Raw genomic sequence first — 57,671 nt, forward strand, 5'->3', positions numbered from 1 at the left:
CCCACCGCAGCGCCGCATCGGCGCTGTTTTCTACAAAGCTGAACTGGTAATAAGTTTTGCCGTTGAGCTTGCGTGGCGCCGGATCGTATTCGATCAGCGCGCCGTGCACTTTCCCGTTCGAGGTTTTCTCCAGCATGGTGGACCAGGCGCGCAACTCCGGCAACGCCAGCAGGGCGGCCGAAGCCTGGTCCTTGGTGCGCGTGACCTTGGGTTCCGCCGGCGCGGCCGGTTCGACCGCAGCCGTTGGCCGCGGCGCGGGCTTGGCGGCCGGCGGCGTTGCTGGTGGCGCGGGCAAAGGCTTGATCGGCGCGGGTTGCGCAGGGACGGCGGGAGCAGGCTCCGGTGTCGAATTGCTAACGTACACGCCGACGCCGATCAGGACGGCGATGACAGCACCGGCGGTGAGCAGCAGGCGGGGCGGGAGAGACGGAGAAGCCATAATGAATAGACAAAACTATTTTATAGACGGACATACTAAACCAAAGGCAACCATCGGGCAACGTTTGCGGCTGGGCAAGCCGACAGGGTAACGCATAAGCCTATACAATTTTGGTATTACTCCTGTCTGATATTTCATTGGCGGCATGACTGTCGATTCCGTAACATCTTGGCAGCATAGAAAAGGATTTCATAGTGGACAAGACCATACTCGGCGTTGACTGGGGTACCAGCAACCGGCGCGCCTATCTGATCGATCAACAAGCCAACTGCCTGGCCGAGTACGAGGATGACCAGGGCATGCTGGCCGTGGGCGGGCGCGAGCGCTTCGGCGCCTCGCTCGACGGCCTGCGCGCCGCCATGGGCATCGACGCCGCCGTCCCGGTCATCATGTCGGGCATGGTCGGCAGCGCCTCGGGCTGGCAGGAAGTGAACTACCTCGACGCCTCGGTGCCGCTGACCGAATTGCCGGCGCACCTGGCGCAAGTGAATGACGCTCCGTGGTCGGCCAACTGCCACATCGTGCCCGGCTACGCGTACCGTCGCGGCCCGTCGGCCGACGTCATGCGCGGCGAGGAAACCCAGCTGCTCGGCGCCGTGGTGCTGGGCCAGCGCGACGGCTGGCTGGTGCTGCCGGGAACCCACAGCAAGTGGGTGCTGCTCAAGGACGGCGTGATCCAGTCGCTGTCCACGTACATGACCGGCGAACTGTTCGCCATGCTGTCCAAGGGCGGCACGCTGTCGTCCATGATGGGCGGCGATACCAGCGACGCCACCGGCTTCGCCGCCGGCCTTGACCAGGCTGGCGTGGGCGAACCGCTCTCGAACACCCTGTTCCGCGTGCGCGCCGGCGTGGTGTCGCGCAGCGCCCCGGTCGAGCAGGCCGCCGCGTTTGTCAGCGGCTTGCTGATCGGCGCCGAATTCGCCGCCGCCGCCCGCAGCCTGCCGGCCGGCGGCACCATCACTGTCATCGGCTCGCCGGCGCTGGCCAAGCGCTACGCCGTAGCCGCCCAGCACTTTGGCCTGCAATGCCAGGTGCTCGATCCACATCGCGTGTATTGCACTGCGATTTCCCAATTCATCAAGGGCTGAACATGACTATTTCCCATCCAACCACGCCACTGGTCGCCATCCTGCGCGGTCTGCAACCTGCCGAGGCGGTCGATGTCGCCAAGGTGCTGTACAACGCCGGCTTCCGCGCGCTGGAAGTGCCGCTGAACCGCCCGGGTGCGCTCGAATGCATCGCCGCCATCGTCAAGCTGAACCTGCCGGATACCCTGGTCGGCGGCGGTACCATGCTCAGCGTGGCGCACGTGGAAGCCGTGTACGAAGCGGGCGGCCGCCTGCTGGTCTCGCCCAACTGCAACCCGGCCGCGATCCGTCGCGCCGCCGAGCTGGGCATGTACTGCGCACCTGGCGTGGCCACCCCGACCGAAGCGTTTGCCGCACTGGACGCCGGCGCCCATGCATTGAAGCTGTTCCCGGCCGAGATGGTCGGTCACGGCGGCCTGAAAGCCATGCTGAGCGTGGTGCCGGCCGGCACGCCTATGTGGCCGGTGGGCGGCGTCACGCCCGAGACCATGGCCGGCTGGAAGAAAGCCGGCGCCACCGGTTTCGGCATCGGCGGCGCGCTGTTCACGCCGGGCGTATCGCTGGAAGAACTGGGCGAACGCGCGGCGGCGTTCGTGGGCGCCTGGCGCGCACTGGCTGCCTGATCTAAAAAAATAAAGGAGACAAAAACGATGAGTAAGCACGACGTGCAATGCCTGTGGGACCTGGGTGCGCAACTGGGCGAAGGCCCGCTGTGGGTGGCTGAAGAACAGCGCCTGTATTTCGTTGACCTGAAAAGCAAGACGCTGCACGCGTTCGATACCGAGACCGGCCAGCGCCACGCCTGGGAAATGCCGGACTACGTCTGCTGGCTCATCGCGCGCGCCGACGGCGACGGCTTCATGGCCGGCCTGCGCCACGGCATCGCCCGCGTGTGGCTCGAACCGGAATTGCGCATCGAATACATCGCCCATCCGTTTGCCCCGGGCAGCGACCTGCGCCTGAACGACGCCAAAGTCGATCACCAGGGCCGCATCTGGGCCGGCTCCATGCACAACACCGACTACGCGCAGGCGGTCGGCGCGCTGTTCCTGCTCGACAAGGACCTGTCGCTGACGGTGGCCGATGCCGGCTACCACATCTGCAACGGCCCCACCTTCAGCCGTGACGGCGCCACCATGTTCCACACCGACAGCTTCGAAGGCCGCATCTACGCCTACCCGCTGGCGGCCGACGCCACCCTGGGCGAGCCGCGCGTGTGGCGCCAGTTCGCCGAAGGCGAAGGTTCGCCCGACGGCATGACGGTCGACAGCGAAGGCTGCGTGTGGGTAGCGCAGTGGGGCGGCGGCCGTGTATGCCGCTATTCGCCCGACGGCGACCTGCTCGAGACGATCCGCGTGCCCGTCCGCAATCCCGCGTCGTGCACGTTCGGCGGCCCGGACTTCAAAACGCTGTTCATCACCACCGCCAGTGAAGACAACACGCCCGAGCAACTGAAAGAATTCCCGCTCACGGGCGGCCTGTTCGCGGTGCGCGTGGATGTTGCCGGCATTCCGGCGGCACGCTTCGGCTAAGGTTATCTGACGCGCCGCCGCTGCGGCGGCGCGTTCTTCCATGACTCGTTTGTTGTGCCGCGCAAGGCGGCAGGGGGAGGTGCGCACTGGTGGTTGGCAGTTCCGTTTCATCCAAAACAAAAAAGACACTGGAGATCACATGAATTTCAAGAAAATGCTTGCCGCGTTCTGCGGCATGGCGCTGACCTTGGCCGCCTCGACGGCCTCGGCACAAAGTTTCGCCAACGGCGCCGACGTGGGCTGGGTCAGCCAGCAGGAATCCGCCGGCTATGCGTTCTACAACAGCAGCGGCGTCAAGACCGACCCGTTCGTGCTGCTGAAAAATCTGAATATCAACGCCATCCGCCTGCGCGTGTGGGTCAAGCCCGGCTGGAACGACGGCGCCGATGTGCTGTACAAGGCCAAGCGCGCCGCAGCGCAAGGTCAGCGCATCATGATCGACTTCCACTACAGCGACAGCTGGGCCGACCCCGGCCAGCAAACCAAGCCGTCCGCGTGGGCCAACCATACCCTGGCGCAGCTGAACAACGACGTGTACAGCCACACCCAGGGCACACTCAACTACCTGAAATCGAACGGCATCAACGTCGAGTGGGTGCAGGTCGGTAACGAGATCAACAGCGGCATGTTGTGGCCGGAAGGGAAGACCACCAGCTTCGCCAACCTGGCCGGCCTGATCAACAGCGGCTACAACGCCACCAAGGCCGTGTACCCGAACGCCAAGGTGATCCTGCACCTGGCCAACGGCTACGACAACGCGGTGTTCCGCTGGTTCTTCGATGGCGTCAAAGGCGCGGGCGCCAAGTGGGACGTGATCGGCATGTCGCATTATCCACCGCCAGCGGACTGGACCAACTACAACAACCGCATCTCGATCAACATGAAGGACATGGTGGCGCGCTACGCCAAGCCGGTGATGGTGACCGAGGTGGGCATGGACTGGACGCAAGCTGCAACGTCCAAGGCCATGGTGGCCGACCTGCTGACCAAGACCAAGGCGCTGGGCTCCAACGGCCTGGGCGTGTTCTATTGGGAGCCACAGGCATACCCGAGCTGGCAGGGCTATACGTTTGGGGCACTGGACGGCAGCGGCAAGTTTACCATCGCGCTCGATCCCTTCTGAGCGTAATTGCAGGTTGGCGGGAATCAGGGGAGAATGCGTCGTTTGAACCTCCGAGACGCATGATGAAAAAAAATCCTCCCCGCTACCTGCACCTGGCACCGGCAGACGAATTGCCGGTACTCGAAGCGCTCGATCACTTCAAGGCTGTGCTGGTGGTCGATGTGGACGTGCTGGAAACGGTACGCTGGGACATCAGCCGCTGGCTGGTCGAGTCAGGCTGCAAATACGCCATGGTGTGGGGCAAGGACGCCGAGCAGTGGCAAGAGTCGATCGACGACGCCCACCTGGAAGCAACCAACTACGAAGACGTGGACGAAGCCGACCTGGTGATCACCACGTCGCACGAGGACGACGACCTCTCCGAAGTCTTCTGGTTCGCCCAGCACCGCGCCAGCCACCCCGCGCACGAGCTGCACGACACCCTGATCGTGCATATCGCCGATGCGCCGCGTCGCGAGGAAATCGAGGACCAGTTCCACGACGCTTGATTGCAAACGTGAAAAAGCCCGCGCAGGCCAAAAGCTTGCGCGGGCTTTTTTGTTGGCAAGCCAGGCTCCACAGAGCCTGACCGGCCGGCACATTACATCATGCCGTCCATACCACCCATACCGCCCATGCCACCCATGCCACCCATGCCGCCAGCTGCTTTGTCGTCAGCCGATTCAGCGATCATGCAGTCGGTGGTCAGCATCAGGCCGGCGATCGAGGCTGCGTTTTGCAGTGCCGAACGGGTAACTTTTGCTGGATCCAGAACACCCATTTCGACCATGTCGCCGTAGGTGCCGTTGGCGGCGTTGTAGCCGTAGTTGCCGGTGCCGGCCAGAACCGCTGCCACGACGACCGACGCTTCTTCGCCGGCGTTTTGCACGATCATGCGCAGCGGCTCTTCCATCGCGCGCAGCACGATCTTGATACCTGCGTCCTGGTCAGGATTGTCGCCCTTCAGGCCAGCAACTTGAGCGCGGGCGCGCAGCAGGGCAACGCCGCCGCCAGCCACAATGCCTTCTTCCACGGCAGCGCGGGTAGCGTGCAGTGCATCTTCAACGCGGGCTTTCTTTTCTTTCATTTCGACTTCGGTGGCAGCGCCAACCTTGATCACGGCAACACCGCCGGCCAGCTTGGCCACGCGCTCTTGCAGCTTTTCACGGTCGTAGTCCGAGGTCGCTTCTTCGATCTGCACGCGGATTTGCTTGACGCGGCCTTCGATTGCAGCGGCTTGACCGGCACCGTCGATGACGATGGTGTTTTCCTTGCCGACTTCGATACGCTTGGCCTGGCCCAGCTCTTCCAGGGTGATCTTTTCCAGGGTCAGGCCGACTTCTTCAGCAACAACCTGGCCGCCGGTCAGGATGGCGATGTCTTCCAGCATGGCTTTACGACGGTCGCCGAAGCCTGGGGCTTTCACGGCAACGGTTTTCAGGATGCCGCGGATGTTGTTCACCACCAGGGTGGCCAGCGCTTCGCCTTCGATGTCTTCGGCGATGATCAGCAGTGGACGGCCGGCTTTGGCAACTTGTTCCAGTACGGGCAGCAGGTCACGGATGTTCGAGATTTTCTTGTCGCACAGCAGCACGAACGGGCTTTCCAGGGCAGCAACCTGCTTTTCCTGGTTGTTGATGAAGTATGGCGACAGGTAGCCGCGGTCGAACTGCATACCTTCAACGATGTCGAGCTCGTCGTTCAGCGACTTGCCGTCTTCCACGGTGATCACGCCTTCCTTGCCGACTTTTTCCATCGCTTCAGCGATGCGTTCGCCGATCGACGAATCCGAGTTGGCCGAGATCGCGCCAACCTGGGCGATTTCCTTGGTGGTGGTGGTAGGCTTGGCGATTTTTTTCAGTTCTTCGACGGTCGCTGCAACGGCCTTGTCGATACCGCGCTTCAGATCCATCGGGTTCATGCCGGCGGCAACGAACTTCATGCCTTCGCGCACGATTGCCTGGGCCAGCACGGTGGCGGTGGTGGTGCCGTCGCCGGCGTTGTCGCTGGTGCGGGAAGCAACTTCCTTGACCATTTGCGCGCCCATGTTCTGCAGCTTGTCTTTCAGTTCGACTTCTTTGGCGACCGATACGCCGTCCTTGGTGACGGTTGGGGCACCGAACGAGCGCTCCAGGACCACGTTGCGGCCTTTCGGGCCCAGGGTGACTTTGACGGCGTTGGCCAGAATGTTGACGCCTTCTACCATTTTGGCGCGCGCTGCGTCGCCGAAGATAACTTCTTTAGCTGCCATGTTTATTACTCCTGTGAGGTGTTAAGTTGGAAATCGTGGACCAGTGATTGCAATGAATGCAATTACTTGGTGACGATCGCCATGATGTCTTCTTCGCGCATGACCATCAGTTCCTGGCCGTCGATCTTGACGGTCTGGCCGGCGTATTTGCCGAACAGGACGCGGTCGCCTACTTTGACATCCAGAGGACGGACTTTGCCGTCTTCCAGGATCTTGCCATTGCCAACGGCGAGGACTTCGCCTTGATCCGGTTTTTCAGCAGCCGCATCAGGGATGATCAGGCCGGATGCAGTCTTGGTTTCCTGGTCGAGACGTTTGACGATAACGCGATCGTTCAAAGGGCGAAGGTTCATACAAAACTCCTTAATTAACAATGGTACAGTTGGTTGCTGTTTCAATCACATTGCAGGGATCGCCACAGCGCAAAGTTGGACAAGAGACTTTGTTAGCACTCTCTCGTAACGAGTGCCAATTATAGGGACGACATCCCTGTATTTCAAGGCACAAGATTTGTGAAAGCGCAAAAAAGCAGCGATGTGATGTCTGAGTGGCAACAGAATTCGGCGATATCGAGAAAAGTCTCGGCGTTGCCGAGACTATGACGACGGCTGCAAGGCGATCACGGCCATGCCCGCCAGGGCCAGGCCGGCGCCGGCCATGTCGTACCGGGTCAGCGCCACGCCGTCCACCAGGCGCAGCCACAGCAGTGCGACGGCGATGTAGGCGCCGCCGTAAGCGGCGTAGGTGCGCGCCGCGCCGGTGGGATGCAAGGTCAGCAGCCAGGCAAACAGGGCCAGCGACAGGGCCGCCGGCAACAGCAGCCATGGCGACTTGTCCTGCCGCAGGACCAGCCAGGGCAGGTAGCAGCCGACGATTTCGGCGATGGCGGTGATGAAGAAGAGGGCGGCAAGTTTGATGAAATCCATGCCGTCATGATACCGGGTGGGCGCAGTAGCGGGGCGTATAAAAAAAGCCGGCAATCACGCCGGCTTCGGTTACCACGATTGCATCACCACTCGGCGACGCTGCCATCCTTGTGGCGCCAGACCGGGTTGCGCCAGTCGCCGGCGTTCTTGCTGGCGGCGATCACGCGTTCTTCGTCCACTTCCACGCCCAGGCCAGGCTTGCGCAGCGGCGCGCAATAGCCGTCGACGATCTTGAAGTCTTCCTTGTTGATCACGTAGTCGAGCAGCTCGCCGCCCTTGTTGTAGTGGATGCCCATGCTTTGCTCTTGCAGCACGGCGTTGTACGACACGAAGTCCACCGCCAGGCACGAAGCCAGGGCAACCGGACCGAGCGGGCAGTGCGGCGCCAGCGTGATGTCGTAGGCTTCGGCCATCGAGGCGATTTTCAGGCACTCGGTGATGCCGCCGGCGTGCGACAAATCTGGCTGCACGATCGACAGGCCGCCGGCCGCGAACACGTTCTTGAACTCGAAGCGCGAATACATGCGCTCGCCGGCTGCCAGCGGGATCGAGGTCATCTCGGCCAGGCGCGGGTAGTATTCGGCTTGCTCGGCCAGGACCGGCTCTTCCACGAACAGCGGACGGAACTGCTCCAGTTCGCGCAGCAGGGTCTTGGCCATCGGCGCGGCCACGCGGCCGTGGAAGTCCAGGCCGAATTCGATGGTGTTGCCGAACGCTTCGCGGATTTCCGCCACGCGCTTGACCGCTTCATCGACCGCTGCCGACGTATCGAGCAGGCCCAGTTCTTCGGTGCCGTTCATCTTGAAGGTGTCGAAGCCGCCTTCTTTCAGTTTGGCGATCTGTTCGATGATGTCGGCAGGACGGTCGCCGCCCACCCAGCTGTACATCTTCATGCGGTCGCGCACCAGGCCGCCCAGCAGTTCGTACACGGGCTGGCCCAGGACCTTGCCCTTGATGTCCCACAGCGCCTGGTCGATACCGGCGATCGCGCTCATCAGGATGGCGCCGCCACGGTAGAAGCCGGCGCGGTACATGGTTTGCCACAGGTCGTTGATGCGCGACGGGTCCTGGCCGATCAAATACGGCTCCATTTCCTGGACGGCCGTTTCCACGGTGCGGGCGCGGCCTTCGATGACCGGTTCGCCCCAGCCGACTACGCCTTCATCGGTTTCGATTTTCAGCAGCATCCAGCGCGGTGGAACACGGTAGGTCGTCAGTTTGGTGATTTTCATAGGGGTGAGGAATGAGAGTAAGTTCAATGAACAGCACACAGTCTAAAACGGCGCCCCGCTATGGAAATATGATTAATTCGCCACAAACCATATCATTATCGAATACCAGAAATAAACAAGTCAGCTATCTGATATCAAGATAGCTGATAGTGATTTTTTTATATCTGTCGGACGCCGGCCGCGCTTACACTCAGCGTCATGATAGACATCTCCACGCCTGCCATCGCCGCCGTCGCTGCGGACGCCATCCTGCTGCAGCGCGGCGGCCGCACCGGCGGTGTCCTGCGCTGGGACGCAGCCGGCAACTGCTGGCGCTGGTCCGATCCGCTGACCGGCCTGTTGTACAACTGGCCGTCTGCTGGCGCTGCTACCCGGTCCACACCGCCTGCCATGACCGCTACGGCCGCAACGGCGGGCAGCTTGCGCTTGTCCGAAAGCGCCTGCGCGCTGGCCGCCTGCGCCTCCGGGCGCCTGCTGCTGGGGCAGGGCAAGCGGCTGGGTATGGTCGAGTTGCCGGCGGCCGGCAGTGTCGCCAGGACGCTACAGTCGCAAGTGTTGTTGACGGTGGACGCGGCCGAGCCGCGCACGGCGATCAGCGACGGCTGCACCGACCGCGCCGGCAATTTTGTGTTCGGCACCGCCAATACCGCCAGCGATCAGCGCCCGATCGGCAGCTTTTACCAGTACTCGCAACGTCACGGCCTGCGCCGGCTGGCGCTGCCAGTGGTGGTGCGCGCGACCGGCATCGCCTTCAGCGCCGACGGCGCCCGCATGTTGTTCGCCGACGGCAACCGCATCCTGCACTGTACGTATGATGCCGACCGTGCCAGGGTTGGCAATGCCACCACGTTTGCCGAGTCGGATGTGGCCGTGGGCGCGGCCGTGATCGACAGCGCCGACTGCCTGTGGAGCATCCAGGGCGCCGAACTGGTGCGGTACGACGCCGGCGGCGCCGTGCTCTGCCGTATTGCGCTCGAAGGCGCTGCACCGGTCGCGCTGGCCTTTGGGGGCGAAGGCCTGGCGCACTTGCTGTTGTTGGGTCACGACGGCGCCTTGTACGGTTTGCCGTCCGGCTTGCTCGATAGCGCCACCGCTGGCATCGCCGACACGCTGTTCGACGACATGGCGCCCGCAGTACAGGCCGTCGGCTAGCAAGCGCGGGACGAGGAGGAAACGGGCGGGTGCGCGCGCCCGCAGAATGCGGCTTCGCCACGCTAGTCGCGCGTGCTCTACCTTTCGGGCGGTATAATAATCGCCAATATGACCGATTCCCGCTCCGACCGCTTTGTCCGCTCCCACCTGAAGACCCGCCACCTGGTATTGCTGGTGGAACTCGGCCGTCACGGTTCCATCGCGCACGCGGCGCAAGCCGCCAATCTGACTCAACCCGGTGCGTCCAAGTTGCTGGGCGAGCTTGAACACGCCCTCGGCGTGCAACTGTTCGAACGCCTGTCGCGCGGCGTGGCGCCCACCTGGTATGGCAAGGTGCTGATCCGCCGCGCTGGCGCGGCGCTGGCCGAGATGGACGCGGCGCACCAGGAAGTGATGGAACTGCTGTCGGGCCTGCGCGGACGCGTCGGCATCGGCTCGGTGCTGGCGCCAGCCACCTCGCTGGTGCCCAAGGCCATCAACCTGCTCAAGTCGCGCCATGCGCGCGTGCACGTGTCGGTCAAGATGTCCACCAGCAAAGTGCTGGTGGAGCGGCTACGCAGCGGTGAGCTCGATCTGGTAGTCGGCCGCATCCTCGACACCGCTGCCGCCGACGAACTGCATTTCGAACCACTCACCGACGAGCCGCACCTCTTGATCGCACGCAGCGACCATCCGCTGGCCGGCCGTACCGATTTGCAGCTCGAAGAACTGGTGCGGCAATGCTGGATACTGCCGCCGGCCGGCAGCATCCTGCGCGACCGCCTGACGGCCCTGTTCCTGTCGCACGGCCTCGAGCAGCCCGCCGAAACCGTCGAGACGCAAGACTTGCCGGTGGTGGCCAGCCTGCTGATGAACAGCGACATGATCGTCGCACTGCCGGCCGAGGCGGTGCAGGCCTACCTGCAGACCGGGCTGATGGCGATCCTGCCGTTCGACCTGGGCGTGAGCATGGATTCGTTCGGCATTGTGACGCGCAAGCGACACCAGCTCTCCCCGGGCGCCGACGCCATGCTGCTGGCGCTGCGCGACACCGCCACCACCATGTATCCCCACTACAGCAAGCCGTAAATAGCAAAGCTGACAAACTGTTTACGCTTTTTGTATGTCTGATATACGAACTTGATATGGGCCAACGTCAATAAGCTATTGGCCTCCCAACTTCGGTTTCGATAGCATCCCGTCTTATCCGTCCGATGTGGTTCAAAGATCAGAGACGGAACTACACAGACACTGGAGATGCACATAATGAAACACAAGAAAATGAGCCTGCTGATCGCGACCCTGTTCAGCACCCCGTTGATGGCGCAACAAGCGTTCGCGCAAGAAGCACAAGCAGAGCCAGTAGCACAGGCAGCAACTCCCGCAGCGCCGGTCGCCGGCGAAATCCAGCAAGTGAACGTGACCGGCATCCGTGCATCGGTGCGTAACGCGCTGGCCGTCAAGGAAGCTTCCAACAGCATGGTGGAAGTGATCGCGTCGGAAGACATCGGCAAACTGCCGGACACCACCATCGCCGAATCGCTGGCACGCCTGCCAGGTTTGTCGTCGGGCCTCGATCGCGGCAATGCTTCGCAGATCGTCGCGCGCGGCATGGGTCCACGCTTCATCGGCGCAACCCTGAATGGCCGCGAGCTGGCATCGTCGGAACCGGATCGCGCAGTGCGCTTCGAGCAGTTCCCGTCGGAGTCGATCAGCGGCGCCACCGTCTACAAGACCCAGAACGCCGAACTGGTCGAAGGCGGCATTGCTACCTCGATCGATCTGCAAACCGTGTCGCCGCTGAAGTACAACGGCCGCCAGCTGAACTTCAAGGCCGATGTCCTGCACTACAACATTGCCAAGGACATCGCCGGCGCCGACAAGAACAAGCCACGCGTGGGCGGTATCTGGGTTGACCAGTTCCTCAACAAAACGCTGGGTGCAGCCGTAGCGTTCAGCTACCAGGACCAGCCATCGGTGCAGAAGAACGTGCGCCACTGGGGTTTCAACGAAAACAATTCCGTCGACATGAACGGCGACGGCAAGGTCGACAAGACTCCGTGGGGCTTCCAGGACGACGTGCGCCGCGGCAGCAACAAGCGCAGCAGCGTGCTGGGCAAGATCGAGTACAAGCCGAACAGCGATGTCCTGATCACCGCCGACACCTATTATGCGCAAACCAAGATCGACGAAGCGCAGATGCAGCACTGGACCGGCGACCTGGGCAACTGGGATGGCGGCAACTCCGGCAACTTCAGCAACCTCGACATCCGTAACGGCTATGTGGCCGGCGGCACCGTCAACTGGAACCGCGTCATCAACAACGATGCCCACTGGATCCAGGACGCCAGCGTGGCCGCCAGCGGCCTGAACGCCAAGGTCAATCTCGGCGAGTGGAAAGTCGAAACCGACCTGTCGACTTCGCACGCGCTGCGCAGCAGCCAGTGGCGCGATCTGCGTCAAAATTCGCTGAGCTCGATTCCAGTGTCGGTCAACTGGTCGTTCACCGGCAACGAGCGTCAGCAGTACAGCTTTGGCGGCATCGACACCGGCAACCCGGCCAATTTCGAAGCGCCGACCCTGTACGTCGATACCGACGGTCACGTGAAGGATCTGCTGAACGCCGCGTCGGTCACCGCCGCGCGTCCGATCGAAAACAGCATCGTCAGCCGCATCAAGGTCGGCGTGCGCGCGACCGACCGCGAGAAGAGCTACCGCCAGACCACCTGGCAGCTGGCCCAGCAGAACGCGATTCCTGCCTCGGCCTACGAGACGGTCAACGTGGCCGGCTTCCCGTCGTACTTCGTGCTCAAGGACTTCTACGGCACCATCGGCAACGCCTTCGGTCCTGATGCCTTCAATCCGAACGGCAAGGTCGGTACTGCCGACCAGGTTCGCAACGACCAGCTCGCTGGCTGGCGCGTCAAGGAACGCAGCACCTCGGCCTTCGTCCAGGGCGACCTTGATGGTGAAGCCTTCGGCAAAACCTACCGCGGCAACGTGGGCGTGCGCCTGGTGCACACCAAGACCGACAGCTATGGCATGGGTTCCATCAACGGTTCCACCCCGTCTGCAGTCGAGCAAGGCACGTCGTACACCGAGATCCTGCCGAGCCTGAACCTGATCTTCAACCTCGACGAAGCGCAGGAACACCAGGTGCGTTTCGGCCTGGCCCGCGCCATGTCGCGTCCGCCACTGGATGAACTGCGCGCTTCGCGCAACCTGAGCCAGGCCGGCACCAGTCAGCCGCAAACGGGTTCGGCCGGCAATCCGGACCTGAAGCCGATGATGGCCAACCAGGTTGACCTGGCGTACCAGTGGTACTTCCAGAAGGGTTCGCTCGTTTCGGTGGGCGGCTTCTACAAGCAACTGCAGCGCTACATCGCCATCACCCAGAGCGACAACATCACCCGTTCGGTCAACGGCGAAGGCGGCAACATCCGTGGCGTGGAACTGGTCTACCAGCAAGCATTCACCGGCCTGCCGGCACCGTTCGACGGCCTCGGTATCGCCAGCAACTACGCGTACACCGCCAGCACCGTGCGTGAACAGGTGCCAGTCGGCAATCCGTTCCCGATTGAAGGCTTGATGCGCAACAATGGCGGCGTGACCTTGTGGTACGAAAAAGCCGGTTACGAAGCCCGTATCTCGGCCAACCACCACAGCTCGTTCGTACGTAACCCGACCTGGAGCGCCGGCCAGTTGCTGGTCAACGAAGCGGAAACCTTCGTGTCCATGAACCTGGCCAAGCAGATCACGCCGAACGTGCAGATCCGCTTCGGTATTGAAAACCTGACCAACCAGAAAGCGGTCTACACCAGCGCCAACAACCCGCTGCAACAGGAAGTGACCGAGTTCGGCCGCCGCTTCAACCTGGGCCTGTCCTTCAAGCTGTAAATTTTCCGTTGTACCCTTGTTTTATCGTGGTTTGCGGAGCAGTGCTTAACGGTGCTGCTCCGTTTTTTTTTACCCCAATTCGGGGTCAGTGCCGACATTCGGACATTTTTGAACTTATTGGTTGAAGTACGCTTCAAGAAAAAAGTTCCGCGATGTCCGAATGTCGGCACTGACCCCAAAGTTCACAGGGAGTTAAGTTTGAACACGATGTCTTGTTGGCGGCGCTTTGGCGCTGCCGTGCTGTTGCTGGTCGCCGCTACTGCCGCACATACTGCCGCGCACGCCGCCGCACCGATCAAACCCCACATCACCGACGCCACCGTCAAGGCCGGGCGCGAGCGTCTGTCGCTCGATCGCGGCTGGCTGTTCCACCTCGGCGACGTGCGCCAGGCGCCGATCGTCGGCCACGAAGAATCGTATAGCAACGCCAAGGCCGGCAACGCGCCCGGCGCGGCTGGCGCCGAATTCGACGACTCCGACTGGCGCCGCCTCGACCTGCCGCACGACTGGGCCGTCGAAGGACCGTTCGACCCGAAAGCCAATATCTCGCAGGGTTACCGCCCGCGCGGCATCGGCTGGTATCGCCGCTATCTGCAGGTCGATCCGGCCGACCGTGGCCGCCATTTCGAGCTGCAGTTCGATGCGATTGCCACCCACGCCACCGTGTACGTGAACGGCAATGTCGTCAACCGCAACTGGTCCGGCTACAACGCCAGCAATATCGATATCACGCCTTACCTGACGTACGGCGATGCCCTCAATACCATTTCGATCCGCGTCGATGCGGAAGCGATGGAGGGCTGGTGGTACGAGGGCGCCGGCATGTATCGCCACGCGTGGCTGGTCAAGCGCGCACCGGTGCATGTGGCCACCGATGGCGTGTATGCCGTACCTCGCGCCGGCAAGGGCCGCGACTGGACCCTGCCGGTGGAAGTCACACTCAATAACAGCGGCAAGAAGACATCCGACGTCACGGTGGAAGTGACCGTGTTCGACCCGGCCGGCAAGCAGGTGGGCCGCCAGCTGGCCAAGGCCAGCGTGGGCGTATTGAAAGACACCACCGTCAAGCTGCCGTTCAAGATCAACGATCCGGCCTTGTGGTCGATCGCCAAGACCAACCTGTACAAGGTCGTCACGCGCGTGCTGGAAAACGGCAAGGCGCAGGACGAAGTGGCGCTGCATACCGGTTTCCGCACCATCCGCTTCGATGCCGAAAAGGGCTTCTTCCTCAACGGCGAACACCTGAAACTGCAAGGCGTGTGCATCCACCAGGATCACGCTGGTGTCGGTGTGGCGATTCCCGATGCGGTGTGGGAGTATCGCCTGCGCCGCCTGAAGGAACTGGGCGTGAACGCCATCCGCTTCTCGCACAATGCGCCAGCAGCCGAAGTGCTCGACATGGTTGATCGCATGGGCTTCGTGGTGATGGACGAGAATCGCAACTTCAATCCGTCGCCGGACTACATGAAGCAGCTCGAATGGATGGTCAAGCGCGACCGCCATCACCCCGGCATCATCCTGTGGTCGGTGTTCAACGAGGAACCGGTGCAGGGTTCGGAAGTGGGCTACGAAATGGTGCGCCGCATGGCCGCTGCCGTCAAAGCGCTCGACGATACCCGTCCGGTCACCGCTGCCATGAACGGCGGCTTCTTCAGCGATCTCAACGTGGCGCACGCGGTGGACGTGGTGGGCGCCAACTACCAGGTGCCCGATTACGACCGCTTCCATGCGGCGTATCCGACGGTGCCGTTTACCAGCTCGGAAGACACGTCCGCCTTCATGACGCGCGGCGTGTTCAAGACCGACAAGCAAAAGAACCAGATCGCCAGCTACGACGACCTGGCCGATGCCGCGCAGTGGGGCAATACTCACCGCGATGCGTGGGAAGCGATTGCCAAGCGGCCGTTCGTGGCCGGCGGCTTTGTCTGGACCGGGTTTGATTATCGCGGCGAGCCGACGCCCAATGAATGGCCGTCGGTCAGCTCGGTGTTCGGCATTATGGACCTGAACGGTTTCCCGAAAAACGCCTACTACATCCACCAGGCGCAATGGATCAAGGATCGTCCGCTGATTCACATCGCGCCGCACTGGAACTGGGCCGGCAGCGAAGGCAAGGACATCCGCGTGATGGTGATGGCCAACGTCGAACGCATCGAACTGCTGTTGAACGGTACCAAGCTTGGTGAACAGAAGGCCGATCCGTTCCGCATGAATTACTTCAATGTCGCCTACGCGCCGGGCAAGCTCGAAGCCATCGGCTACAACGGCGGCAAGGAAGTCGTGCGCACGGCGGTGGAAACCACGGGCGAACCGGTAGCGCTGGAACTGGTGCCGGACCGTGCGGACTTGGCCGGCGATGGCCGCGATGCGATGCCGATCACGGTGCGCGCACTCGATGCCCAGGGCCGCGCAGTGCCGCTGGCCGATCCGACCGTGACCTTCAAGGTCACCGGCGGCGGCCGCTCGATCGGCCATGGAAATGGCGACCCGACCTCGCACGAGGACGAGAAGGGCGCCACCCGGCGCCTGTTCAACGGCCTGGCGCAGCTGATCGTGCAGACCAACTACGACGCCACCCAGCCCGTCTCGGTAGAGGCGAGCGCGCCTGGCCTGAAAACAGCCACGGTAGCGATCCCGGTGAAAGCCGTGCCGGCCGTGCCGTTCGTGGCCAGCGCCGATGCGCCGCTGACGTTCGTGCGTACCTGGCGCGTGGCGCCGCCGGGTGACACCCGTCCGAACCCGAACCAGAAGATCGACAGCTTCGACATGAACACCTGGGGCTGGGGCCAGCCGCCGATGTGGGGCGCTGCGGGCAGCAAGTTCAACCTGTACCGGTCGAGCTTCACGCCGCGCAAGAACCTTGCTGACGGCAATGGCCTGATCCGCTTTGCCGGCATCAAGGGCAAGGCGGAAGTGTGGATCAACGGCAAGCTGGCAGGCAAGAAGGAGAGCTTTGCCAACGAACCGCTGGACTTGCCGTTGCCAGCCGGCACCGGCAAACGCGAGATCAGCGTGATTGTCGAAGCGGAGCCGGGCCAGGACGGCGCCCAGGGCAGCGGCATCACCGGCAACATCACCATCGAGCCGAAGAAGTAACAGCGCTTCGGGGGCAGATCCGACATTCGGACATTTTTGAACTTAGTTGTTGAAGTATGGCTCAATGAAAAAGTTCCCTGATGTCCGAATGTCGGCACTGACCCCGAAGTAGTACCAAAGAGTTTACTTGCGTTTTACTTAAAATTCGGGGCTGCACACGTGATTCGGTTGACGGCACCCCGCGCCCTGCCTATAGTGGCGGGATGATTTCAGACTTCCAAGAACTATCCGACAAGATCGACCAGCTGGCCGAGATGACCAATGCTTTGCGCCGCGAAAACGCCCAGTTGCGTCAGGCCAATGCCGCCCTCGTGGTGGAAAACATGGGATATCAACGCCGCCTGAGCGAGGCCGCCGACCGTGTGCAGGCGTTGCTGGTGCACGTGCCGTCCTTGGTGCCGGAGCCTGCGCCGGAAGACGAGGAAGTCGAGGAAGTCGAACCTGCAACTGGCGATGCCGCTGCACCTGCCGCAGAAAAAGAGGAAGTACGATGATCGAGCTCGACGTCACTATCATGGGCCAATCGTATCGCCTGATGTGCAAGGCCGACGAAGAACGCGCGCTGCGCGAAGCGTCCGTCATGCTGGACAAAAAAATGACCGGCATCCGCGCGGCGGGCCGGGTCAAGGGCAACGACCGCATCGCCGTCATGGCTGCGCTCAGCGTGGCGGCGGAATTTTTATCGATCAAGGCACCGCAGGGACCGTTGTCTGATATGTCCATCCTCGAAGTACAGACCAAGATCGCCGCCATGCACAAGGTGTTGGATACCGCACTGACGCCGCAAGAAGCGCTGTTTTAACCGGTTTTTAATCATCAAACTCCTTCCTTTGCGACGGACAAGAGAGTAAACTGGCGTCACCCTGCAGTGTTCGTGAATGTCATATATTCCTTGAACCATTTGTTTGCACCGGTCGTGGGATTTTGTTCGGTGGGCGTGAGCATCGCTTGTTCGATGAACCCGAAATTGAACTAACCGTGACCACCTGAGCCATTAGGTTCGGGATGCCGGCATAACGGCACAAGCGGGGTACTAATTCAGGAAGCAATTCCTTAGAAAGCGGTTGGCGTGCAAATGCCCAGCCGCTTTTTTTCGTCTGGAGATATCGTATGCAATACTGGCTGATGAAGTCCGAACCCGATGACGTGAGCATCGACGACCTGATGGCGTCACCGAACCACACCACCGCGTGGTACGGCGTGCGCAACTACCAGGCGCGCAACTTCATGCGCGACCAGATGCAGCAAGGCGACCGGGTGGTGTTCTACCATTCCAGCTGCGCGGAACCGGGCATCGCCGGGCTGGCCGAAATCGTCAGCGGGCCGTACCCCGATGCGTCGCAGTTCGACCCGAACAGCCACTACCACGACCCCAAGGCCACGCAGGAACAGCCGCGCTGGATTTCGATCGACGTACAGGGAACGCGGAAGACCCGGCTGCTGCCGCTGGCCGAGATGCGCACCATCGCGGCGCTGGAAGACATGGTGGTACTGCAAAAAGGCAGCCGCCTGTCCATCACGCCGGTGACGCCGGCGCAATGGCAGGCCATCGTCAAGCTGCTGGCGTAGAGCGCTGACAAACTTCCAGAGCTGCGTTGCAGCTCCTCGCCGTACAGTCGTACTGTCTTCGTCGCTGCGCCTTGCTCTGAAGGCTTTGTCAGGCGCTCTTTGCAGGTTCTGCGCGCGGCACAGTCGGGGCGGTGGCGCGCTGGCGTACTTTATAGGCCCACACCAGCATGGCAATCGCGGCGACGACCATTGGCAGTGACAGCACCTGGCCCGACGTGATCGGCATGCCGAGGAACGTGGTTTCCCAGTCCGGCGTGCGGAAGTACTCTGTGAAGAATCGCGCGCAGCCGTACAGCAGCGTGTAGAACGCGCCGACTGCCAGGCGTGGCCGCTCCTTGCGCGAGAACAGCCACAGGATGACGAACACCAGCAGGCCGTCGATCAGCATCTGGTAAATCGGCGACGGATGGCGCAGGCCTTGCAGGAAGATCGGGTTCGGGTGCAGCGGGAACGAATTATCGGGCCACAACATCGCCCACGGCAGCGACTGGTCGGCCACCACGCGGCCCGGCAGTTCGGCGTTGATGAAATTGCCCAGGCGGCCGGCGGCGTAGCCGAGCGGCACCAGCGGCGCGATGAAGTCGTACACGTCGAGGATGTTGCGGCCGGCCTTGCGCGCCCACAGCGACATGGCGATCAGCACGCCGATGAAGCCGCCGTGGAACGACATGCCGCCATGCCACACCTTGAAGATCTCGATCGGATCCGAAAAATATTTAACCGGTTCGTAGAACAGCACTTCGCCGAGGCGTCCGCCGATGACCACGCCCAGCATGCCGTAAAACAGCATGTCGTCGAGGTCTTCCTTGCGCCATAGCTGGGCGGCGATGTGCGGCTGCTTGATGCGCACGCGACCGAGCGTAATGAATAGCGCAAAGGCGAGGACGTACATCAAGCCATACCAGTGGATCGCGACCGGTCCCAGGTGGATGGCGACCGGATCGGGCATCGGGTGTATCAGCATAGGGCGGTTTTCCTTACTTCGTTCCTTAATAACTCCAAAAAGCCGCGCAGCACGGGCGAAGCATTGTCGCGTCGCCAGGCTAGTCCGGTTTCGACCAGCGGCGTGGTGTGGGCCAGCGCACGGTATTCTACTCCGGGACGCATCAGGTTGGAGACCGACTGCGGCACCAGCGCCATGCCCATGCCGGCCGACACCAGGCCGACGATGGTCTGCATCTGGATCGCCTGCTGGCCGATTTCGGGCGTCACGCCGGCGTCGCGGAACACCGACAGGATGGCGTCGTACAGCGCCGGCGAGATCGCGCGCGGGAAGATAATCAGCGGCAGCGCCGGCAACGCATTCAATGCCGGCTTGCGGCGCTGGTTCAGCGCCGGCAGGCCGGCGGGCACGGCCAGCACCAGCGGCTCGCGCAGCACCGGCAGATAATCGAGTTCGGCGCGCGCCTTCTCGGGCAGCGGTGGGATCAGGAGGCCGGCGTCGATGCGGCTGTGCAGCAGGTCGTCCAGCTGCAGGTCGGACGTGGCTTCCTGCAGCGTGATCTGCACTTGCGGGTAGGCCGCGCGGTAGGCGCGCAGGAACGGCGGCAGCACGCTGTAGTCGGCCGAGGAGATGAAGGCGAGCGTGAGGCGCCCGACCTCGCCGGTAGCCGCCCGCTGCACCAGCTGCGGCAGTTCCTGCGCCTGCGCCAGCATGCGGCGCGCCTCGGGCAGCAGCGCGCTGCCGGCCGGCGTGAGCGTGACGCCGCGCCGGTTGCGCTCGAACACGGCCGCGCCCAGCAGTTCCTCGAGCGCCTGGATGGTTTGCGACAGCGGCGGCTGCGTCATGTGCAGGCGCAGCGCGGCGCGGCCGAAGTGCAGTTCCTCGGCCACGGTGACGAAGTAACGCAGCTGCCTGAGTTCCAGGTTCATATGTATTTCTATTCAAATTTTGCTCTGTGATATTTTAAACGACTCACAGTGACGACTATCTTATATTTGACAGGGGCGCAGGGCCAAGGCACTCTGTCGTGCTACGTCGCTGCAATATCTTTGGAGAATCATCATGCCAGTCTATCGTTCCCGCACCACCACCCACGGCCGCAACATGGCCGGCGCCCGCGCCCTGTGGCGCGCCACCGGCATGAAAGATGGCGACTTCGACAAGCCGATCATCGCGGTCGTCAATTCCTTCACCCAGTTCGTGCCCGGCCACGTGCATCTGAAGGACTTGGGCCAGCTGGTGGCGCGCGAGATCGAAAAAGCCGGCGGCGTGGCGAAAGAATTCAACACCATCGCCGTCGATGACGGCATCGCCATGGGCCACGGCGGCATGCTGTACTCGCTGCCGTCGCGCGACCTGATCGCCGACTCGGTCGAGTACATGGTCAATGCCCACTGCGCCGACGCGATGGTCTGCATCTCCAACTGCGACAAGATCACGCCTGGCATGCTGATGGCCGCCATGCGCATCAATATCCCGGTGGTGTTCGTGTCCGGCGGCCCGATGGAAGCCGGTAAAGTGGTCAAGGTCGTCAACGGCGGCCAGAAGATCATCAAGCTCGACCTGGTGGACGCCATGATCAAGGCCGGCGACGACACCGTGTCGGACGCCGACGTGGCGGAAATCGAACGCTCGGCCTGTCCGACCTGCGGTTCGTGCTCGGGCATGTTTACCGCCAACTCGATGAACTGCCTGACCGAGGCGCTGGGCCTGTCCCTGCCAGGTAACGGCACCGTGCTGGCCACGCACTCGGACCGCGAGCAGCTGTTCCTGCGCGCCGGCCGCCTGATCGTGGAGCTGGCCCGCCGCCATTACGAGCAGGACGACTACTCGATCCTGCCGCGCACCATCGCCAACAAGGCCACGTTTGAAAACGCCATGGCGCTCGACGTCTCCATGGGCGGTTCCACCAACACCGTGCTGCACCTGCTGGCGGCCGCGCACGAAGCGGGCGTGGACTTTACCATGGCCGACATCGACCGCATCTCGCGCAAGGTGCCCTGCCTGTGCAAGGTTGCGCCGATGACCGACAAGTACCACATCGAAGACGTGCACCGGGCTGGCGGCATCATCTCGATCCTCGGCGAACTGGCGCGCGGCGGCCTGCTCGACACCACCCGCCCGACCATCCACGCGCCCACCATGGCCGACGCCATCGAACGCAACGACATCAAGCGCAGCGACGACCCGGCCGTGCACGAGCTGTTCCGCGCCGCACCGGGCGGCGTGCCCACGCAAACGGCATTCTCGCAATCGGAGCGCTTCGCGTCGCTGGACCTGGACCGCAGCACCGGCTGCATCCGCGACAAGGAACACGCGTACTCGCAGGACGGCGGCCTGGCCGTGTTGTACGGTAACCTGGCAGTCAACGGCTGCATCGTCAAGACCGCCGGCGTGGACGAGAGCATCCTCAAATTCAGCGGCAAAGCGCGCGTGTTCGAGAGCCAGGACGATGCAGTGGCCGCCATCCTCGGCGACACCGTGCACGCGGGCGACGTCGTCATCATCCGCTACGAAGGACCGAAGGGCGGTCCGGGCATGCAGGAGATGTTGTACCCGACCTCGTACATCAAGTCGAAAGGCCTCGGTAAATCGTGCGCGCTGCTGACCGATGGCCGCTTCTCGGGCGGCTCGTCGGGCCTGGTAATCGGCCACGCCTCGCCCGAAGCGGCCGAAGGCGGCGCCATCGGTCTGGTGGAAGAGGGCGACATGATCGATATCGACATCCCCAACCGCACCATCAACCTGCGCATCACCGACGCCGAACTGGCGGCGCGCCGCGCCACCATGGAAGCCAAAGGCGACGCCGCCTGGCAACCGGTGAACCGCGAGCGTTACGTCTCGCAAGCGCTGCAAGCGTACGCCGCGCTGACGACGTCGGCCGACCGCGGCGCGGTGCGCGATTTGTCGCAGCTGAAGCGTTGACAGGCGCCCAAACCCGAATGTCATTGCCCTGATCATTGAATAGTTAGAAGATCCTCTCGGTCATCCGCGTCAACCATGACGTTTACCTGCGCGTTAAATTCTGAAGAGAAAAACACTGTAAAATGTAGGGGCATTCGCAGCTTAACCGGAGAGGAATATGAAACGCAATTTGATGATGGTGGGTGTACTGGTCGCGTCGGCGTTCGCATCGCAAGCGGCGATGGCGGATGCCGGTTCGGATCTGGCCAAGGCCAAGAACTGCATGGCTTGCCACGCTGTCGCCACCAAGCTGGTTGGTCCATCCTACAAGGACGTGGCCGCCAAATACGCGGGCCAGAAAGATGCCGAATCCAAGCTCGTCACCAAGGTAATGAAGGGCGGTTCGGGCACCTGGGGCGCGATCCCGATGCCAGCCAACCCACAGGTGAACGAGGCGGAAGCCCGCACCCTGGTGAAATGGGTGCTGACGCAAAAGTAAGCGCTTTTGCGTCATACATAAAACAAACGCGCCTTCGGGCGCGTTTGTCGTTGTTAAGGCTGTTTTTTATTTGACCACTTCCACCTTGGTCTTCTTGCCATCCTTGTACGTGAACAAGGTCAGCGCGCCGTCCTTGATGTCGCCGTACTGGTCGAACGAAATCAGGCCCGTCACGCCCTGGTACTTGATATTTTGCAGCGCCGGCAGGTACTTGGCCGGCTGCGACGATTTGGCTTCCTGCATGGCGGTAGCCATGGTCATCACGGCGTCGTACACGTACGGTGCATACAGCTGCACATCGCTGTTGTACTTCTTCTTGTAGCGGGCCACGAAGTCGTCGAGGTTCTTTTGCTCGGCCGGCGTCACGCCGCCCGCTTCGGCGCAGTACACCACGCCGTTGACCGCAGACGCGCCCGCCAGCTTGGGCAGCGCTTCGGTACACACGCCGTCGCCGCCCATGTACTTGGCGGTGATCCCCAGCGCCTTCATCTGGCGCAGCAGCGGGCCGCCCACCGAGTCCATGCCGCCGAAGAATACCAGGTCCGGGCCCTTGCCACGGATCGAGGTGAGGATGGCGTTGAAGTCGGTGGCCTTGTCGGTGGTGAATTCCTTGGCGACGATCTGCACGCCCGGGAACGACTTCTTGGCGCCCTTGATGAACTCGTTGGCCACGCCCTGGCCATAGGCCGTGCGGTCATCGATCACGGCGATTTTTTTCGCGCCCAGCTTGCCCACGGCGTAAGTACCCAGGGTGCCGCCGAGCTTGGCGTCATTGGCGACCACGCGGAATGCCGATTTGAAGCCTTGCTGGGTATACTTGGTCTGGGTGGTGGCGGGGGAAATTTGCGGGATGCCGGCGTCGTGGTAAATCTTGGAGGCGGGAATCGAGGTGCCCGAATTGAGGTGGCCGATCACGCCGTTCACCTTGGCATCGACCAGCTTTTGCGCCACCGCCGTGCCCTGCTTGGGATCGGCGCCGTCATCTTCGAGCATCAGCACGAACTTGACCGGCTTGCCGTCGATCTTGATGCCCTTGGCGTTCAAGTCTTCGACCGCCATCTTGGCGCCGTTTTCATTGTCCTTGCCGAGGTGAGCCGATGGACCCGAGACCGGACCGACGTGACCGATCTTGATGATTTCCTGGGCGCTTGCGCTGCCTGCGCCGGCAAAGGCCAGGGCGATGGCAAGTGGAATGAATTTAGTCTTGAACTGCATCGTCATTCTCCAAAAGTGTTATTCGATGGCGGTTGCTGAACGCCGCAGGATTTTCTGCAAGGCCAAAAGGTACAACAATTTGAAGACGGCGCAAAGCGGCAAACGTGATTGTTTTGCGCTTTGATGATGCGTTTTCTGGAATGGTGCGGGGATGCCCGGAATGGGGGCGATCCGCGCACCAGGATGAGACAACATGCGCGAACAGGAAGGCGGGGAGAGTTACTTTTTCTGCGCTTGCAGGTGTACCAGTTCCTGCGACACGGCGCGGGCAACGATTTTTTCGATGGTGTCGTGCAGGCCGATGCGGATCTCGTTGGTGAGGCCATGCAGCGCGTGCGTGAGCACTTCGGCCATGCTGTCCTTGATGCGCTGCTCGAGCACGAAATCGACGCGCGATTGCAGCTTGTGCATGATGCGTTCGGCCAGGCGGTGTTCCATCATGGCCCACTCGGCATCGGTCCAGCCATCGACGGCTTCGGCCTCGAGCGCGGCGGCGATCTCGGCCTTGGTGGGCGCCAGCGGGGCCGTGGCGCCAGGGAGAGGGTCCTCGCCGGGTGCCTCGGTCTTCAGAACTTCGGTCAACACCGGGATGCTGTTATCAAAGGTTGAGCTCATGATTTTCCTGCGACAAAGTGAGTGAGGGGATACTGTTGCTGCTTGTAGGCGACATAGCGCTTGCGGCCGGCAGCCGCATCATCCTCGTCCGAGGAAATCACTTCTATCATGCGCTCGAATCGGTCCACGCGGGAGGGGGCGCGGCGCGACAGATTCACTAATAATTCGGTGTGTGGTAATTCCGCCTCATCGTTGTCGGTGAGTATGATCGGCGTGTGGTCGGCCAGTACATCGCCGGCCAGCACGTGCGGCAGGAAGTCGGTCGTGGAAAAGGTCCACATGGCGGTGTTGAGTTCCGCCAGCTGCTGCGCATCGTCCGCCAGCACCACGATGCGATGGTTGGCGCCAAACGCCTTGCGCGCCAGGCGGCAGGCGTAGGCGACCTTGTCGGGGATGTTGGTGTGGAAGTCGATGCGCGTCATGCTGTCCCCGGTCAGGCGGCCATGCCGCTGTGGCGCAGCAGGGCGTCGATGCTCGGCTCGCGGCCACGGAAGGCCGTGAACGATTCCAGGGCCGGGCGCGAACCGCCCACCGACAGGATTTCGCGCAGGTAGCGCTTGCCCGCTTCGGTGGTGGCGTCCGGTCCCAGCGCCTTGGCTTCCTCGAACGCGGCATACGCGTCGGCCGACAAGACTTCGGCCCACTTGTAGCTGTAGTAGCCGGCCGCGTAACCGCCGGAAAAGATATGGCCGAACGAGTTCTGGAAGCGGTTGAACGGCGGCGGCACCACCAGCGAGAACTTGGCGCGCACGCTGTCGATCATTTGCTGCACGGTCTGGCCGGTGGTGGCGTCGTAGTCGTAGTGCAGGTGCATGTCGAGCAGCGAGAATTCCACCTGGCGCAGGGTCTGCAAACCTGACTGGAAGTTTTTCGCGGCCAGCATCTTGTCGAACAGTGCGCGCGGCAGCGGCTCGCCCGTGGTCACGTGCGCGGTCATGTGCTCGAGCACGTCCCACTCCCAGCAGAAGTTTTCCATGAACTGCGACGGCAGCTCCACCGCATCCCACTCCACGCCCGAGATGCCGGACACGCCCAGTTCATCGACCTGGGTGAGCATGTGGTGCAGGCCGTGGCCGAACTCGTGGAACAGCGTGATCACTTCGTCGTGGGTAAACAGCGACGGCTGCGCCACGCCATCGACTGTGGCCGGCTCGGTGAAATTGCAGGTCAGGTAAGCGACCGGCGTCTGTACGCTGTGGGCGTTGGCGCGGCGGCCACGGGCGTCGTCCATCCAGGCGCCGCCGCTCTTGCCGGCGCGCGCGTACAGGTCGAGGTAGAACTGGCCGATCAGGATGCCGTCGCGCTCGATGCTGTAGAAGCGCACATCCTTATGCCATACCGGCGCCACGTCCGGCTTGATCTCGACCGCGAACAGGTTCTGGATCTGGCGGAACAGGCCATCGACCACCTTATGCTCGGGGAAGTACTGTTTGACTTCCTGCGCCGAGAACGCGTAGCGGCGCTCCTGCAGTTTTTCGGACGCGTACGGCATGTCCCACGCCTGCAGGTCGTCGATGCCGAGCTCATCCTTGGCGAACTGCCTGAGCTCTTCCAGGTCTTTTTGTGCGAACGGGCGCGCGCGCTGGGCCAGGTCTTCGAGGAAGCCGATCACGTGCTCGGGCGATTGCGCCATCTTCGGTACCAGCGATACTTCGGCAAAGTTCTTGTAGCCGAGCAGCTTGGCTTCTTCGTCGCGCAGGCGCAGCAGGGTGACGATGTTCTGCGTGTTGTCCCAATCGTCCTTCTTGCTGAAGACATCGCCCTGGTCCGAGGCCTTGGTGGCGTTGGCGCGGTACACGGTTGCGCGCAGCGCGCGGTTGTCGGCAAATTGCAGGATCGGGTAGTACGACGGGAAGTGCAACGAGAACTGCCAGCCCTGCTTGCCGTCCTTTTGCGCGGACGCGTGGGCGGCTGCCTTGACGTCATCGGGCAGGCCGGCCAGTTCCGCTTCGTCGGTGACCAGCAGTTTGTAGTCGTTGGTGGCATCGAGCACGTTTTCCGAGAAGCGCGTGGAGACGGCCGCCTGTTCTTCCTGGATCGCTGCAAAGCGTTCCTTCTGGTCGGCCGCCAGTTCGGCGCCACCCATGCGGAAGTCGCGGATGGCGTTGTCGATGATGCGCTGGCGCGCCGGCGACAGGCTGGCGAAGCTATCGGACGCGCGCAAGGCCTTGTACTTGGCGAACAGCGCTTCGTTCTGCGACAGCTCGGTCCAGAACTCGGTCACCTTCGGTTGATTGTCGTTGTAGGTGGCGCGCAGTTCGGGCGTGTCCACCACGCTGTTGAGGTGGTTGACAATGCTCCAGGCGCGACCAAGCAGCTCGGTGGCGTTTTCCAGCGGCGTGACGAAACTGTCCCAGGTCACGTCGTCCTGTGGCGCTTCGAGTTGCTGCACGATGGTGCGCGAGCGCGCCAGCAGGTGGTCGATCGCGGGCGTGACGTGCTCGGCGAGGATGGCGTCGAAACGCGGCAAGCCGGAAAAGTCTAAGAGAGGGTTGGTTGCGTCTGTAGTCATGTCAGTTTCCGGTAGGTTTAAGCGCGCTCGGCGGCTTCGACGGTATTCATCAACAACATCGTAATCGTCATCGGGCCCACGCCGCCCGGCACCGGGGTAATGTGGGACGCCACTTCCTTGACGCCTGCAAAATCCACATCACCGCACAGCTTGCCTTCGTCGTTGCGGTTCATGCCCACGTCGATCACGATGGCGCCCGGCTTGACCATGTCGGCGGTCAGCACGTTGCGGCGGCCCACGGCGGCCACTACCACGTCGGCCTGGCGCGTAAAGACGCCGAGGTCCGGGGTGCCACTGTGGCAGATGGTGACGGTGGCGTTGGCTTGCAAGAGCAGCAGGCCCATCGGTTTGCCGACGGTATTGCTGCGGCCGATGACCACGGCGTGCTTGCCCTTCAGATCGACGCCGGTGCTTTCAATCAGCTTCATGCAGCCGTACGGCGTGCACGGGCGGAAGCCTTCCAGGCCCGTCATCAGTTCGCCGGCGCTCAGTACCGAGTAGCCATCGACGTCCTTGGTGGTGGAGATCGCTTCGATCACCTTGTGCGGATTGATATGCTTGGGCAGCGGCATTTGCACCAGGATGCCGTGGATTTTCGGATCGGCGTTCAGCGCTGCGATACGTTCAAGCAGGGCAGCTTCGGACAGGTCGGCCGGGTATTGTTCCTTGAGCGAATAGAAACCGGCATCCTCGCAACCCTTGACCTTGTTGCGTACATACACGTGGCTGGCGGGATCGTCGCCGACCAGGATCACGGCCAGGCCGGGTTGTTTGCCTTTGGCGGTGAGCACGGCAGCACGTGCAGCAATTTCAGCACGCAGTTTTTGGGAGAGGGCGATTCCGTCGATCAGTTGAGCAGACATGTTTTAACCAGGTTAGGAGGATTGGAAGAGGGAAGCGAGATTATAAGCGCTAACGCGACCGGTCCCGCGATTTCCGGCCTGTTGGAATGCTGCACCGCACAAGATTTTCATAGGGAAATCCCACGATATGAAATGACTTATCATAGTTTGAAAAAGCAAAAAATCACTGTTAGAATCCCCACACGTCGTAGAAGTATTGGTAAATAATCAGCGTTCCACAGGCCCGGCAGATGCACCACACGGGCCTTTAACTCAGGAGACTTAACACATGTCAGATCAACTCGACCAGGTACCGGCAAGCACCGACCCTGATTCGCAAGAAACCAAAGAATGGTTGGATTCCCTGGCCTCGGTACTCGAACAAGAGGGCCCTGATCGTGCGCATTACCTGCTGGAACGCCTGATCGACCTGGCACGCCAGAGCGGCTCGGATATCCCGTTCTCCGCCAATACCGCCTACGTCAACACCATCCCGGTTGAGCAGGAACAGCACTGCCCGGGCAATCTCGAATACGAAGAAAAACTGCGCTCGTGGATGCGCTGGAACGCCATGGCGATGGTCGTCAAGGCCAACCGCGTCGATGGCGATCTCGGTGGCCACCTGTCCTCGTTTGCCTCGCTGGCCAACATGCTGGGCATCGGCTTCAACCACTTCTGGAAAGCGCCAAGCGAAAATCATGGCGGCGACCTGCTGTACATCCAGGGGCACTCCTCGCCGGGCGTGTATGCGCGCGCGTTCCTCGAAGGCCGCCTGACCGAAGACCAGCTGACCCACTTCCGCCGCGAAGTGGACGGTGGCGGCCTGTCGTCGTACCCGCACCCGAAACTGATGCCGAACTTCTGGCAGTTCCCTACCGTCTCGATGGGTCTGGGCCCGCTGATGGCGATCTACCAGGCGCGCTTCCTGAAGTACCTGCACGCGCGCTCGATCGCCGACACCACCGACCGCAAGGTCTGGGCCTTCTGCGGCGACGGCGAGATGGACGAACCGGAATCGCTGGGCGCGATCGGCATGGCCTCGCGCGAAAAGCTCGACAACCTGGTCATCGTCGTCAACTGCAACCTGCAACGTCTGGACGGTCCGGTGCGCGGCAACGGCAAGATCATCCAGGAACTGGAAGGCGAGTTCCGTGGCGCCGGCTGGAACGTGGTCAAAGTCGTGTGGGGCCCGGGCTGGGACGCACTGCTGGCCAAGGACAAGGAAGGCATCCTGCGCAAGGTGATGATGGACACCGTGGACGGTGAATACCAGAACTACAAGGCCAAGGACGGCGCGTACGTGCGCAAGCACTTCTTCGGCAAGCATCCAAAGCTGCTCGAGATGGTTGCCAACATGACCGACGATGACATCTGGCGCCTGACCCGTGGCGGCCACGATCCGCACAAGATCTACGCCGCCTTCAAGGTCGCGCAGGAACACAAGGGCCAACCGACCGTGCTGCTGGTGAAAACCATCAAGGGCTTCGGCATGGGCAAGCACGGCGAAGCACGCAACACCGCGCACAACACCAAGAAACTGACCGACGAAGCCGTGCGCGAAATGCGCGACCGCTACTCGATCCCGATTCCGGACGATCAACTGGCCGACATCCCGTTCTACAAGCCAGCCGACGACGCACCGGAAATGAAGTACCTGCACGAGCGCCGCGCGGCCCTCGGCGGCTACCTGCCGGCGCGCCGCATGCAAGCGGACGAAAAGCTGACGGTGCCACCGCTCTCCGCATTCCAGAACGTGCTGGACGCCACGGCCGAAGGCCGCGAAGTATCGTCCACCCAGGCTTACGTGCGTATCCTGACCACGCTGCTGAAAGACCAGAGCGTGGGCGCCCGCATCGTGCCGGTGCTGGTCGATGAATCGCGCACGTTCGGTATGGAAGGCCTGTTCCGCCAGGTTGGTATCTTCAACCAGCAGGGCCAGTTGTACGAGCCGGTCGATAAAGACCAGGTCATGTACTACCGCGAAGACAAGGCCGGCCAGATCCTGCAAGAGGGTATCAACGAAGCCGGTGGTATGAGCTCGTGGATCGCTGCGGCGACCTCGTACTCGACCAACAACCGCGTGATGATCCCGTTCTACACGTACTACTCGATGTTCGGCATGCAGCGTATCGGCGACCTGGTATGGGCCGCCGCCGACATGCGCGCCCGTGGCTTCCTGATGGGCGGCACCGCCGGCCGCACCACGCTGAACGGCGAAGGCCTGCAGCACGAAGATGGCCACAGCCACCTGTTTGCCGCTGCGGTCCCGAACTGCATGCCGTACGACCCGACCTTCGGTCACGAGCTGGCAGTCATCATCCAGGACGGTATGCGCCGCATGGTGGAAGAACAGGAAGACGTGTTCTACTACATCACCATCATGAACGAGAACTACCCGCACCCTGGCATCAAGCCAGGCCAGGAAGAGGGCATCCTGAAAGGCCTGTACCTGCTGCAAAAAGGCGACGAGTCGCTGCAACAGCGCGTGCAGTTGCTGGGTTCCGGCACCATCCTGCGCGAATCGATCGCGGCGCAAGACCTGCTGAAAAACGACTGGAACATCGCGGCCGACGTCTGGTCCGCACCGTCGCTGACGCTGGTGGCGCGTGACGGCCAGGACGCCGAACGCTGGAACCTGGTCAACCCGGCCAAGGAACAGCGCGTACCGTACGTGACGCAACTGATGAACGCCACCACCGGCCCGATCGTTGCCACCACCGACTACATGCGTGCGTTTGCGGAACAGATCCGTGCCTTCATTCCGAAGGACCGTACCTACCGCGTACTGGGCACCGACGGCTTCGGCCGTTCGGACAGCCGCGTCAAGCTGCGCGAATTCTTTGAAGTGAACCGTTACTACATCACGGTCGCCGCACTGAAATCGCTGGCCGAAGAAGGCAAGCTGGACGTGTCCGTGGTTGAACAGGCCGTGGCCAAATACAACCTCGATCCGAACAAACCTAACCCAGTGACTCAATAACAGTCGGTTGGTACGTCATCCCCGCGAACGCGGGGATCCATAGACCGGTGGCTTCGGCGCCTCAGTATGGATCCCCGCGTACGCGAGGGATGACGGCTCGCACAAACAGAATACGGAGCAAACGCTATGAGCATTGTGGAAGTTAAAGTCCCGGATATCGGCGACTTCAAGGAAGTGGAAGTCATCGAGCTGATGGTCAAGGTTGGCGACACCATCAAGGTGGACCAGTCGCTGGTCACCGTTGAATCGGACAAGGCCAGCATGGAGATTCCATCGTCGGCCGCCGGCGTGATCAAGGAAATCAAGGTCAAGGTCGGCGACAAGATCGCCGAAGGCGGCCTGCTGTTGCTGCTGGAAGGCGAAGCTGCTGCTGCGCCTGCGCCAGCCGCTGCTGCCGCTCCTGCACCTGCCGCCGCTGCGCCAACACCTGCTGCTGCACCAGCTCCTGCACCGGCTGCCGCCGCTGCCGGCCCGGTGGACATCGCGGTACCGGACATCGGCGACTTCAAGGAAGTGGAAGTCATCGAAGTGATGGTCAAGGTGGGCGACACCATCAAGGTGGACCAGTCGCTGCTGACCGTGGAATCGGACAAGGCCAGCATGGAAATCCCATCGTCGCACGCCGGCGTGGTCAAGGAAGTTAAAGTAAAAGTCGGCGACAAGGTTGCCATGGGTACCATCGTGTTCGTGGTTGAATCGACCGGTGGTGCTCCTGCTGCCGCTGCTCCTGCTGCTGCACCAGCACCAAGCGCCGCGCCAGCTGCTGCACCAGCGCCTGCACCTGCACCTGCTGCAGCAGCTCCAGCAGCCGCTGCACCGGCTGCCTCGCAAGGCTCGGTTCAAACCGGCAAATTGGCCCACGCATCGCCATCGATCCGCAAGTTCGCACGTGAACTGGGCGTGGACCTGGGCAAGGTGCCAGGTTCGGGTCCGAAAGGCCGCATCACCCAGATCGACGTGCAGAACTACGTCAAGGGCGTCATGGCTGGTACGACCGCAGCGCCAGTCGGCGCGGCATCGTCCAACGCTGGCGGCGGCAACTTCAACGTGCTGCCATGGCCGTCGCTGGACTTTTCCAAATTCGGTCCGACCGAACTGCTGCCGCTGTCGCGCATCAAGAAGATCAGTGGCCCGAACCTGCACCGCAACTGGGTGCAGATCCCGCACGTCACGCAGTTCGACGAAGCGGACGTCACCGACCTGGAAGCATTCCGCGTCGATACCAACAACGCCAACGCCAAGAACAAGGATGCCGCCAAGCTCACCATGCTGGCATTCGTGATCAAGGCCTCGGTTGCTGCACTGAAGAAGTTCCCGTCGTTTAACTCGTCGCTCGATGCGAAGGGTGAAAACCTGATTCTCAAGCAGTACTACAACATCGGCTTCGCGGCAGACACGCCGAACGGCCTGGTGGTCCCGGTCATCAAAAACGCCGACCAGAAATCGGTCTCGCAGATCGCCCGCGAAATGACGGAACTCTCCTTGCAAGCGCGTGACGGCAAACTCAAACCGGCCGACATGCAGGGCGCGACCTTCACCATCTCGTCGCTGGGCGGCATCGGCGGCACGCACTTCACGCCGATCGTCAACGCGCCGGAAGTGGCGATCCTGGGCTTGTCCAAGGCATCGATCAAGCCGGTATGGGACGGCAAGGCCTTCCAGCCACGTCTGATGATGGGCACCTCGCTGTCGTACGACCACCGCGTGGTCGACGGCGCCATGGGCGCTCGCTTCTCCGTGTACCTGAGCGAAGTGCTCGGCGACATGCGCAAAATTCTGCTGTAAGGAGCGACTATGAGCACAGAAGTGAAAGTGCCGAATATCGGCGACTTCGCAGAAGTTGAAGTAATCGAAGTGATGGTCAAGGTCGGCGACACCATCAAGGTGGACCAGTCCCTGATCACCGTGGAATCGGACAAGGCGTCGATGGAAGTGCCATCGTCGCACGCCGGCGTGGTCAAGCAGGTCTTGGTCAAAGTGGGCGACAAGGTCAAGGAAGGCGTAGCGATGCTGGTCATCGATGCGGCTGCCGGCGATGCGCCTGCTCCTGCCGCCGCTGCTCCGGCACCGGCACCGGGTGCCGCTGCACCTGCTGCGGCGCCTGCACCTGCGGCTGCTCCGGCAGCCCCTGTGGCGGCGCCGATCGGCGGCAGCTACAGCGGCCAGGTCGATGTCGACTGCGACATGATGGTGTTGGGCGGTGGTCCTGGCGGCTACTCGGCAGCGTTCCGCGCGGCCGACCTGGGCCTGAACACCGTGATCGTCGAGCGTTACGAAACGCTGGGCGGCGTGTGCCTGAACGTCGGTTGTATTCCATCGAAGGCCCTGCTGCACGTGGCGTCGGTCATCGACGAAACCCAGCACATGAGCAAGACCGGCGTCACCTTTGCCAAGCCCACCATCGATATCGACCAGGTGCGCGCGTACAAGGAAGGCGTGATCAAGAACATGACCGGCGGTCTGGCCGGCATGGCCAAGGCGCGCAAGACGCAAATCGTCACCGGCGTGGGCCAGTTCCTGAGCGCGAACCACATCGAAGTAACAAGCGCGGACGGCACCAAGAAAGTGGTGCAGTTCAAGCAGGCGATCATCGCTGCCGGTTCGGCCGTCGTGAAGCTGCCATTCGTGCCCGAAGATCCGCGCATCGTCGATTCGACCGGTGCACTGGAACTGCGCCAGATCCCGAAACGCATGCTGGTCATCGGCGGCGGCATCATCGGCCTGGAAATGGCTACCGTGTATTCGACGTTCGGTGCGCGCATCGACGTGGTCGAAATGATGGACGGCTTGATGCAAGGCGCCGACCGCGATGCGGTCAAGGTCTGGCAGAAGTTCAACGAGAAGCGCTTCGATAACATCATGACCAAGACCAAGACGGTCGGCGTGGAAGCGCTGCCCGAAGGGATCAAGGTCACGTTCGAAGCCGCCGAAGCCGGCGCTGCTGCGCCTGCACCGCAGGTCTACGACCTGGTGCTGGTCGCCGTGGGCCGCAGCCCGAACGGCAAGAAGATCGCTGCCGACAAGGCCGGCGTGGTGGTCACCGACCGTGGCTTCATCCCGGTCGATAGCCAGATGCGCACCAACGTGCCGAACATCTTCGCCATCGGCGACCTGGTGGGCCAGCCGATGCTGGCGCACAAGGCCGTGCACGAAGGCCACGTGGCAGCGGAAGCCGCCGCCGGCCAGAAGTCGCACTTCGACGTCAAGGTAATTCCATCGGTGGCGTACACCGATCCGGAAGTGGCATGGGCCGGCATCACCGAGGACGAAGCGAAAGCCAAGGGCATCAAGGTCGAGAAGGGCCACTTCCCGTGGGCCGCTTCGGGCCGCGCCGTGGCCAACGGCCGCGCCGAGGGCTTCACCAAGCTGCTGTTCGACGCTGAAACCCACCGCATCATCGGCGGTACCATCGTGGGCACGCACGCCGGCGACATGATCGGCGAAATCGCGCTGGCCATCGAAATGGGCTGCGACGGCACCGACATCGGCAAGACCATCCACCCGCACCCGACCCTGGGCGAGTCGATCGGCATGGCGGCCGAAGTGTACGAAGGTTCGTGCACCGATCTGCCGCCACCGCGCAAGAAATAAGCAATCGTTACCGGTTGCCCGAGATGCCGTTCAGCGTGAGCTGGGCGGCATTTTTTTTCAGCCTGTCGGCGTGCGGGGCCGCCGCATTCAGGTAGGTTCCACGCTGCCGCCCACCAGGATATCGGCGCCTTCGATACGCGTCGCTATCAGGCCGGCACGCCCCGTCGCCCGGCCTTGCCGGAGCAGGATGCCGTGGCCGAGCAGTGCGGTGAGGGCGCCGGCCGCGACCCCGGTGGCGCTGTCTTCCAGCGCCGGATCGAGATGGTTGAAGTTGCGGCCTTCGTAGCTGCCGTTGTCAACCTTGCAGTACGCGTAGATGCCATTGACGCCTGCGGTTTTTCCCCAGGCGGCGATGGCCGGCAGATTGGGCGTCAGGCCATGCAGCGTGGTTGCATTCGTCACCTCGACCAGCAGCTTTGGACTGCCGACTGAGAACACGCGTGCCGGCGCCAGCGGCACCAAGCCCGGCGCGGCCAGCAGGCGCCCGATGAGGTCAGGCGCCAGGTTCGGCCGTGATACCTCCTGCCGTTGAAGACGAACCGACACCTGGTCATCGGCACCAGGAACGAGCCCGAGCCGCTGGCCATGCACGGCAGTCTTCACCATGAGATTGTGATTGCCGCCATGCTGCATGAACAGGTGCTGGCCGACAGCCAGCGTCGCGTGCAGGCATAGCGGACTGCGCGTGTGCGGATAAAAATAATCGACGCTTGCCACCACGTCCGCCTCATCGGGCGGATCGATCCAGACACACGTCATATTGCGCTCGCGTGCGAAGTCCTGGCGCGCTTCGCGGGGTGAGGCGTCGCCCTCGATCACCAGGGCCGGATTGCCATCGCCGGGCTGTTCACCGAAGCATTTGAATCTGTGAACTTGCATGTGCTTCCTCTTTCAATTGTGATGTTGGTATGCCCATGTGGGGGATGCCAACTGAGCCAAATTTCCCGCGTAAGAGCAATTTTCTGTGTGTATAATTACACACGGCTAGCGAGGTGGCGGATGAACTCGATTCAACTGATCAAGCGGTTAGAGGACGATGGCTGGTACTTGGTGCGATTAAAGGGGAGCCACCATCACTTCAAACATCCGGAAAAGCCCGGTTTGGTCACTGTGCCGCATCCCAAGAAAGACCTTCCTGTCGGAACTTGGAAAAGCGTGCTCAAAGATGCCGGACTTAAGTAATGCGTTATTGGAAAACGGAGCAGCCGATGGATATTCCCGTGGTGATTTTCAAGGATGAAGGCAGCGTTTACGGGGTGAACGTGCCTGACATCAAAGGTGTGCACTCGTGGGGCGACACGGTCGAGGAGGCACTCAAAAATGTCAGGGAAGCGATCACCAGCCATATCGAAACCCTGTTGGAACTCGGCGAGGCGGTAGAGATCAGCCAGAGCAAGATCGGCGAGTTGCAAAGCGATCCTCAGCATGCTGGTGGAATCTGGGCACTGGTGGCACTCGATCTCGACAAGCTCGATACCAAACCCGAACGCATTAACATCAGTCTGCCGCGGTTTGTTGTGGGCAAAATAGACCGTTATGCGGCGTCCCGCCATGAAACCCGCAGCGGCCTGTTGGCGCGCGCTGTGCTGCAACTGATCGACACCGAATCTAAAGTAACTGGACGTTCTTGATGATTACGATAACGCCGCTTGATCATCGTCTGAGCGGCATTTTCATTGTCGGCGTATCGCCAGTCACACTTCTCCACATCAGCAAGCCGTCGGCTTCACCCGCTCCACCTCCAACCCGAACCATGGCCGCAGCCTGGTGCCGAATACGTTGCCGATGAACGCCGCCACCAGCCACAGCCAGCCGTGCAGGCTGCCGGAGACGATGCCGCTGAAGTAGGCGCCGATGTTACAGCCGTAGGCCAGGCGCGCGCCGTAGCCGAGCAGCAGGCCGCCGACGACTGCCGCCACCAGCGAGCGCAATGGCACGCGCCACACCGGCGCGTAGCGCCCGGCCAGGGCGGCGGCAAGCATGGCGCCAAACACGATGCCGATGTCCATTACCGACGTGACGTCTTCGATCACCGGTGCATTGAGCGTGGCGGCGTTGGCCGGCGCCGACCAGTAGGTCCAGCCGGCGACGTCGATGCCGGCCAGCGTGGCCGCCTTGGCGCCCCACAGGGCAAAAGCCGACGTCACGCCCCACGGGCGGCCGGCCAGTGCCAGCGTGGCGAAATTGAGGAGGACGAGCGCGATGCCGCCCGCGACCAGCGGCCACGGGCCGTGCAGCCAGCGCGCCGTGTGGTCGGGTTGCACATGGGCGGCTACCAGCTTGCCGTGGCGGCGCTTTTCTACCACGACGGTCACTGCGAAGATCAATCCGAACACCAGCCAATTGAGCGCCAGCGCGGGCGCCACGCCCAGCGACTTGACCAGCGAGATCGGTGCCAGTTGCGGCAGCGACGTCCAGAATGGCATGTGGGCGGTGCCAATCAGCGAGCCGCCGATAAAGGCTACCAGCGTGACGATCATGCGGGTGCTGCCGCCGCCTACCGTGTACAGGGTGCCGGAGGCGCAGCCGCCGCCGAGCTGCATGCCGATGCCGAAGATGAATGCCCCGACTACCACCGACGTGCCGGCCGGCGCCACCAGGCCCTTGATCGGCGCGCCGAACAGAGAGCCAGCAGCCAGCACCGGGAAGAACAGCGCCACGCCCACGGCCAGCATCACCATCTGCGCGCGCAGTCCTTCGCCGCGGCCATCGGCGATGAACACCCGCCACGCCGACGTGAAGCCGAACGCCGCGTGATACAGCGTGACGCCGAGCAGCGCACCGACCACGTACAGCGCGGCCTGGCGCGGGCCGACGGCCTGGCCCAAATACCACGCGCCGATCACGACGAAGGCAAGCGCGCTCCACAGGGCGCCGGGGTTGATGTTGGACGGAGGGCGCATGGGCGCGGTGATCGTGGTGGACATGGCGATGGGGTAAAAAATAAGTAAGTTGGCATTCTCCGCCTTTTTGCTGCGAAGCGGCGCAATCATATTTCTGATTAAAGCCGAACGGCGGTAGGCGAGGGCGGTGAAGTGTGAAAGCATGGCTGTCCGACCAATGAGGTTAGCCATGCACCAAGCCACCCCGATCCGACTCCTGCCCTTGCTCTTCGGCCTGACACTGGCCGCCATACAAACCACCCAAGCTGCCCCCCTCGATGGCAAGCGCATCTTCCAGAACAACTGCGCGATGTGCCATTCCGCGTCGCCCGACATGGCCACGCTGGCCGGGCCGCCGCTGTTCAATGTCGTGGGGCGCAAGGTCGCCGGCGTCGCGGGCTTTGCGTACTCCGATGCCTTGAGCGCGCTGGGTGCAAAGAACAAGCGCTGGACCGCGCAGGAACTGGAACTGTTCCTGAAAGACCCCAGCGCCTACGCGCCCGGCACCTCGATGCCGATCGCGGTCGCCCAACCGGCCGAACGCGCGGCGCTGGTTGCGTACCTGGCCACCGCCAAGGGCAAGGCTGCCATACCGGCTGCATCGCAAGCCCCCGCCGCCAGCGCCAACACCAACGCCAACAACACCAGCAAGGAAGAACACTGGAGCGACGACCAGCCCGGTCGCATCCATGCAGTGCGCATGGCCGACCTGCCACCGCCGTTCGCCAGTGCCAGCGCCGGCAACAACCCGAAGACCGTGCCGCGTCCGCAAGGCGTGCTGCCATCGGTGCCGGCCAACTTCGCCGTCAATCTGTGGGCCACGGACCCCGATCGCGGCCGCGTAATGGTCAAGGCGCCGAATGGCGACATCTTCATCTCGTCCACTACCAAGCGCCTGATCAAGGTGTTCAGGTCCAGCACCGGCGCGACCGCCGACAAGATCAGCGTGTTCGCCGACAAGCTCGATCGGCCGTTCGGCTTCGCCTTCTGGCCGGCAGGACCGAACCCGCAATACCTGTACGTGGCCAACGTCAATTCCATCATCCGCTTCCCCTATAAAAATGGCGACCTGGTGGCCGGCGCACCGGCCGAAGTGGTGGTGCCCACCCTGACGGCGGAGACGGGCAGCCATTCCTCGCGCACGCTGGTGTTTTCCAGGGATGGCAAGACCATGTATTTGTCGATCGGCTCCGCGTCCAACGTGGCCGAGGGCATCGGCGCCATGCCGCCGGAACCGCTGAAGCACTGGGAAGCAAAACACGGTCTCGGCGCGGCCTGGGGTTCGGAGCTGGACCGCGCAGTGGTGCTGGCGTTCGACGCCGATGGCAAGAACAAGCGCACCTTCGCCACCGGCCTGCGCAACTGCGTGGGCATGTATCTGTATCCGCGCACGGGCGACCTGCTGTGCAGCGTGAACGAGCGCGATATGCTCGGCGATAACCTGCCGCCCGACTACCTCACGCGCGTAAAAGATGGTGGCCACTATGGCTGGCCGTGGCACTACATCGGCAACAACGAGGAGCCGCGTTTGCAGGGCCAGCGGCCCGACCTCAAAGGCAAGGTTACTGCGCCCGACCTGCTGCTGACGGCCCATTCGGCGCCGCTGGGCATGATCATGTACGACGCGCCCGCCGCCGCCCAAGCGGCCTTCCCGCAAGAGTATCCTGGCGATGTCTTCCTGGCGCTGCACGGCTCCTGGAACCGCGCCACGCGCACCGGCTCGAAAGTGGTGCGGGTGTTCATGAAAGACGGTGTGCCGACCGGGAAGTACCAGGACTTCATGACTGGTTTTGTCGTCAGCGACAAGAAAGTGTGGGGCCGGCCGTCGTCGGTGGTGGTGCAGGACGACGGCTCGCTGCTGGTCGATGACGATGTCACCGGAGAGATCTGGCGGGTGGCCCCGAAATAATCAGGCTGCCTGCGGCTGCCCGCCCTGCGCCGAGGCGGGCAGGCCGAAGATGCGGTCGAACGCCAGGCTGAACAGGAAGGTGTACACCAGGAAGAACACCACGATCCACAGGTCGACGATGAACGCCTCCCACAGCGAGATCTCGAGCCACCACGCGAACAGCGGCACCAGGAACGCCACCAGGCCGCCTTCGAAGCCGATGGCGTGGGCGATGCGCCGCGCCACGCTGCGGCCCTTGGTGGTCTGGCGTGCTTCCCACGCCTCGAACATGGAATTGAAAATGAAATTCCAGACCACGGCCACGGTGGACGACGCCACTGCCGCCACGCTGGCATGGGCACCGCTGCTGCCGGCCAGCAGCATCAGCGTGGTGGTGGTCAACGCTACCGCAAACAGCTCGAACAGCGATACATAGACAATCTTGCGCTTCAATCCTTGCATGATAGATTCCTTCAAACATCAATTGAGCGATGATAGTTGAAGTGATCTGATAGTAAAAGTCGACAGCTATCAGTTTTTGTGACAGCATGGCGGATGGCCTTTTCCAGCGACAACGTCGACCTGTTCCTTGCCGTGATCGACCACGGTTCCTTTTCCGCCGCCGCCCGCGCGCTCGGCCGGGTGCCGTCGGCCGTCAGCATGGCGATTGCCAACCTCGAGGCCGAGCTCGATTTGCAACTGTTCGAGCGCAACTCGCGCGCAGTGATCCCCACCGACATGGCCCGCGCGCTGGAAGCGGAGGCGCGCCACATGGCCGGCCAGATGCGCCGCCTGCAGGCCCACGCCTTGTCGCTGCACCAGGGACTCGAGCGCCGGCTGACGCTGGCGGTGTCGCCCGAGTTGCTGTCGGCCGCGTGGGGCGAGCCGCTGGCGCGCCTGGCCGACGAATTTCCGTCGCTGGAAGTTGATGTACTGTCGGCGCCGCAGGCCGATGCGCGCCGCATGCTGCACGACGGTACCGCGCAGCTGGCGCTGCTCTACGACCGGCCGCAAGTCGATGAACGCGAAAGCTTCCAGGAACTGGGCAGCGAGGTGCTCGTCGCCGTGCTCTCGCCGCAGCATCCGGCAGCGCGCGAACGCAACGGCCACTTCAGGCTCGAGGACCTGGTCGATATCCGGCAAGTGGCGATTGTCAGCCGCGCCGCGCACCAGGAGGACAAGCGGGTGCTGGTGTCGCGCAAGCTGTGGCGCACCGACAGCCACCAGGCCACGCTGGAGCTGGTGCAGGCGGGCATCGGCTGGGCGTTCCTGCCCCGCCGCCTGGTGGCGCCGCTGCTGGCCGATGGCGAGCTGCTGGTGATCGATTTCGCCAGCATGAGCAACCAGCTGCGTTTATGGGTGGACGTGGTGTGGGTGAACGACCGCCCGCTCGGCCTGGGCGCCAAGCGGCTGATCGCGCTGATGAAGGATATCGGCGGGTTGGAGGCCCGCCCCGGCCACGTGTAGCTTTAACGGGTCAGGCGGTAGATCAGCAAAGCACTACGGATGGTAGCGCGTTCGAGCGAGGCGATTTCCAGGTCTTCGTCCGGTGAATGGGCGCCGTTGCCGGCCACGCCCAGGCCATCGAGACTGTCCACCAGCGAGGCCACGAACTGGATGTCGCCGGCCCCGCGCTGGCCCGGGGGCAGGGCGGGGATGGCGCCCAGGCCGGCGTCGCTGCTCGCCTGCGAATACACTTTTAACACCGCCAGGTTACCGGGCGTGGGCGCCATCGGCGGATAGGCGTCGTGAAAGCTGATGCTGGCGCTGGTGCCGGGCAGGTTTTGCGCGACGATGGCGCGCATTTTCGCGTGCGCGCGGTCGCGCTGTTCGTAGGTGAGGTAACGCAGGTCGCCGTGCACCAGCGCGGTCCTGGCGATCACGTTGGTCTTGCCGGCGGCCTGGCCTTTCGTGCCTGTCTCATCGACGCCAGCATCGGTGCCGCCGAGGATCAGTCCCGCGCTGAACGTGAGATCGGGTTCGATCACTTGCTGGCGGAAGCCATCGAGGATGCGCGCCGCTTCATACACGGCGCCATAACCCGCCTTGTCGGTGAAGATGGTGCTCGAGTGGCCCTGCTTGCCTTTCACTTCCAGCTCCCACGACGACGAAGACCGGCGGCCGATGGTGCCGGTGTCCTGGCCGTCCTGGTTGCGCATAGTGCCTTCGAAGGAGAGCGCGATGTCGCTGCGTTTGGCGGCGGCCACCATGTCGGCGCGCGACGTGGCGATCGGTTCGCCGGCGCTTTCTTCGTCGCCGGTAAACATCACGGTGATGGTGGTGTTCTCGAGTGCGCCGGCGCTTTTCAGCGCGCGCAGCGCTTCAAGTATGACCACGTCGCCGCCCTTCATGTCGTTCACACCCTGGCCGCGCACGCGGTCGCCATTGCGCTGCCACAGCTGCACCGGGCTGTCCTTTTCAAACACGGTGTCGAGGTGGCCGAGCAGCAGCAGCCGTTTGCCCTGCCTGCCCTCGCGCGTGCCCACCAGGTGGCCGGCGCGGCGCATGGCGGGCGGCAGGTCGATCCAGCGCGTGGCAAAGCCCAACTGGTCGAGTTCCCGGCGATACAGCTTGCCCACTTCGCGCACACCGTCGATGTTCATGGTGCCGCTGTTGATGTTGACCGATCGCTCCAGCAGGTGCAGCGCCTGCGGTGAACGGGCCTTGATGGCGGCGACGATGTTCTGCTCGACGGGGGACAGTTCGGCGGCGTGGGTACAAGGCAGGGCCAGGGCTAGGGCCAGCAAGGCGGGCGACAGCAGCGATATTTTCATGGGGAATCCGCAGGCAAAGGTGTAAGCAATTGTAGCGTAGTGTGAATTGCGGCCGCACTGCCGCCACCGCGCGCCGGAAGCTGTTATATTCGCAGTGCAGATTTTTTGCAGATTTTTTTAAAGGATAACCATGCTCCGTCGTACGTTCCTGACCGCCGCTGTCACTGCCGCTGTTGCCGCCATGTTTGCCGGTACCGCTTTTGCCACGCCCACCGCACCGAAGAGCGGCGCCGAGTACACCACGCTGAAAACGCCGCAGCCGGTCCAGGCCGAGGGCAAGAAGGTCGAAGTGATCGAGTTCTTCATGTACCACTGCCCGGCGTGCTACGCACTGGAGCCGGCCATGCTGGACTGGGTCAAGAAGCAGGGCGACAACATCAGCTTCCGCCGCATCCACTTGCCGCTGACCGGTGAAAAAGATCCGGAAACCCATCTGTTCCTCACGCTCGAAGCGATGAAGCTCGAGTCGCAGCTGCACGCCAAGGTGCTGCAGACCTGGCACGTGGAACGCAAGCGCCTGCAAAGCGACGATGCCAATATCGAGTGGGCCGTCAAGAACGGTATCGACAAGGAAAAATTCCTGGCCGTGTACAACTCGTTCGCGATCAACAACCGCCTGAAGAACGCTGGCCGCGTGGCATCGTCGTATGAAGTCAACAGCACACCGACCATCATCGTCAATGGCCGCTACCTGACCAACCCGTCGATGGTGGATGCCGCCAACCCCGGCATCCCGCGCCAGCAACTGACCGCCGCCACGCTGCAAGTGCTCGACGCGCTGGTCGCGCAGTCGCGCAAGTAATTTTCTGGCAGGCCAGCATCAGGAAGCCGCCCGGTGCAAGCCGGGCGGCTTTTTGTTTATGGGGCGGCAGTGCAGGTCGAGATATTCGGTAATGTGGGCGGCGATGCCCTGGCTGGCCGCTGCGCGGGCGGTTTAACTGGTCTAGTTGACCGTGAAGCGCGCCGGAATTTCGATGCCGCCGTTGCGGGCTGCTTCGGCATAGGCTTTCATTTCTTCGATGACGGCATCCAGCTGTTCCTGGCCGGGGTTGGCCTGGAAGCTCTTGATGCGCTCGTTCATGAGCGTTACTTGTCGGCTCCAGTCCAGTCTATTTGTTTTGCTCATATGCACTCCTTGTAAAGGATTAGTATAGAACAAATGGCAAAGTTGTACAGACCTTTGGTGTCTAAAGAACCACGCTGCGCAGGAACAGGTCGAGGCCCAGTGCCGCCTGGCGCCGGATTTCGGTTTGGGAAGGTTGATGGTCTGGTGGAAACAGCATGCGGCTCATGGTGTCGCCCATCAGGCAGTTCACAAAATGCACCGCCAGGAACTCCTGGGACAGGTCGGTGCGCAGTTTTGGCCTGATGTCGTCGCGGGCGAAAAACTTGCCCAGTTGCTCGCGCGATTTGCGCGGGCCGGCATCGTAAAAGGTTTCGGCCAGCTCGGGCGTGGTGCGCGCCTCGGCCACCACCATGCGGTGCAGGTTGACGAACGCCGGCTGCGACACCAGTTCCAGGAAGCGCAGCGCGTAGTCGCCCAGGATCGCTTCCATCGGACGGGTGTCGGTTTCCAGGCTGGTCATGTCGGAGAAAAACCTGGCACGGCCCCGCGTGATGGCCGCGCTCAGCAGACCGGCCTTGCCGCCGAATTTCACGTAGATGGTGCGCACGGCAACATGGGCTTCGCGGGCAATCATTTCCAGGCTGACCTTGCTGTAACCCTTTTCCAGGAACAGCTGGGCAGCGGTATGCACCAGCGCCTGTTCTCGTGCTTCCTTGTCGGCTGCGCGCGGGCGGCCGGCCGATTTGCCGAAGCACGGCTCGTACGGCGCGGCGTCCGGGCAGTCGAGTTCTTCCTCGGTTGAAATGTTGTCTTTTTTCATGGTGATCGATGATAGCGAATGGCGCCATGCTAGTCCAAACTAAAATGAAATGCAATCGTTTCATTTCTTGACTTCCAATTGAAATCGTCCAATAATGCGCTCATCCCCTTTCATTATTTTCGGAGCAGTGCATGTCCAGCCCACAACAGCAAGAACAAAAAGGTCCAAGCGCGGTACCACCCCAGGCAGCCCAGCCGAGCCAGGATGCTCCGGCGCGCCCGGCCAAATCGAATCGCAAAGTGCTGGTCATTGCCGGCATTATCGCGCTGGTCGCCATCGGCGCCGGCGGCCGCATGTGGTATCGGAGCCATAACTTCGTCGAGACCGAGAACGCCTACGTGGCCGGCCACGTGCACCCGGTGTCGGCGCGCATTTCCGGCGTGGTGACCAAGGTGCTAATCGACGACAACCAGGTCGTGCGCGCAGGCGACGTGATCGCCGAACTCGATCCGTTCGACCAGGGCGTGAAGGTCGAGCAGATCCAGGCGCAGATCGCCAGCGCCGAGCAGCAGGTGCTGCAGGCCGATGCCCAGATCATGCAGGTGAAAGCGCAAGCCAGTTCGGCCGCCGCGCAAGTGGCGCAGTCGCAGGCGCAACTGCTGCGCGCCAAGCAGGACGCCGATCGTTTCGGCCAGCTGTACAACGACCAGATGAAGGCCGTCTCCAAGGCGGAACTCGACGCTGCCGTCGCCGGCCGCGCCGGCGCGGTGGCCGACCTGGCCGCGCGCAAGGACAATGCCGCCGCCGCCCGCGCGCAGATCACTGCCGCCGAATCGGCGCGCGACGTGCTCAAATCGCAGGTGTCGGTGCTGCGCGTGCAACTGAAGGACGCCCAGCAGCAGCTGGCCTACAACCAGATCCTGGCGCCTGTTGGTGGCCGCATCGGCAAGCGGTCGATCGAAGTGGGCCAGCGCGTGCAGCCGGGCCAGCAACTGACCGCCATCGTGCAGGACAACGTGTGGCTGACCGCTAACTTCAAGGAAACCCAGTTGGCCGAGATGCATGCGGGCCAGGAAGTCAAAGTCACCATCGACGCCATGCCGGGCAAGGAATTGATCGGCACCGTGGAGAGCTTCGCGCCAGCATCGGGCGCGCAGTTCGCGCTGCTGCCGGCCGATAATGCCACCGGCAACTTCACCAAGATCGTCCAGCGCGTGCCGGTCAAGATCGTGTTCAAGCCGGAAGACGTGAAGGCCCTCAATGGCCGCCTGGTGCCGGGCATGTCGGCGATTGCCGAAGTGGCGATCCACCAGGACGAGAAAAAGTCCGAGCGTAAGGTCGCTGCCGCACCTGCCACGGTCCAGTAAGGAACGACATCATGGCCAGTTCCACATTCGATCCGCCGGCATCAAGGGCGGCGGGGAAGGCTGCACCCGCCGCTGCGCCGGCGCCGAGCGAAAAAGTCACGGCCCGCACCTGGATCGCGATTGCCGCCGGCATGCTGGGCGCCTTCATGGCGGTGCTCGACATCCAGATCACCAACTCGTCGCTCAAGGACATCCTCGGTTCGCTGTCGGCCACCCAGGAAGAGGGCTCGTGGATCGCCACCGCCTACCTGGTGGCGGAGATCGTCGTCATTCCGATGACCGGCCTGTTTACGCGGGTATTCGGCACGCGTAACTACATGATCGGCACCACCGCGCTGTTCCTGCTGTTCTCGACCCTGTGCGGCTTCGCCTGGAACCTCGAGAGCATGATCATCTTCCGCATGATGCAGGGCTTTACGGGCGGCGCCCTGATCCCGATGGCGTTTACGCTGGTGATGACGCAGCTGCCGCCGTCCAAGCGCGCCACCGGCATGGCCATCTTCGGCTTGACTGCCACGCTGGCGCCGTCGATGGGCCCCACGCTCGGTGGCTACCTCAGCGAGCTGTATGGCTGGCCGTCGATCTTCTACCTGAACTGGGTGCCGGGTTTGCTGCTGATCGGCGGTATCGCCTATGGCCTCGAGAAGGAAAAATTCCAGCCGTCGCTGCTGTCGGGCGCCGACTGGAGCGGCATCTTTTTCATGGCCGTGGGCCTGGGCAGCCTCACCATCTTCCTCGAAGAAGGCAACAGCAAGGACTGGTTCGATTCGTCGTTCATCATCACCTTTGCCGCGCTGGCAATCTTTGGTTTGCTGGGCTGGGTGGTCAACAGCGCATTGAAGCAGCAGCCGTTCGTCAACCTGGCCTTGTACGGCCAGCGCAACTTCGCTGCCGCCACCGCGCTGTCGATGGCGATGGGCATGGGCTTGTACGGTTCGTCATTCCTGCTGCCGCTGTACCTGGGCCAGATTCCCGGCTACTCGCCGATGCAGATCGGTGAAGTGATCATGTGGTCCGGTTTGCCGCAGCTGTTCATCATGCCGTTCGTGGCCAAGCTGTCGTCCAAGGTCGATAACCGCATCCTGTGCACGTTTGGTTTGCTGCTGTTCGGCGGTTCGTGCCTGATGAATTCCTATATGGACGCCACTACCGGCTATGACCAGCTGCTGCTGTCGCAGATCGTGCGCGCGCTGGGCCAGCCGTTCGTGATGCTCACGCTGTCGAACTTTGCCATGAACGGCATCCAGCCCAAGGACATGCCGTCGGCGTCGTCGCTGATCAACATGACTCGCAACCTGGGCGGCTCGATCGGTATCGCGCTGCTGGCGACCGCTTTGACGTCGCGCGAGCATTTCCACTCGCAGCGCATCGGCGAATCGGTCACCGGCTTTGCGGCCGCCACGCAGGAACGCCTGTCGGTGCTGACGCAATCGTTCATCGGCCAGGGCTTCGACTCGACCACGGCGTCGAACATGGCGCTCAAGGCCATCGATGGCATCGTGCGGCGCGAGTCGTTCGTGATGGCCTACAACGACGGCTTCTTCCTGGTCGCCATGGTGCTGTTTGCCTGCATCGGCGTGCTGTGGTTCTCGGACAAGGTCAAAGCCCCTTCGGGTGGCGGTGGCGGCGGGCACTAATTTAAATTTTGTGAGGTAATACCATGTTCCATTCGGCTTTGCAGCGCATCGCGCTCGCTGTGTCCATTACCGCAGCGCTGTCCGGCTGCGCCACCGTCGGCACCGACTTCGGCACGCCTGAAAACGTCAAGGATGCGTCGTTCCGCCACCTGCCGCAAGCCGGCAGCACGGCCGCCCATTTGCCGGCGCAGTGGTGGACCGTGTTCAACGATCCGATCCTCAATCGCCTGGAAGAGACCGCGCTGCGCGACAACCCGAGCGTGAAAGCGGCGGGGCAGCGCCTGGTGCAGGCGCAGGCGCAGGCTGGCCTGTCGCGCGCCAACCAGCGTCCTTCGGTGGGCGTGAGCGCCTCGGTGTCGAACTCGCGCACGTCGGCCGAAACCTCGCAGGGTATCGCGCTTGGCGGCCGTTCGATCAAGGGTAACAACTACGCGGTCGGCGCCAATTTCTCGTATGAACTCGACCTGCTGGGCCGCGTGCGCCGGATGGTGGAAGCGTCCGACGCGCAAGCGCTGGCCGCCGAAGCGGACCGCGACGGCGTGCTGCTGATGCTGTCGTCGCAACTGGCCACGGCCTACTGGCAGTTGCGCGGGCTGGACGCCGAAATGGCGATCCTCAACGGCGCGCTCGATACCCGCCGCGAGAGCGAACAACTGGTCACCGCGCGTTTCGACGCCGGCCTGTCGAATGAACTCGACGTGTCGCGCGCCCGCATCGAACTGGCCAACGCCAAGGCCGACCTGCACGAAGTGCAGCGCCAGCGCAACCTGGTCGAGCACCAGCTGGCCACGCTGGTGGGCGCTTCGCCGTCGGCGATGCTCACTGCCGCTACTGCCACCCCTGCGGTGCTGCCGGCGCCACCGGCAATTCCCGTCGGCTTGCCGGCCAGCCTGCTGGCGCAGCGTCCCGACCTGGCTGGCAGCGTAGCGACCCTGCGCGCGGCCAATGCGCAGATCGGCGTGGCTGAAGGCGCGTTCTATCCATCGGTGTCGCTGACCGGTAACTTCGGCTACGCGTCGGAAGCGCTGCGCAACATCGGCGAGAGCGGTGCGCGCCAGTTCAGTGTCGGTCCGCTGGCGCTGTCGCTGCCGATCTTCGACGGTGGCCGCAACAAGGCCAACCTGGCGATTGCCAAATCGCGCTACGACGAAGCGGTGGCCAACCACGAAACCAAACTGCTGACGGCGCTGCGCGAAGTGGAAGACGCGTTGTCCGACGTGCAGGAACGCCAGTTGCAGGGCGAAGCGCAATCGGCCTCGCAAACGGCCGCCGCACGCGGCTACCTGGTGGCGCGGGCGCGCTACGAGCGTGGCGTCTCGACATACCTGGACGTGACCGATGCCCAGCGCAGCGCGCTGGCGGCCGACCGCGCGGCGGTGCAGATCAATACCCAGCGCTTGCTCGCGACCGTGGCAGTGGCGCGCTCGCTCGGTGCGGGGTGGCAGCCTTCGTCGCAGTTGGCTGCGGTAAGCGTTGCCAGGTAATCGCAGTGTGCATGGATCCCCGCGTTCGCGAGGATGACGATTCGAATGCCCGTTGCCGTATTTGGCGCCATCGGCCCGTAATCCGTCATCCCCGCGCAGGCGGGGATCCATGGAACCTGTAAGGCGCCTGCCTCCCGCACCTCGCTTACAATACCAGCCTCACCCTACCCGAGGTTCGCATGAAAAAAATCCTGCTCCCGCTGACGCTGGTCCTGGCTGTTGTCTCCACCGTCCACGCCGCACCGGCTACCATCGCCGATTTGAACAAGATGAGCCAGCGCTATGCCCCCGTGGCGCTCACCGCCGACACCAGCAAGCTGTCGGCCGGCGACAAGCAGGCCATCGTCAAGCTGATCGAAGCGGCCAAGATCATCGACGTGCTGCAACTGCGCCAGCGCTGGTCCGGCAACGAGGCCCTGTGGGCTGCTCTGAAAAAGGACACCACGCCGCTGGGCAAGGCGCGCCTCGATTACTTCTGGCTCAACAAGGGTCCCTGGTCCATCCTCGACGATCACCAGTCGTTCCTGCCCGCGCAAATCGGCGGCATCAAGATCCCGGCGAAGAAGCCCGAAGGCGGCAGCTTCTATCCCGACGACGCCACCAAGGCCCAGCTCGATACCTGGATGAACGCCTTGCCGGCCATCGACAAGTCGCAGGCGCAGTGGTTCTTCACCGCGATCCGCCGCAACGCCGGCGGCCAGTTCACCACCGTGCCGTATTCGGTCGAGTACCAGCCGGAACTGGAAAAGGCTGCCGCACTGCTCAAGCAGGCCGCTGCCGCCACCGACAACGCGTCGCTTAAAAAATTCCTCGACCTGCGCGCCGATGCCTTCCTCAGCAACGACTATCTCGCTTCCGATTTCGCCTGGATGGATCTCGATTCGCCGGTGGACGTCACCATCGGCCCGTACGAGACCTATAACGACGAACTGTTCGGCTACAAGGCCGCGTTCGAGGCGTACGTGAATATCCGCGACCAGAAAGAGACGCAAAAGCTCGACTTCTTCGCCCAGCACATGCAGGAGCTGGAAGACAGCCTGCCGATCGACGCCCAGTACCGCAACCCGAAAGTGGGGGCTATTGCGCCGATGGTCGTGGTCAACCAGGTCTATGGCGCCGGCGACGGCAACATGGGCGTGCAGACGGCCGCCTATAACCTGCCCAACGACGAGCGCATTATCAGCCAGCGCGGCTCCAAGCGCGTGATGCTCAAGAACGTGCAGGAAGCGAAATTCAAATCGACGCTCACGCCGATTTCGAAACTGGTGCTGCGCGCTGCCGACCAGAAGGACGTCGATTTCGACTCGTTCTTCACCCACATCCTGGCGCACGAAATCACCCACGGCCTCGGTCCCCACGCCACCACCATCGACGGGAAGGCCTCGACGCCGCGCCAGGACCTGAAGGAAGCCTATTCCACCATCGAGGAAGCCAAAGCCGATATCACCGGCCTGTACGTGCTTGACGTGATGATGGGCAAAGGCCAGTTGAAAGGCATCCTAGGGCAGGGCGAGGCGGCCGAACGCAAGCTGTACACGACGTTCTTGGCATCGGCCTTCCGTACGCTGCACTTCGGCCTGACCGACTCGCACGCGCGCGGCATGGCAATTCAGGTCAACTACCTGCTCGACAAGGGTGGTTTTGTGTCGCATGGCGACGGCACGTTCTCGGTGGACTTTGCCAGGATCAAGGATGCGGTCAAAGAGCTCGATCGCGAGTTCCTGATGATCGAAGCGACCGGCGATTACGCACGCGCCAAGGAGATGATGGCCAAGTACGTGGTGATCCGTCCCGACGTGCAAAAGGCGCTCGACAAGATGAAGTCGGTGCCGAATGACATCCGCCCGCAGTTCAGGACCGCCAACAGCCTGCTGGCGAAGTAAGGACGACGGGGTTCCGCAACGTTGCGGAATCCCGTTTTAAAACCTCAAGCATTCAACTTTGCCTACGTAATAATTTACTGTTGTAAGACCTTCCACAAAGCAATAATTATTGCGGTCACCGTGCTACAGTTTTGATCAAGGAAATCGCCACCATGATCAAGCGCACACTCATCCCTCTCCTGATGTTGTCTTGCAGCCCGGCCTTGGCCGCCGAGCTGACCTCGATGGAAACCCGTTGGCTGACGGCGGGTTTATCCGTGATCAATTACGCCAAGCACGACCTCAAGCTGCCGGTCGATATCACCGTGCAGCCGCAGGCGCGCGCCAACGATGTGCCGGTGGCCGTGGGCTACCAGGACGGCCGCTGCAAGCTGGTGCTGTCCCTGCGCGGCAATCCGCAAGCGGAAGACATCCTCGGCAGCGTGCCCGAAGCACGGCGCCCGCTGATGATCGAAGCCATGTTTGCCCACGAGATCGCCCACTGCTGGCGCTATGCGCAGGGCGCCTGGCACCAGACCCCATCCGGCTTTGCCCAGGGCGGCGGCGCGCAACCGGCCCAGTCGCTGCAACAGACCCGGCGCGAAGAGGGGTTCGCCGACCTGGTGGCGCTGGCGTGGACCCAGCAGCGCCATCCCGAGCATTACTCCGACGTGGCCGCCTGGATGCGGCAGGTACGCGCGCCGGCAGCGGCGGCGGTGGCGTCCGTCGAATCGCACGGCACCATGGCATGGCTGCAACTGGCCAGGACTGGTGACGTCTTCAACAGCCGGTTGCCGTTGTTCGAGCAGGCGGGCAGCTTGTGGCGCAAGGGGCTTGCAAACGGGGAGTAGTTGCGAACTCGTCACCATGTCAATTTTGTACGCTTCCGCACAGAGAAAAGGGGGGGCGCGCGGTTTAATGTGTCCATCAACCACCACAACACAGAGGGACATATCATGAACAAGCTGCTCTTCCTGGTACTGGCTAGCGCCACCAGCATGACTTTCGCTGCTACCCCAAAACAAGATACCGTCGCCTACAAGGCCGCCGCCGACCGCGCCGAAGCCAGCTACAAATCCGCCAAAGCCGCTTGCGATGCGCAATCGGGCAACGCCAAGGATATCTGCGAAGAACAAGCCAAGCTGGACCAAAAGCAGGCTGAACTCGACGCCACCACCAAGTACAAGAACGACAAGAACTCGCTGGAAAAAGCCCGTATCGCCGTGGCGGATGCCCGCTATGACCTAGACGAAGAAAAATGCGATGCCATGACCGGCAACGGCAAAGACAGCTGCAAGAGCACCGCCAAGATGCAGCAAACCGCTGCCATCAACGATGCCAAGGCTGGCAAGCAAGCCGCCGACATCGCCCAGACTGGCGTTGATTGCAACAACCTGACCGGCGGCGACAAAGTGAGCTGCGAAGCCCGTTCGAAATCCGCGCTGGCCAAGGACGCTGTGGCCGATTCCGTGATCACCACCAAGATCAAAACCGGCCTGATGGCCGAGCCATCGCTCAAATCGCTGGACGTCAAAGTGGAAACCAACAACGGTAAGGTATCGCTGAGCGGCTTCGTGCCATCGCAAGCTGAAGCCGACAAGGCTGCCAATGTCGCCCGCAGCGTCAAAGGCGTGCACGACGTGCAAAACTCGCTGCGCGTGAAGTAATCCGCACCGTGTAGCGTGAACAGGGGCCGGTACATCCGGCCCTTTGTTTTGCTTGTATTCATTATGGTCATCATTTAAACTGGCTGCCAGCGTGCCGCCGGCGCGCACGCACGTTCGAGGTCATGATGTTCGCACTCCGTTTTTCCCATTGGCTGCAGCGGCGCGGCTGGCATTATTCTTGGGTGATCGTCACCGTCACGTTTCTGACCGCGCTGACGTCATCGGCTGCGCTCGGGCTGCCCGGCGCCCTGCTGCAACCGCTGTCGCGAGAATTTGGCTGGGATGTCGAGCAGATTTCGTCGGCGCTGGCGATCCGTTTCGTGCTGTTCGGTTTGATGGGGCCGTTCGCGGCCATCCTGATGGAGCGCTTCGGCCTGCGCGCGGTGGTGGTCACGGCATTGTCGCTGGTGGCTGGCGGCATGGCGCTGGCCATCGTCATGACGCAGTTCTGGCACCTGATCCTGTTCTGGGGAATCATGCTGGGCATCGGCTCGGGCATGACGGCGCTGGTGCTCAGCGCGGTGGTCTCGAACCGCTGGTTCGACAGCCATCGCGGGCTGGTGGTCGGCGTGCTTACGGCCAGTTCGGCTACCGGGCAGTTGATCTTCCTGCCGGTGGGGGCGTGGCTGATCGAACACTTCGGCTGGCGCCTGGCGGTGCTGCCAGTGTTCGTGGCGTGTGCGCTGGTGGCGCTGCTGGTGTGGGCCTTCATGCGCAACCGGCCCAATGAAGTAGGCCTGGCGCCATATGGCGCGGCGCCCGGCACACCGGTCGCGCCGCTTGCGCCGCCGATGCACGTGACGTTCGCCACGCCGTTTCATGTGCTGGCCAGCGTGGCGGGCAATCGCGTGTTCTGGATCTTGTTCGGCACCTTCTTCATTTGCGGGCTCAGTACCAATGGCCTGATCCAGACCCACTTCATTTCCTTGTGCGGCGACGCCGGTATGGGGGCGGTGCCTGCTGCCTCGGTGCTGGCGATGATGGGCGCCTTCGACCTGGTCGGCACCATCGGCTCCGGCTGGCTGTCGGACCGCTACGACAACCGCAAACTGCTGCTGATCTACTACGGCTTGCGCGGGCTGTCGCTGTTCTGGCTGCCGTATTCGGAGTTCACGTTTTATGGGTTGTCGCTGTTCGCCATGTTTTATGGCCTGGACTGGATCGCCACGGTGCCGCCGACGGTGCGGCTGGTGGCCACCACGTTCGGCAAGGAGCGGGCGGGGATGGTGTTCGGCTGGGTGTTCGCGGGACACCAACTGGGTGCGGCCGTGGCCGCGTGGGGAGCAGGGCGCGTGCGCACCCTGCTGCTGACCTACAACCCGGCGCTTTTCACTGCCGGCGCGGCATGCCTGGTGGCCGCCGCATTGGTGATGACGATACGCCGTCGCCCCCGCCAGGACTAAAGTTCGGGGTCAGTGCCTAATGCCGTTAAGTTAAGGATCTAGGCTGACCCGAGTTAGTTGTTGTAAACATGCGCGAAGGCTGTTAACCTTCGCGCCATGCTGTCCGACGCTCTCCCTTTGACCACATGCGACTTGCCAACTCCGGACTGGGGCCGGCTAGGTGAGCAATTGCCCGTCGAATGGATCTTGGGAGCATTAAATCACACCGGCAAGGCAAGTATTCGGCAGCGGCGTCTGCCGGCGGAACAGGTAGTCTGGTTGGTCATCGCGCTAGCGATCTACCGACATCGCTCAGTGCGACAAGTGTTGGGTGAATTGGAACTCGCGCTGCCGGATCTGAAGGACACGTGCGTGACCGATAGCGCTGTAACGCAAGCACGTCAGCGGCTGGGCGAAGAACCGTTGGCGTGGCTATTTTCAACGTCCGCGCGCCATTGGCAAGTGCAAGATGCCCATCGCTCGGACTTCCACGGCCTCCAGCTTCTTGCTATGGATGGGACGACCCTGAAATTAGCCGATAGCGCGGAAAACCGGGCGCATTTCGATTCACCACACTTCGCCAACGGCGCTTTGGCCAGTTATCCCCATGCCCGCATGGTGACCCTGGCTGCGTTGCGCACGCAATTGGTTTTGGCCGCTGATTTTGGTCCCTATAGCAAGGGGGAGATGAGTTTTGCCTTACCGCTGCTCGACGCTATCGCCGACCATTCGCTGACGGTCTTCGATAAAGGCTTTCTAGCCGCCGAGCTGCTCCATAAACTGCGCACCCAAGGCCAGCAGCGGCATTTCCTGGTGCCGGCCAAGGCCAACACACGGTGGCATCTCGTGAGCGGCGACAGTGACGATGGCATCGTCGAAATGCGCGTTTCCCCACAAGTACGCAAGCGCGACCCCGCCATGCCCGAACAATGGCAAGCGCGTGCCATTGCAACGAAAGATGCGAAGGGCAACCGGTGCTATTTGCTGACCTCCCTGACGGATCGTCGACGCTTCCCTGCGAAAACCGTCCGTGACTGTTATAGCGAACGCTGGCAGATCGAAACGAGTTACCGCGAAATCAAGCAAACCATGATGGGGATGGCCCTGTGCCTGCGCAGCCAAAGTGTCGCAGCCATCAGGCAGGAAATCTGGGGCATTCTTATTGCCTACAACCTCGTGCGGTTAGAAATGGCGCGCACGGCAGAGCAGGCAAAATGCGCCCCCAATGACGTCAGCTTTATCTTCGCCCTCGGGATATTTCAGCTCGAGATGTTGCATGCAGCCTCCGAGCGGGCCTTGGGCAACCTACCAGGAACGATCAAACGGATGCGCGAGAGGATGATCCTCGAACTGAATGTCTATCGACCCGACCGGAAATTCGATCGGGTCACTAAAGCAAAACCGCAACGCTATCCTGAACGCAGGCTCAGGAAAACCTTAACTTAACGGCAATAGGGTCAGTGCCGACATTCGGACACGGCCTCAAGCATTAAATGATGAGCTCGTGTCCGAATGTCGGCACTGACCCCGAAGTTGTTTAGTTCAGGTACTTGGCGAGCCAGCCGTGCACTTCGTTGTAGAAATAGCGGCTGTTTTCGCCCTTGAGGATCCAGTGGTTTTCTTCGGGGAAGACCAGCAGTTTGCTCGGCACGTTCAAGCGCTGCTGGGTGGCAAAGTTCATCAGCGCGTTGTTGGCCGGTACGCGATAATCGAGTTCGCCCACCGAGATCAGGATTGGCGTGGTGAAGCCGGTGCCCTTGGCGTGGTTCCCGCCTTGCATCACCGGGCTCTGGTCGCGCCACACGGGCAGGTTTTCCCAGACCGGACCGCCGCTGTTCACTTCGCGGCCGTAAATGCTGTCGCTGGTCCCCCACTGCATGATCAGGTCCATCTCGCCCGCATGCGAGACAATCGCTTTATAACGCGTGGTGGTCGCCTGCAGCCAGTTGGCCAGGTGGCCGCCGTAGCTGGCGCCCCCGGCGGCCAGCTTGCTGCCGTCAACGTAGCTGTATTTTTTGATGGCTTCGTCCACCGCCTCGTTCAGCTCCTCCGCCGGACCTTTTAAAGGATCGCCCTGGATCGCGCGCGCGAATTCCTCGCCGTAGCCGGTCGAACCCTTGTAGTCGGTGAGCAGCACCACGTAGCCGGGCTTGGCCAGCAGGTGGTAGTTCCAGCGCAGCACGAACTGGTCGCGCCACATATTGGCGGCGCCGCCGTGGATCACCGAGAACAGCGGATATTTTTTGGCCGGGTCGAAGTTGGCCGGCTTGATGATCATGTTGTGGATCATGCGGCCATCCTTGGACTTGAACCAGAAGTGCTCGGGCGCCTGCCAGTCGATGGCCGCCGCGCGCTCGACGTTGAACGACGTCAGGCGCTTGGGCGTGCCATTGAACGAATACACCTCGGGTGGATTGATGGCCGACTCCCACACGCCTACCAAGGCCTTGCCGCCAGCGTTGAACGATCCGATGGCGCCGGTGGCGGGCGAATTCTCCGCGCGTAGGTCGCTGCCGTCGTACTTGATCGAGTGCAGTTGCTCGAGGCCCGCGTGCTCGTAGCTGAACACGATGCGGTTCGCGCCATCGGGCAGGGCAAAGCGCGAGATCGAGCGGTCGAGCGACGCGGTCAGGATTGTTGGCGCCGGGTTGGTCACCGGCCAGGCCAGGCTGGCCAGGCGCGAGACGTCATACACCTTGCCCGGCGCTTCCTCTTCGGTCAGCGCGAACAGGGTCTTGCCGTCGCGGCTGAACTTGAGTGCCTTGTAACTGTGCTTGTCCTGGGTGAGCTGCTGCGCCTCGCCGCCGGCTGCCGGCAGCGCGAAGATTTGCGTGTAGCCGGATGCGCGCGCCGCCTCGTCGCGGTTGGTGGAGGCCGAGAAGACGATGGTCTTGCCGTCTTGCGACCAGATGGCGTCGAGCGACTGGCCCTCGTCGCCCTGGCCGCCGCCGAAGCCCGGCATTTGCGCCAGCCTGGTGCCGGCCAGGACATCGCGCGGCAGGGCGCCGACCGCGGCATCCATCACGAACAGGCGCACTTTTTTATCGTCGAGCCACTTGTCGAAGAAGCGCGGCGGGAAGGTCTCGTAGGCGCGCACGTTGTACTTGCGGTCCTTGCGTTCCTTGGCGATGCGCTTGTTGTCTTCCTCGCTGGCCGCGTCGGGGAAGACGTCGCTGACGAACAGCAGTTGCTTGCCATCGGGGCTGAACTTGGGCGTGCGTGCGCCAAGGGTGAGGGTGGTAAGGCGCTGGGCTTCGCCGCCGCCGGCGATGTCGATGCGGTAGATCTGGCCGGCGTCGTCGCCTTCGCGCTTGGCCGTAAACACCAGTTGGCGGCTGTCGGGCGACCAGTTGACGGCACCTTCGCCGCCCTTGCTGAAGGTCAGGCGGCGTGACGCGCTGTCGTCATTGAGCGACTTGATCCACAGGTCCGACCATTGTTCCTTGCTGTCGTAGGCCGGATCGGTGACGGAAAACACCGCCCACTTGCCGTCCGGGCTGACGGTCGGCGCGCCCACGCGCTTCATCAGCCACACGTCTTCGTGGGTGATGGCGCGCTTGGCGGCCGGCGCTTCGGCAGCCGCCTGTGACGGGCCGGCGAGCACGGTGGCAAGGGCAAAGGCAAGAACGGAAAGTCGCGGTATGGTCATCAAAACAGTCGCCCAGTAAAAAGTTAAAAAGCGATAGTGACCAATACTGCCGGTGCTGTCAATTCGGGCTTGTCATCGTGCGGCGGCTACTCCCATTTTTTGAGGATGCGCGCCAGCTCACCGGTGCGCTCCATCTGCTCCAGCGCGCGCCGCACGCGTGCCACCACCGCCGCATCGACATGCTTGCCGATGGCGATATAGGTGGGGTTCTCGTACATCACGTGCGGCAGCACCTTGACCTTGCCGGTCATGCCGGTGCGTGCGATCAGCGTTTTGAGCCCCGGATTACGGTGCAGGAAAACCCGGCCGCGCCGCGCGACCAGCATGTGCAGGTTGATGGCCGGATCGGTGGCGCTGGCGTTGATCTGCAGGCCGCCCAGCTGCTTCAGGTAATCCGATGTGGTGAAGCCCCGGTTGACCAGCACCACGCCGCGCTCGCCGAGCGCGCGCAGGTCGTCCCAGCTGTTGACCACCAGTTGGTCATCCGCGCGCGCCACCAGCAGGTACTGCAACTGGACAATGACGGGATCGAGGAAGACCAGTTGCCGTTCGCGCTCCGGCGAGCGCTGGATGGCGCACGCCAGGTCGTGCTGGCGCGTGGCCACTTCCGACACGGCGCGGATCAGCGGCAGCCATTGCTGGTCGCCGGCGAACACCAGTCCTGGATCGATGCGCTCGATGGTGCGGAAGATGTCGATGCACAGGCCGATCACCCGGCCGTTGCCGCCGTCGATGAACTTCGGCTCGGTGCCGGTTTGCGCGGCCACGCGCAGCGTGACGATGTTTTGCGCCTGGCTGCCTGCCGCCAGCAGCAGGCAGCACAGGAACAACATGGCGCGCGCTGCGTGGCGCATGGCGTCTCCAGGCATATCGTTTATAAAGTATC

At 62.6% G+C, this 57,671-nt stretch carries 50 protein-coding genes and 1 other RNA gene (1 of these 51 cut by a window edge); 31 read left to right on the forward strand and 20 right to left on the reverse strand.

Features of this window, described 5'->3' with window-relative positions; translation table 11 throughout:
* Positions 1-439, reverse strand: the 5' portion of a protein-coding gene (locus SR858_RS04215) for a hypothetical protein (protein ID WP_322534447.1). 128 nt of this gene lie to the left of the window's left edge; the window shows 439 of its 567 coding nt (coding positions 1-439); it begins with the start codon at positions 437-439; its stop codon lies off the left edge, out of view.
* A 194-nt stretch (positions 440-633) separates the two neighbouring features.
* Between SR858_RS04215 and SR858_RS04220 the strand changes: the two genes are divergently transcribed.
* The 5 genes from SR858_RS04220 to SR858_RS04240 all read left to right on the forward strand — a co-directional run bounded on the left by SR858_RS04220 (position 634) and on the right by SR858_RS04240 (position 4,673).
* A complete protein-coding gene (locus tag SR858_RS04220; RefSeq protein ID WP_019922986.1) occupies positions 634-1,530 on the forward strand; it encodes a 2-dehydro-3-deoxygalactonokinase in 897 nt (298 codons plus the stop codon).
* A gap of 2 nt (positions 1,531-1,532) precedes the next feature.
* Positions 1,533-2,153: a 2-dehydro-3-deoxy-6-phosphogalactonate aldolase gene (locus SR858_RS04225; RefSeq protein ID WP_019922985.1), complete on the forward strand. Its 621-nt coding sequence runs from the start codon at positions 1,533-1,535 to the stop codon at positions 2,151-2,153.
* A 27-nt stretch (positions 2,154-2,180) separates the two neighbouring features.
* Positions 2,181-3,062: an SMP-30/gluconolactonase/LRE family protein gene (locus tag SR858_RS04230; protein WP_019922984.1), complete on the forward strand. Its 882-nt coding sequence runs from the start codon at positions 2,181-2,183 to the stop codon at positions 3,060-3,062.
* A 139-nt stretch (positions 3,063-3,201) separates the two neighbouring features.
* On the forward strand, positions 3,202-4,185 hold the full coding sequence (locus SR858_RS04235) for a glycoside hydrolase family 53 protein (RefSeq protein WP_019922983.1): 984 nt from the start codon (positions 3,202-3,204) through the stop codon (positions 4,183-4,185).
* Positions 4,186-4,244: 59 nt separating this feature from the next.
* On the forward strand, positions 4,245-4,673 hold the full coding sequence (locus SR858_RS04240) for a DUF7684 family protein (RefSeq protein WP_019922982.1): 429 nt from the start codon (positions 4,245-4,247) through the stop codon (positions 4,671-4,673).
* A 92-nt stretch (positions 4,674-4,765) separates the two neighbouring features.
* On the opposite strand, the gene groL is transcribed toward SR858_RS04240, so the two are convergent.
* The 4 genes from groL to dgoD form a co-directional block, all read right to left on the reverse strand.
* Complete coding sequence (gene groL, locus SR858_RS04245; protein WP_019922981.1) at positions 4,766-6,415, reverse strand: chaperonin GroEL; 1,650 nt, start codon at positions 6,413-6,415, stop codon at positions 4,766-4,768.
* A 62-nt stretch (positions 6,416-6,477) separates the two neighbouring features.
* Positions 6,478-6,768 (reverse strand): co-chaperone GroES, encoded by a 291-nt coding sequence (gene groES / locus SR858_RS04250; RefSeq protein WP_026637491.1) that lies wholly within the window; start codon positions 6,766-6,768, stop codon positions 6,478-6,480.
* A gap of 243 nt (positions 6,769-7,011) precedes the next feature.
* Positions 7,012-7,341 (reverse strand): YnfA family protein, encoded by a 330-nt coding sequence (locus SR858_RS04255; RefSeq protein ID WP_019922979.1) that lies wholly within the window; start codon positions 7,339-7,341, stop codon positions 7,012-7,014.
* A gap of 83 nt (positions 7,342-7,424) precedes the next feature.
* Positions 7,425-8,573 (reverse strand): galactonate dehydratase, encoded by a 1,149-nt coding sequence (dgoD, locus tag SR858_RS04260; protein WP_019922978.1) that lies wholly within the window; start codon positions 8,571-8,573, stop codon positions 7,425-7,427.
* A 198-nt stretch (positions 8,574-8,771) separates the two neighbouring features.
* On the opposite strand from dgoD, the gene SR858_RS04265 reads away from it, so the two are divergent.
* From SR858_RS04265 to SR858_RS04300, 8 genes are all read left to right on the forward strand, one after another.
* A complete protein-coding gene (locus SR858_RS04265; RefSeq protein WP_019922977.1) occupies positions 8,772-9,725 on the forward strand; it encodes an SMP-30/gluconolactonase/LRE family protein in 954 nt (317 codons plus the stop codon).
* A gap of 108 nt (positions 9,726-9,833) precedes the next feature.
* Entirely contained in the window at positions 9,834-10,793 is a 960-nt protein-coding gene (locus tag SR858_RS04270; protein ID WP_019922976.1) for a LysR substrate-binding domain-containing protein, read from the forward strand.
* Between the two features lie 177 nt (positions 10,794-10,970).
* The gene (locus SR858_RS04275; RefSeq protein WP_019922975.1) at positions 10,971-13,601 is read left to right on the forward strand and encodes a TonB-dependent receptor; all 2,631 of its coding nucleotides are present in this window, start codon (positions 10,971-10,973) and stop codon (positions 13,599-13,601) included.
* Between the two features lie 207 nt (positions 13,602-13,808).
* Positions 13,809-16,697 carry a beta-galactosidase GalA gene (gene galA / locus SR858_RS04280; RefSeq protein ID WP_026637490.1) on the forward strand — a complete coding sequence of 963 codons (2,889 nt, stop codon included), beginning with the start codon at positions 13,809-13,811 and terminating at the stop codon, positions 16,695-16,697.
* Between the two features lie 203 nt (positions 16,698-16,900).
* Positions 16,901-17,191, forward strand: a complete 291-nt coding sequence (locus SR858_RS04285; protein ID WP_019922973.1) for a hypothetical protein — start codon at positions 16,901-16,903, stop codon at positions 17,189-17,191.
* The gene (locus SR858_RS04290; RefSeq protein ID WP_019922972.1) at positions 17,188-17,499 is read left to right on the forward strand and encodes a cell division protein ZapA; all 312 of its coding nucleotides are present in this window, start codon (positions 17,188-17,190) and stop codon (positions 17,497-17,499) included. Before SR858_RS04285 ends, SR858_RS04290 begins: the two co-directional genes overlap by 4 nt.
* A 55-nt stretch (positions 17,500-17,554) precedes the next feature.
* Positions 17,555-17,733, forward strand: a non-coding RNA gene (gene ssrS, locus SR858_RS04295) — 6S RNA.
* 74 nt (positions 17,734-17,807) lie between these two features.
* Positions 17,808-18,266: an EVE domain-containing protein gene (locus tag SR858_RS04300; RefSeq protein ID WP_019922971.1), complete on the forward strand. Its 459-nt coding sequence runs from the start codon at positions 17,808-17,810 to the stop codon at positions 18,264-18,266.
* A gap of 88 nt (positions 18,267-18,354) precedes the next feature.
* Here SR858_RS04300 and lgt read toward each other — a convergent pair whose 3' ends face one another.
* Positions 18,355-19,230 (reverse strand): prolipoprotein diacylglyceryl transferase, encoded by an 876-nt coding sequence (gene lgt / locus SR858_RS04305; protein ID WP_019922970.1) that lies wholly within the window; start codon positions 19,228-19,230, stop codon positions 18,355-18,357.
* The gene (locus tag SR858_RS04310; RefSeq protein WP_019922969.1) at positions 19,224-20,138 is read right to left on the reverse strand and encodes a LysR family transcriptional regulator; all 915 of its coding nucleotides are present in this window, start codon (positions 20,136-20,138) and stop codon (positions 19,224-19,226) included. Before SR858_RS04310 ends, lgt begins: the two co-directional genes overlap by 7 nt.
* 133 nt (positions 20,139-20,271) lie before the next feature.
* On the opposite strand from SR858_RS04310, the gene ilvD reads away from it, so the two are divergent.
* Together ilvD and SR858_RS04320 are read left to right on the forward strand one after the other, a co-directional pair.
* Positions 20,272-22,134, forward strand: a complete 1,863-nt coding sequence (gene ilvD, locus SR858_RS04315; RefSeq protein WP_019922968.1) for a dihydroxy-acid dehydratase — start codon at positions 20,272-20,274, stop codon at positions 22,132-22,134.
* 157 nt (positions 22,135-22,291) lie between these two features.
* Positions 22,292-22,612, forward strand: a complete 321-nt coding sequence (locus SR858_RS04320) for a c-type cytochrome (RefSeq protein ID WP_019922967.1) — start codon at positions 22,292-22,294, stop codon at positions 22,610-22,612.
* Positions 22,613-22,678: 66 nt separating this feature from the next.
* Here the strand turns inward: SR858_RS04320 and SR858_RS04325 are convergent, their stop codons facing one another.
* The 5 genes from SR858_RS04325 to folD all read right to left on the reverse strand — a co-directional run bounded on the left by SR858_RS04325 (position 22,679) and on the right by folD (position 27,817).
* Entirely contained in the window at positions 22,679-23,827 is a 1,149-nt protein-coding gene (locus tag SR858_RS04325) for a branched-chain amino acid ABC transporter substrate-binding protein (RefSeq protein WP_019922966.1), read from the reverse strand.
* 219 nt (positions 23,828-24,046) lie between these two features.
* Positions 24,047-24,442, reverse strand: a complete 396-nt coding sequence (locus SR858_RS04330) for a hypothetical protein (RefSeq protein WP_019922965.1) — start codon at positions 24,440-24,442, stop codon at positions 24,047-24,049.
* Entirely contained in the window at positions 24,439-24,864 is a 426-nt protein-coding gene (locus SR858_RS04335; protein WP_019922964.1) for a DNA polymerase III subunit chi, read from the reverse strand. The genes SR858_RS04330 and SR858_RS04335 overlap by 4 nt, the downstream gene beginning before the upstream one ends.
* Before the next feature lie 11 nt (positions 24,865-24,875).
* Complete coding sequence (locus tag SR858_RS04340; RefSeq protein ID WP_026637489.1) at positions 24,876-26,954, reverse strand: M3 family metallopeptidase; 2,079 nt, start codon at positions 26,952-26,954, stop codon at positions 24,876-24,878.
* Positions 26,955-26,971: 17 nt separating this feature from the next.
* A complete protein-coding gene (folD, locus tag SR858_RS04345) occupies positions 26,972-27,817 on the reverse strand; it encodes a bifunctional methylenetetrahydrofolate dehydrogenase/methenyltetrahydrofolate cyclohydrolase FolD (protein WP_026637488.1) in 846 nt (281 codons plus the stop codon).
* Between the two features lie 268 nt (positions 27,818-28,085).
* Between folD and aceE the strand changes: the two genes are divergently transcribed.
* The 3 genes from aceE (at position 28,086) to lpdA (ending at position 34,367) form a co-directional block, all read left to right on the forward strand.
* On the forward strand, positions 28,086-30,776 hold the full coding sequence (gene aceE, locus SR858_RS04350) for a pyruvate dehydrogenase (acetyl-transferring), homodimeric type (protein WP_019922961.1): 2,691 nt from the start codon (positions 28,086-28,088) through the stop codon (positions 30,774-30,776).
* A gap of 126 nt (positions 30,777-30,902) precedes the next feature.
* Positions 30,903-32,561, forward strand: coding sequence for a dihydrolipoyllysine-residue acetyltransferase (gene aceF, locus SR858_RS04355; RefSeq protein WP_019922960.1), 1,659 nt, complete (start codon positions 30,903-30,905; stop codon positions 32,559-32,561).
* Between the two features lie 9 nt (positions 32,562-32,570).
* Positions 32,571-34,367 carry a dihydrolipoyl dehydrogenase gene (gene lpdA, locus SR858_RS04360; protein WP_019922959.1) on the forward strand — a complete coding sequence of 599 codons (1,797 nt, stop codon included), beginning with the start codon at positions 32,571-32,573 and terminating at the stop codon, positions 34,365-34,367.
* 87 nt (positions 34,368-34,454) lie between these two features.
* On the opposite strand, the gene SR858_RS04365 is transcribed toward lpdA, so the two are convergent.
* Positions 34,455-35,246, reverse strand: a complete 792-nt coding sequence (locus tag SR858_RS04365; RefSeq protein WP_019922958.1) for a PhzF family phenazine biosynthesis protein — start codon at positions 35,244-35,246, stop codon at positions 34,455-34,457.
* Between the two features lie 120 nt (positions 35,247-35,366).
* Between SR858_RS04365 and SR858_RS04370 the strand changes: the two genes are divergently transcribed.
* Positions 35,367-35,549, forward strand: coding sequence for a type II toxin-antitoxin system HicA family toxin (locus tag SR858_RS04370; protein WP_019922957.1), 183 nt, complete (start codon positions 35,367-35,369; stop codon positions 35,547-35,549).
* Between the two features lie 26 nt (positions 35,550-35,575).
* On the forward strand, positions 35,576-35,998 hold the full coding sequence (locus tag SR858_RS04375) for a type II toxin-antitoxin system HicB family antitoxin (protein WP_026637487.1): 423 nt from the start codon (positions 35,576-35,578) through the stop codon (positions 35,996-35,998).
* 78 nt (positions 35,999-36,076) lie between these two features.
* Here SR858_RS04375 and SR858_RS04380 read toward each other — a convergent pair whose 3' ends face one another.
* Positions 36,077-37,294, reverse strand: coding sequence for a YeeE/YedE family protein (locus tag SR858_RS04380; protein ID WP_051120351.1), 1,218 nt, complete (start codon positions 37,292-37,294; stop codon positions 36,077-36,079).
* Positions 37,295-37,439: 145 nt separating this feature from the next.
* Between SR858_RS04380 and SR858_RS04385 the strand changes: the two genes are divergently transcribed.
* Positions 37,440-39,158 (forward strand): PQQ-dependent sugar dehydrogenase, encoded by a 1,719-nt coding sequence (locus tag SR858_RS04385; protein ID WP_019922954.1) that lies wholly within the window; start codon positions 37,440-37,442, stop codon positions 39,156-39,158.
* Here SR858_RS04385 and SR858_RS04390 read toward each other — a convergent pair whose 3' ends face one another.
* A complete protein-coding gene (locus tag SR858_RS04390; RefSeq protein ID WP_026637485.1) occupies positions 39,159-39,599 on the reverse strand; it encodes a PACE efflux transporter in 441 nt (146 codons plus the stop codon).
* Between the two features lie 93 nt (positions 39,600-39,692).
* Here SR858_RS04390 and SR858_RS04395 point away from each other — a divergent pair, with 93 nt between their 5' ends.
* Positions 39,693-40,604: a LysR family transcriptional regulator gene (locus SR858_RS04395; RefSeq protein ID WP_019922952.1), complete on the forward strand. Its 912-nt coding sequence runs from the start codon at positions 39,693-39,695 to the stop codon at positions 40,602-40,604.
* A 2-nt stretch (positions 40,605-40,606) separates the two neighbouring features.
* On the opposite strand, the gene SR858_RS04400 is transcribed toward SR858_RS04395, so the two are convergent.
* On the reverse strand, positions 40,607-41,911 hold the full coding sequence (locus SR858_RS04400; protein ID WP_019922951.1) for a M20/M25/M40 family metallo-hydrolase: 1,305 nt from the start codon (positions 41,909-41,911) through the stop codon (positions 40,607-40,609).
* A gap of 130 nt (positions 41,912-42,041) precedes the next feature.
* On the opposite strand from SR858_RS04400, the gene SR858_RS04405 reads away from it, so the two are divergent.
* Complete coding sequence (locus SR858_RS04405; protein WP_019922950.1) at positions 42,042-42,713, forward strand: thiol:disulfide interchange protein DsbA/DsbL; 672 nt, start codon at positions 42,042-42,044, stop codon at positions 42,711-42,713.
* Between the two features lie 141 nt (positions 42,714-42,854).
* Here the strand turns inward: SR858_RS04405 and SR858_RS04410 are convergent, their stop codons facing one another.
* Positions 42,855-43,037 (reverse strand): hypothetical protein, encoded by a 183-nt coding sequence (locus SR858_RS04410; protein WP_152881731.1) that lies wholly within the window; start codon positions 43,035-43,037, stop codon positions 42,855-42,857.
* Positions 43,038-43,098: 61 nt separating this feature from the next.
* Positions 43,099-43,797: a TetR/AcrR family transcriptional regulator gene (locus SR858_RS04415; protein WP_019922948.1), complete on the reverse strand. Its 699-nt coding sequence runs from the start codon at positions 43,795-43,797 to the stop codon at positions 43,099-43,101.
* A 131-nt stretch (positions 43,798-43,928) separates the two neighbouring features.
* On the opposite strand from SR858_RS04415, the gene SR858_RS04420 reads away from it, so the two are divergent.
* The 8 genes from SR858_RS04420 to SR858_RS04455 all read left to right on the forward strand — a co-directional run bounded on the left by SR858_RS04420 (position 43,929) and on the right by SR858_RS04455 (position 54,582).
* Positions 43,929-45,104 carry an HlyD family secretion protein gene (locus SR858_RS04420; protein WP_019922947.1) on the forward strand — a complete coding sequence of 392 codons (1,176 nt, stop codon included), beginning with the start codon at positions 43,929-43,931 and terminating at the stop codon, positions 45,102-45,104.
* Between the two features lie 11 nt (positions 45,105-45,115).
* Positions 45,116-46,741: a DHA2 family efflux MFS transporter permease subunit gene (locus SR858_RS04425; protein ID WP_019922946.1), complete on the forward strand. Its 1,626-nt coding sequence runs from the start codon at positions 45,116-45,118 to the stop codon at positions 46,739-46,741.
* Between the two features lie 23 nt (positions 46,742-46,764).
* A complete protein-coding gene (locus SR858_RS04430; protein ID WP_019922945.1) occupies positions 46,765-48,225 on the forward strand; it encodes an efflux transporter outer membrane subunit in 1,461 nt (486 codons plus the stop codon).
* A 179-nt stretch (positions 48,226-48,404) separates the two neighbouring features.
* Positions 48,405-50,108 carry a dipeptidyl-peptidase 3 family protein gene (locus SR858_RS04435; protein WP_019922944.1) on the forward strand — a complete coding sequence of 568 codons (1,704 nt, stop codon included), beginning with the start codon at positions 48,405-48,407 and terminating at the stop codon, positions 50,106-50,108.
* 152 nt (positions 50,109-50,260) lie between these two features.
* On the forward strand, positions 50,261-50,938 hold the full coding sequence (locus SR858_RS04440) for a hypothetical protein (protein WP_040377968.1): 678 nt from the start codon (positions 50,261-50,263) through the stop codon (positions 50,936-50,938).
* 105 nt (positions 50,939-51,043) lie between these two features.
* Positions 51,044-51,754, forward strand: a complete 711-nt coding sequence (locus SR858_RS04445) for a BON domain-containing protein (protein WP_019922942.1) — start codon at positions 51,044-51,046, stop codon at positions 51,752-51,754.
* Between the two features lie 125 nt (positions 51,755-51,879).
* Complete coding sequence (locus SR858_RS04450) at positions 51,880-53,157, forward strand: MFS transporter (RefSeq protein ID WP_026637483.1); 1,278 nt, start codon at positions 51,880-51,882, stop codon at positions 53,155-53,157.
* A gap of 96 nt (positions 53,158-53,253) precedes the next feature.
* A complete protein-coding gene (locus SR858_RS04455; RefSeq protein ID WP_019922940.1) occupies positions 53,254-54,582 on the forward strand; it encodes an IS4 family transposase in 1,329 nt (442 codons plus the stop codon).
* A gap of 91 nt (positions 54,583-54,673) precedes the next feature.
* On the opposite strand, the gene SR858_RS04460 is transcribed toward SR858_RS04455, so the two are convergent.
* The gene (locus SR858_RS04460) at positions 54,674-56,785 is read right to left on the reverse strand and encodes a dipeptidyl-peptidase 5 (protein WP_026637482.1); all 2,112 of its coding nucleotides are present in this window, start codon (positions 56,783-56,785) and stop codon (positions 54,674-54,676) included.
* 86 nt (positions 56,786-56,871) lie between these two features.
* Positions 56,872-57,639, reverse strand: coding sequence for a substrate-binding periplasmic protein (locus SR858_RS04465; protein WP_019922938.1), 768 nt, complete (start codon positions 57,637-57,639; stop codon positions 56,872-56,874).
* Positions 57,640-57,671 lie beyond the last annotated feature (32 nt).

It is taken from the genome of Duganella zoogloeoides (genome assembly GCF_034479515.1).
Lineage (GTDB): Bacteria > Pseudomonadota > Gammaproteobacteria > Burkholderiales > Burkholderiaceae_D > Rugamonas > Rugamonas zoogloeoides.

Coding starts and splice junctions, on each gene's coding strand:
- SR858_RS04225 (WP_019922985.1), top strand. CDS start 1,533: ATGACTATTTCCCATCCAACCACGCCACTGGTCGCCATCCTGCGCGGT.
- SR858_RS04230 (WP_019922984.1), top strand. CDS start 2,181: ATGAGTAAGCACGACGTGCAATGCCTGTGGGACCTGGGTGCGCAACTG.
- SR858_RS04235 (WP_019922983.1), top strand. CDS start 3,202: ATGAATTTCAAGAAAATGCTTGCCGCGTTCTGCGGCATGGCGCTGACC.
- SR858_RS04240 (WP_019922982.1), top strand. CDS start 4,245: ATGATGAAAAAAAATCCTCCCCGCTACCTGCACCTGGCACCGGCAGAC.
- groL (WP_019922981.1), bottom strand. CDS start 6,415: ATGGCAGCTAAAGAAGTTATCTTCGGCGACGCAGCGCGCGCCAAAATG.
- groES (WP_026637491.1), bottom strand. CDS start 6,768: ATGAACCTTCGCCCTTTGAACGATCGCGTTATCGTCAAACGTCTCGAC.
- SR858_RS04255 (WP_019922979.1), bottom strand. CDS start 7,341: ATGGATTTCATCAAACTTGCCGCCCTCTTCTTCATCACCGCCATCGCC.
- dgoD (WP_019922978.1), bottom strand. CDS start 8,573: ATGAAAATCACCAAACTGACGACCTACCGTGTTCCACCGCGCTGGATG.
- SR858_RS04265 (WP_019922977.1), top strand. CDS start 8,772: ATGATAGACATCTCCACGCCTGCCATCGCCGCCGTCGCTGCGGACGCC.
- SR858_RS04270 (WP_019922976.1), top strand. CDS start 9,834: ATGACCGATTCCCGCTCCGACCGCTTTGTCCGCTCCCACCTGAAGACC.
- SR858_RS04275 (WP_019922975.1), top strand. CDS start 10,971: ATGAAACACAAGAAAATGAGCCTGCTGATCGCGACCCTGTTCAGCACC.
- galA (WP_026637490.1), top strand. CDS start 13,809: ATGTCTTGTTGGCGGCGCTTTGGCGCTGCCGTGCTGTTGCTGGTCGCC.
- SR858_RS04285 (WP_019922973.1), top strand. CDS start 16,901: ATGATTTCAGACTTCCAAGAACTATCCGACAAGATCGACCAGCTGGCC.
- SR858_RS04290 (WP_019922972.1), top strand. CDS start 17,188: ATGATCGAGCTCGACGTCACTATCATGGGCCAATCGTATCGCCTGATG.
- SR858_RS04300 (WP_019922971.1), top strand. CDS start 17,808: ATGCAATACTGGCTGATGAAGTCCGAACCCGATGACGTGAGCATCGAC.
- lgt (WP_019922970.1), bottom strand. CDS start 19,230: ATGCTGATACACCCGATGCCCGATCCGGTCGCCATCCACCTGGGACCG.
- SR858_RS04310 (WP_019922969.1), bottom strand. CDS start 20,138: ATGAACCTGGAACTCAGGCAGCTGCGTTACTTCGTCACCGTGGCCGAG.
- ilvD (WP_019922968.1), top strand. CDS start 20,272: ATGCCAGTCTATCGTTCCCGCACCACCACCCACGGCCGCAACATGGCC.
- SR858_RS04320 (WP_019922967.1), top strand. CDS start 22,292: ATGAAACGCAATTTGATGATGGTGGGTGTACTGGTCGCGTCGGCGTTC.
- SR858_RS04325 (WP_019922966.1), bottom strand. CDS start 23,827: ATGCAGTTCAAGACTAAATTCATTCCACTTGCCATCGCCCTGGCCTTT.
- SR858_RS04330 (WP_019922965.1), bottom strand. CDS start 24,442: ATGAGCTCAACCTTTGATAACAGCATCCCGGTGTTGACCGAAGTTCTG.
- SR858_RS04335 (WP_019922964.1), bottom strand. CDS start 24,864: ATGACGCGCATCGACTTCCACACCAACATCCCCGACAAGGTCGCCTAC.
- SR858_RS04340 (WP_026637489.1), bottom strand. CDS start 26,954: ATGACTACAGACGCAACCAACCCTCTCTTAGACTTTTCCGGCTTGCCG.
- folD (WP_026637488.1), bottom strand. CDS start 27,817: ATGTCTGCTCAACTGATCGACGGAATCGCCCTCTCCCAAAAACTGCGT.
- aceE (WP_019922961.1), top strand. CDS start 28,086: ATGTCAGATCAACTCGACCAGGTACCGGCAAGCACCGACCCTGATTCG.
- aceF (WP_019922960.1), top strand. CDS start 30,903: ATGAGCATTGTGGAAGTTAAAGTCCCGGATATCGGCGACTTCAAGGAA.
- lpdA (WP_019922959.1), top strand. CDS start 32,571: ATGAGCACAGAAGTGAAAGTGCCGAATATCGGCGACTTCGCAGAAGTT.
- SR858_RS04365 (WP_019922958.1), bottom strand. CDS start 35,246: ATGCAAGTTCACAGATTCAAATGCTTCGGTGAACAGCCCGGCGATGGC.
- SR858_RS04370 (WP_019922957.1), top strand. CDS start 35,367: ATGAACTCGATTCAACTGATCAAGCGGTTAGAGGACGATGGCTGGTAC.
- SR858_RS04375 (WP_026637487.1), top strand. CDS start 35,576: ATGGATATTCCCGTGGTGATTTTCAAGGATGAAGGCAGCGTTTACGGG.
- SR858_RS04380 (WP_051120351.1), bottom strand. CDS start 37,294: ATGTCCACCACGATCACCGCGCCCATGCGCCCTCCGTCCAACATCAAC.
- SR858_RS04385 (WP_019922954.1), top strand. CDS start 37,440: ATGCACCAAGCCACCCCGATCCGACTCCTGCCCTTGCTCTTCGGCCTG.
- SR858_RS04390 (WP_026637485.1), bottom strand. CDS start 39,599: ATGCAAGGATTGAAGCGCAAGATTGTCTATGTATCGCTGTTCGAGCTG.
- SR858_RS04395 (WP_019922952.1), top strand. CDS start 39,693: ATGGCCTTTTCCAGCGACAACGTCGACCTGTTCCTTGCCGTGATCGAC.
- SR858_RS04400 (WP_019922951.1), bottom strand. CDS start 41,911: ATGAAAATATCGCTGCTGTCGCCCGCCTTGCTGGCCCTAGCCCTGGCC.
- SR858_RS04405 (WP_019922950.1), top strand. CDS start 42,042: ATGCTCCGTCGTACGTTCCTGACCGCCGCTGTCACTGCCGCTGTTGCC.
- SR858_RS04410 (WP_152881731.1), bottom strand. CDS start 43,037: ATGAGCAAAACAAATAGACTGGACTGGAGCCGACAAGTAACGCTCATG.
- SR858_RS04415 (WP_019922948.1), bottom strand. CDS start 43,797: ATGAAAAAAGACAACATTTCAACCGAGGAAGAACTCGACTGCCCGGAC.
- SR858_RS04420 (WP_019922947.1), top strand. CDS start 43,929: ATGTCCAGCCCACAACAGCAAGAACAAAAAGGTCCAAGCGCGGTACCA.
- SR858_RS04425 (WP_019922946.1), top strand. CDS start 45,116: ATGGCCAGTTCCACATTCGATCCGCCGGCATCAAGGGCGGCGGGGAAG.
- SR858_RS04430 (WP_019922945.1), top strand. CDS start 46,765: ATGTTCCATTCGGCTTTGCAGCGCATCGCGCTCGCTGTGTCCATTACC.
- SR858_RS04435 (WP_019922944.1), top strand. CDS start 48,405: ATGAAAAAAATCCTGCTCCCGCTGACGCTGGTCCTGGCTGTTGTCTCC.
- SR858_RS04440 (WP_040377968.1), top strand. CDS start 50,261: ATGATCAAGCGCACACTCATCCCTCTCCTGATGTTGTCTTGCAGCCCG.
- SR858_RS04445 (WP_019922942.1), top strand. CDS start 51,044: ATGAACAAGCTGCTCTTCCTGGTACTGGCTAGCGCCACCAGCATGACT.
- SR858_RS04450 (WP_026637483.1), top strand. CDS start 51,880: ATGTTCGCACTCCGTTTTTCCCATTGGCTGCAGCGGCGCGGCTGGCAT.
- SR858_RS04455 (WP_019922940.1), top strand. CDS start 53,254: ATGCTGTCCGACGCTCTCCCTTTGACCACATGCGACTTGCCAACTCCG.
- SR858_RS04460 (WP_026637482.1), bottom strand. CDS start 56,785: ATGACCATACCGCGACTTTCCGTTCTTGCCTTTGCCCTTGCCACCGTG.
- SR858_RS04465 (WP_019922938.1), bottom strand. CDS start 57,639: ATGCGCCACGCAGCGCGCGCCATGTTGTTCCTGTGCTGCCTGCTGCTG.